The organism is Ignatzschineria sp. 22MB058224 (genome assembly GCF_058188435.1).
Window position 1 is genome coordinate 1,810,001 of the sequence record NZ_CP187366.1, and the last position, 57,671, is coordinate 1,867,671.

51 protein-coding genes, 4 tRNA genes and 1 riboswitch (2 of these 56 running past the window's edge) are annotated in these 57,671 nt (G+C 37.7%); of the genes, 29 read left to right on the forward strand and 26 right to left on the reverse strand.

From position 1 onward, the window contains the following. The 14 genes from ACPF7B_RS07885 to holA all read right to left on the reverse strand — a co-directional run. Positions 1 to 594, reverse strand: the 5' portion of a protein-coding gene (locus ACPF7B_RS07885; RefSeq protein WP_490505265.1) for a SufB/SufD family protein. It extends 492 nt beyond the left edge of the window; 594 of the gene's 1,086 nt are visible here — the first part of the coding sequence; it begins with the start codon at positions 592 to 594; the stop codon falls past the left edge of the window. A 10-nt stretch (positions 595 to 604) separates the two neighbouring features. Beyond that, positions 605 to 1,375: a Fe-S cluster assembly ATPase SufC gene (gene sufC, locus ACPF7B_RS07890; RefSeq protein ID WP_490505266.1), complete on the reverse strand. Its 771-nt coding sequence runs from the start codon at positions 1,373 to 1,375 to the stop codon at positions 605 to 607. Between the two features lie 71 nt (positions 1,376 to 1,446). After that, positions 1,447 to 2,904, reverse strand: a complete 1,458-nt coding sequence (gene sufB, locus ACPF7B_RS07895) for a Fe-S cluster assembly protein SufB (protein ID WP_490505267.1) — start codon at positions 2,902 to 2,904, stop codon at positions 1,447 to 1,449. Positions 2,905 to 2,935: 31 nt separating this feature from the next. Continuing rightward, positions 2,936 to 3,373, reverse strand: a complete 438-nt coding sequence (locus ACPF7B_RS07900; protein ID WP_490505268.1) for an SUF system Fe-S cluster assembly regulator — start codon at positions 3,371 to 3,373, stop codon at positions 2,936 to 2,938. A gap of 142 nt (positions 3,374 to 3,515) precedes the next feature. Continuing rightward, entirely contained in the window at positions 3,516 to 4,802 is a 1,287-nt protein-coding gene (eno, locus tag ACPF7B_RS07905) for a phosphopyruvate hydratase (RefSeq protein WP_490505269.1), read from the reverse strand. 112 nt (positions 4,803 to 4,914) lie between these two features. Then, positions 4,915 to 6,192, reverse strand: coding sequence for a citrate synthase (locus tag ACPF7B_RS07910; protein WP_490505270.1), 1,278 nt, complete (start codon positions 6,190 to 6,192; stop codon positions 4,915 to 4,917). Between the two features lie 152 nt (positions 6,193 to 6,344). Further along, entirely contained in the window at positions 6,345 to 7,376 is a 1,032-nt protein-coding gene (locus tag ACPF7B_RS07915) for a quinone-dependent dihydroorotate dehydrogenase (RefSeq protein ID WP_490505271.1), read from the reverse strand. 118 nt (positions 7,377 to 7,494) lie between these two features. Further along, on the reverse strand, positions 7,495 to 7,737 hold the full coding sequence (locus tag ACPF7B_RS07920) for a type B 50S ribosomal protein L31 (RefSeq protein ID WP_490505272.1): 243 nt from the start codon (positions 7,735 to 7,737) through the stop codon (positions 7,495 to 7,497). A 152-nt stretch (positions 7,738 to 7,889) separates the two neighbouring features. Beyond that, positions 7,890 to 9,146 (reverse strand): transcription termination factor Rho, encoded by a 1,257-nt coding sequence (gene rho, locus ACPF7B_RS07925; RefSeq protein WP_490505273.1) that lies wholly within the window; start codon positions 9,144 to 9,146, stop codon positions 7,890 to 7,892. Positions 9,147 to 9,315: 169 nt separating this feature from the next. Then, positions 9,316 to 9,987, reverse strand: a complete 672-nt coding sequence (locus ACPF7B_RS07930) for a DedA family protein (RefSeq protein ID WP_490505274.1) — start codon at positions 9,985 to 9,987, stop codon at positions 9,316 to 9,318. A 16-nt stretch (positions 9,988 to 10,003) separates the two neighbouring features. After that, entirely contained in the window at positions 10,004 to 10,702 is a 699-nt protein-coding gene (gene lolD / locus ACPF7B_RS07935; RefSeq protein ID WP_490505275.1) for a lipoprotein-releasing ABC transporter ATP-binding protein LolD, read from the reverse strand. Then, positions 10,695 to 11,984 carry a lipoprotein-releasing ABC transporter permease subunit gene (locus ACPF7B_RS07940; protein WP_490505276.1) on the reverse strand — a complete coding sequence of 430 codons (1,290 nt, stop codon included), beginning with the start codon at positions 11,982 to 11,984 and terminating at the stop codon, positions 10,695 to 10,697. The genes lolD and ACPF7B_RS07940 overlap by 8 nt, the downstream gene beginning before the upstream one ends. Before the next feature lie 61 nt (positions 11,985 to 12,045). Then, the gene (gene scpB, locus ACPF7B_RS07945) at positions 12,046 to 12,624 is read right to left on the reverse strand and encodes an SMC-Scp complex subunit ScpB (protein ID WP_490505277.1); all 579 of its coding nucleotides are present in this window, start codon (positions 12,622 to 12,624) and stop codon (positions 12,046 to 12,048) included. 62 nt (positions 12,625 to 12,686) lie between these two features. Next, positions 12,687 to 13,724, reverse strand: coding sequence for a DNA polymerase III subunit delta (holA, locus tag ACPF7B_RS07950; protein ID WP_490505278.1), 1,038 nt, complete (start codon positions 13,722 to 13,724; stop codon positions 12,687 to 12,689). A 244-nt stretch (positions 13,725 to 13,968) separates the two neighbouring features. Between holA and ACPF7B_RS07955 the strand changes: the two genes are divergently transcribed. From ACPF7B_RS07955 to ACPF7B_RS07985, 7 genes are all read left to right on the forward strand, one after another. Then, positions 13,969 to 14,943 (forward strand): TAXI family TRAP transporter solute-binding subunit, encoded by a 975-nt coding sequence (locus tag ACPF7B_RS07955; RefSeq protein ID WP_490506518.1) that lies wholly within the window; start codon positions 13,969 to 13,971, stop codon positions 14,941 to 14,943. Beyond that, positions 14,924 to 15,424 (forward strand): DUF1850 domain-containing protein, encoded by a 501-nt coding sequence (locus tag ACPF7B_RS07960; protein WP_490505279.1) that lies wholly within the window; start codon positions 14,924 to 14,926, stop codon positions 15,422 to 15,424. Before ACPF7B_RS07955 ends, ACPF7B_RS07960 begins: the two co-directional genes overlap by 20 nt. After that, positions 15,414 to 17,432, forward strand: coding sequence for a TRAP transporter permease (locus ACPF7B_RS07965; RefSeq protein ID WP_490505280.1), 2,019 nt, complete (start codon positions 15,414 to 15,416; stop codon positions 17,430 to 17,432). The genes ACPF7B_RS07960 and ACPF7B_RS07965 overlap by 11 nt, the downstream gene beginning before the upstream one ends. 220 nt (positions 17,433 to 17,652) lie before the next feature. Then, on the forward strand, positions 17,653 to 19,152 hold the full coding sequence (locus tag ACPF7B_RS07970; protein WP_490505281.1) for an MFS transporter: 1,500 nt from the start codon (positions 17,653 to 17,655) through the stop codon (positions 19,150 to 19,152). Between the two features lie 257 nt (positions 19,153 to 19,409). Continuing rightward, positions 19,410 to 20,588 carry an amidohydrolase gene (locus ACPF7B_RS07975; RefSeq protein WP_490505282.1) on the forward strand — a complete coding sequence of 393 codons (1,179 nt, stop codon included), beginning with the start codon at positions 19,410 to 19,412 and terminating at the stop codon, positions 20,586 to 20,588. Between the two features lie 264 nt (positions 20,589 to 20,852). Next, complete coding sequence (locus tag ACPF7B_RS07980) at positions 20,853 to 22,580, forward strand: thiamine pyrophosphate-dependent enzyme (RefSeq protein ID WP_490505283.1); 1,728 nt, start codon at positions 20,853 to 20,855, stop codon at positions 22,578 to 22,580. Between the two features lie 66 nt (positions 22,581 to 22,646). Then, positions 22,647 to 24,377: a thiamine pyrophosphate-dependent enzyme gene (locus tag ACPF7B_RS07985; protein WP_490505284.1), complete on the forward strand. Its 1,731-nt coding sequence runs from the start codon at positions 22,647 to 22,649 to the stop codon at positions 24,375 to 24,377. A 95-nt stretch (positions 24,378 to 24,472) separates the two neighbouring features. Here ACPF7B_RS07985 and ACPF7B_RS07990 read toward each other — a convergent pair whose 3' ends face one another. Next, positions 24,473 to 24,829 (reverse strand): DMT family transporter, encoded by a 357-nt coding sequence (locus tag ACPF7B_RS07990; protein ID WP_490505285.1) that lies wholly within the window; start codon positions 24,827 to 24,829, stop codon positions 24,473 to 24,475. Further along, positions 24,822 to 25,160 (reverse strand): DMT family transporter, encoded by a 339-nt coding sequence (locus tag ACPF7B_RS07995; protein ID WP_490505286.1) that lies wholly within the window; start codon positions 25,158 to 25,160, stop codon positions 24,822 to 24,824. The genes ACPF7B_RS07990 and ACPF7B_RS07995 overlap by 8 nt, the downstream gene beginning before the upstream one ends. A 291-nt stretch (positions 25,161 to 25,451) precedes the next feature. Here ACPF7B_RS07995 and ACPF7B_RS08000 point away from each other — a divergent pair. From ACPF7B_RS08000 to icd, 7 genes are all read left to right on the forward strand, one after another. Continuing rightward, positions 25,452 to 25,528: transfer RNA gene (locus ACPF7B_RS08000), tRNA-Met, on the forward strand. A gap of 70 nt (positions 25,529 to 25,598) precedes the next feature. Beyond that, positions 25,599 to 26,075, forward strand: a complete 477-nt coding sequence (gene rimP, locus ACPF7B_RS08005; protein ID WP_490505287.1) for a ribosome maturation factor RimP — start codon at positions 25,599 to 25,601, stop codon at positions 26,073 to 26,075. A 23-nt stretch (positions 26,076 to 26,098) separates the two neighbouring features. Further along, positions 26,099 to 27,592, forward strand: a complete 1,494-nt coding sequence (gene nusA, locus ACPF7B_RS08010; RefSeq protein WP_490505288.1) for a transcription termination factor NusA — start codon at positions 26,099 to 26,101, stop codon at positions 27,590 to 27,592. Positions 27,593 to 27,642: 50 nt separating this feature from the next. Beyond that, positions 27,643 to 30,258, forward strand: coding sequence for a translation initiation factor IF-2 (gene infB / locus ACPF7B_RS08015; RefSeq protein ID WP_490505289.1), 2,616 nt, complete (start codon positions 27,643 to 27,645; stop codon positions 30,256 to 30,258). After that, positions 30,258 to 30,650 carry a 30S ribosome-binding factor RbfA gene (gene rbfA / locus ACPF7B_RS08020; RefSeq protein ID WP_490505290.1) on the forward strand — a complete coding sequence of 131 codons (393 nt, stop codon included), beginning with the start codon at positions 30,258 to 30,260 and terminating at the stop codon, positions 30,648 to 30,650. Before infB ends, rbfA begins: the two co-directional genes overlap by 1 nt. After that, positions 30,631 to 31,557, forward strand: a complete 927-nt coding sequence (gene truB, locus ACPF7B_RS08025) for a tRNA pseudouridine(55) synthase TruB (protein WP_490505291.1) — start codon at positions 30,631 to 30,633, stop codon at positions 31,555 to 31,557. The genes rbfA and truB overlap by 20 nt, the downstream gene beginning before the upstream one ends. Before the next feature lie 68 nt (positions 31,558 to 31,625). Continuing rightward, a complete protein-coding gene (icd, locus tag ACPF7B_RS08030) occupies positions 31,626 to 32,879 on the forward strand; it encodes an NADP-dependent isocitrate dehydrogenase (RefSeq protein WP_490505292.1) in 1,254 nt (417 codons plus the stop codon). A gap of 152 nt (positions 32,880 to 33,031) precedes the next feature. Here the strand turns inward: icd and ACPF7B_RS08035 are convergent, their stop codons facing one another. Continuing rightward, complete coding sequence (locus ACPF7B_RS08035; protein WP_094568408.1) at positions 33,032 to 33,235, reverse strand: cold-shock protein; 204 nt, start codon at positions 33,233 to 33,235, stop codon at positions 33,032 to 33,034. 151 nt (positions 33,236 to 33,386) lie between these two features. On the opposite strand from ACPF7B_RS08035, the gene folK reads away from it, so the two are divergent. The 7 genes from folK (at position 33,387) to truC (ending at position 40,016) form a co-directional block, all read left to right on the forward strand. Then, positions 33,387 to 33,872, forward strand: a complete 486-nt coding sequence (gene folK / locus ACPF7B_RS08040; protein ID WP_490505293.1) for a 2-amino-4-hydroxy-6-hydroxymethyldihydropteridine diphosphokinase — start codon at positions 33,387 to 33,389, stop codon at positions 33,870 to 33,872. 55 nt (positions 33,873 to 33,927) lie between these two features. After that, positions 33,928 to 34,518 carry an RdgB/HAM1 family non-canonical purine NTP pyrophosphatase gene (gene rdgB / locus ACPF7B_RS08045; protein WP_490505294.1) on the forward strand — a complete coding sequence of 197 codons (591 nt, stop codon included), beginning with the start codon at positions 33,928 to 33,930 and terminating at the stop codon, positions 34,516 to 34,518. A 395-nt stretch (positions 34,519 to 34,913) separates the two neighbouring features. Next, complete coding sequence (gene brnQ, locus ACPF7B_RS08050; protein WP_490505295.1) at positions 34,914 to 36,251, forward strand: branched-chain amino acid transport system II carrier protein; 1,338 nt, start codon at positions 34,914 to 34,916, stop codon at positions 36,249 to 36,251. A gap of 313 nt (positions 36,252 to 36,564) precedes the next feature. Continuing rightward, positions 36,565 to 37,329 carry a transporter substrate-binding domain-containing protein gene (locus ACPF7B_RS08055; protein ID WP_490505296.1) on the forward strand — a complete coding sequence of 255 codons (765 nt, stop codon included), beginning with the start codon at positions 36,565 to 36,567 and terminating at the stop codon, positions 37,327 to 37,329. A 165-nt stretch (positions 37,330 to 37,494) separates the two neighbouring features. Continuing rightward, positions 37,495 to 38,787, forward strand: coding sequence for a 3-phosphoshikimate 1-carboxyvinyltransferase (aroA, locus tag ACPF7B_RS08060; RefSeq protein ID WP_490505297.1), 1,293 nt, complete (start codon positions 37,495 to 37,497; stop codon positions 38,785 to 38,787). 17 nt (positions 38,788 to 38,804) lie between these two features. Further along, positions 38,805 to 39,257: a type II secretion system major pseudopilin GspG gene (gspG, locus tag ACPF7B_RS08065; RefSeq protein WP_490505298.1), complete on the forward strand. Its 453-nt coding sequence runs from the start codon at positions 38,805 to 38,807 to the stop codon at positions 39,255 to 39,257. A gap of 6 nt (positions 39,258 to 39,263) precedes the next feature. After that, on the forward strand, positions 39,264 to 40,016 hold the full coding sequence (truC, locus tag ACPF7B_RS08070) for a tRNA pseudouridine(65) synthase TruC (RefSeq protein ID WP_490505299.1): 753 nt from the start codon (positions 39,264 to 39,266) through the stop codon (positions 40,014 to 40,016). 15 nt (positions 40,017 to 40,031) lie between these two features. On the opposite strand, the gene ACPF7B_RS08075 is transcribed toward truC, so the two are convergent. From ACPF7B_RS08075 to ACPF7B_RS08085, 3 genes are all read right to left on the reverse strand, one after another. Next, positions 40,032 to 40,781, reverse strand: coding sequence for an ankyrin repeat domain-containing protein (locus ACPF7B_RS08075; RefSeq protein WP_490505300.1), 750 nt, complete (start codon positions 40,779 to 40,781; stop codon positions 40,032 to 40,034). A gap of 718 nt (positions 40,782 to 41,499) precedes the next feature. After that, positions 41,500 to 43,152, reverse strand: a complete 1,653-nt coding sequence (locus ACPF7B_RS08080) for a tetratricopeptide repeat protein (RefSeq protein WP_490505301.1) — start codon at positions 43,150 to 43,152, stop codon at positions 41,500 to 41,502. Positions 43,153 to 43,330: 178 nt separating this feature from the next. After that, entirely contained in the window at positions 43,331 to 44,545 is a 1,215-nt protein-coding gene (locus ACPF7B_RS08085; RefSeq protein WP_490505302.1) for an MFS transporter, read from the reverse strand. 174 nt (positions 44,546 to 44,719) lie between these two features. Next, positions 44,720 to 44,763, forward strand: a riboswitch (PreQ1 riboswitch). Between the two features lie 4 nt (positions 44,764 to 44,767). On the opposite strand from ACPF7B_RS08085, the gene queF reads away from it, so the two are divergent. After that, positions 44,768 to 45,241 carry a preQ(1) synthase gene (gene queF / locus ACPF7B_RS08090; RefSeq protein ID WP_490505303.1) on the forward strand — a complete coding sequence of 158 codons (474 nt, stop codon included), beginning with the start codon at positions 44,768 to 44,770 and terminating at the stop codon, positions 45,239 to 45,241. A 60-nt stretch (positions 45,242 to 45,301) separates the two neighbouring features. Here queF and ade read toward each other — a convergent pair whose 3' ends face one another. The 4 genes from ade to pyrF all read right to left on the reverse strand — a co-directional run bounded on the left by ade (position 45,302) and on the right by pyrF (position 48,966). After that, complete coding sequence (gene ade / locus ACPF7B_RS08095; protein ID WP_490505304.1) at positions 45,302 to 47,053, reverse strand: adenine deaminase; 1,752 nt, start codon at positions 47,051 to 47,053, stop codon at positions 45,302 to 45,304. A 222-nt stretch (positions 47,054 to 47,275) separates the two neighbouring features. Further along, positions 47,276 to 47,626 (reverse strand): DUF1622 domain-containing protein, encoded by a 351-nt coding sequence (locus ACPF7B_RS08100; protein WP_490505305.1) that lies wholly within the window; start codon positions 47,624 to 47,626, stop codon positions 47,276 to 47,278. A gap of 6 nt (positions 47,627 to 47,632) precedes the next feature. Further along, positions 47,633 to 48,259, reverse strand: a complete 627-nt coding sequence (gene pyrE / locus ACPF7B_RS08105) for an orotate phosphoribosyltransferase (protein ID WP_490505306.1) — start codon at positions 48,257 to 48,259, stop codon at positions 47,633 to 47,635. Further along, positions 48,256 to 48,966, reverse strand: a complete 711-nt coding sequence (gene pyrF / locus ACPF7B_RS08110) for an orotidine-5'-phosphate decarboxylase (protein WP_490505307.1) — start codon at positions 48,964 to 48,966, stop codon at positions 48,256 to 48,258. The genes pyrE and pyrF overlap by 4 nt, the downstream gene beginning before the upstream one ends. Before the next feature lie 880 nt (positions 48,967 to 49,846). On the opposite strand from pyrF, the gene ACPF7B_RS08115 reads away from it, so the two are divergent. Together ACPF7B_RS08115 and fnr are read left to right on the forward strand one after the other, a co-directional pair. After that, positions 49,847 to 51,553, forward strand: a complete 1,707-nt coding sequence (locus ACPF7B_RS08115; RefSeq protein ID WP_490505308.1) for a chorismate-binding protein — start codon at positions 49,847 to 49,849, stop codon at positions 51,551 to 51,553. Between the two features lie 357 nt (positions 51,554 to 51,910). After that, positions 51,911 to 52,624: a fumarate/nitrate reduction transcriptional regulator Fnr gene (gene fnr / locus ACPF7B_RS08120; RefSeq protein WP_490505309.1), complete on the forward strand. Its 714-nt coding sequence runs from the start codon at positions 51,911 to 51,913 to the stop codon at positions 52,622 to 52,624. A gap of 104 nt (positions 52,625 to 52,728) precedes the next feature. On the opposite strand, the gene ACPF7B_RS08125 is transcribed toward fnr, so the two are convergent. Next, on the reverse strand, positions 52,729 to 53,946 hold the full coding sequence (locus tag ACPF7B_RS08125) for an aromatic amino acid transport family protein (RefSeq protein WP_490505310.1): 1,218 nt from the start codon (positions 53,944 to 53,946) through the stop codon (positions 52,729 to 52,731). A 333-nt stretch (positions 53,947 to 54,279) separates the two neighbouring features. Between ACPF7B_RS08125 and ACPF7B_RS08130 the strand changes: the two genes are divergently transcribed. From ACPF7B_RS08130 to ACPF7B_RS08145, 4 genes are all read left to right on the forward strand, one after another. Then, positions 54,280 to 54,354, forward strand: a tRNA-Lys gene (locus ACPF7B_RS08130). A gap of 101 nt (positions 54,355 to 54,455) precedes the next feature. Next, a tRNA-Lys gene (locus ACPF7B_RS08135) sits at positions 54,456 to 54,530 on the forward strand. Positions 54,531 to 54,635: 105 nt separating this feature from the next. After that, on the forward strand, positions 54,636 to 56,501 hold the full coding sequence (locus tag ACPF7B_RS08140; RefSeq protein ID WP_490505311.1) for a GNAT family N-acetyltransferase: 1,866 nt from the start codon (positions 54,636 to 54,638) through the stop codon (positions 56,499 to 56,501). A 65-nt stretch (positions 56,502 to 56,566) separates the two neighbouring features. Next, positions 56,567 to 56,642 (forward strand) — tRNA-Thr (locus ACPF7B_RS08145). Positions 56,643 to 56,767: 125 nt separating this feature from the next. On the opposite strand, the gene ACPF7B_RS08150 is transcribed toward ACPF7B_RS08145, so the two are convergent. Next, complete coding sequence (locus tag ACPF7B_RS08150) at positions 56,768 to 57,022, reverse strand: FAD assembly factor SdhE (protein ID WP_490505312.1); 255 nt, start codon at positions 57,020 to 57,022, stop codon at positions 56,768 to 56,770. 349 nt (positions 57,023 to 57,371) lie between these two features. Between ACPF7B_RS08150 and prmA the strand changes: the two genes are divergently transcribed. Continuing rightward, on the forward strand, positions 57,372 to 57,671 hold the beginning of the coding sequence (prmA, locus tag ACPF7B_RS08155; RefSeq protein ID WP_490505313.1) for a 50S ribosomal protein L11 methyltransferase. The gene runs 591 nt beyond the window's last position; only the first 300 of its 891 coding nucleotides appear in the window; the start codon lies at positions 57,372 to 57,374; its stop codon lies off the right edge, out of view.

Sequence of the window (57,671 nt, forward strand, 5' to 3'; positions counted from 1 at the left end):
TAGATGAATATCTGAGCGAGTTAAATCCCCCGTTGCCTGATAACTCATATAATGAAAATGGCTTTTTTCCGATTGCTCAGAACGGAAATTAAAAAGAGATGATGCAGAATCAGCATTGATCCCTGCACGAATAAACTCTACTTTCGCATTTTCAGCAATCTCAACATTCACTCTACCGACATTCAAGTATGTACCATTTCCAGCTTCTACCAGCATCAAAGAGGCATTAGCTCCTTTTTCAACTGTTACAACGATATCAAAATCAACTTGAATCTTTTCACCATCTGTCGCATCTGAAAAATGATAGATGACGACTGGTTTCTCAATATCACTCTTTTCTACTACGCGAATTTCTAAAAGATTACTCGTCGCTCTTACTAAAAGATTATTCGGTAAAGAGTGATCTTTAATCCAACGATCCTGCACCATTCCATTGTAGATAGGTAAGATTACGGCATCTTCTGGTAATGTCTCATTAATCGGCGCAGAGGTTTCACGTGAAACAGGCGCTTTCCAATCAACGGAGAAGAGCTTACGAAGCGGCGTATCTTTAAAACGCTCTCTACGAGCATTTTCTTTATAATTTGTTAGCATTGAGTTCTCCTTATTTATGAATGCGTGTTCCACCCGCTTCTTCACCGCGGTATGCAACATAACCTTCTTTTTCAAGCTCAAGCGCTAACTCTTTTCCACCGCTACGAACAATTTTTCCATCTGTCATAACATGTACAACATCTGGTTGAACATAATCTAAAAGGCGTTGGTAATGAGTAATGAGTAGAAATCCACGGCCACTATCACGCAAAGAATTAATACCTTCAGAAATCACACGAAGTGCATCAATATCAAGACCGGAGTCTGTCTCATCAAGAACCGCAAATTTTGGTTCTAGAACAAGCATCTGTAAAATCTCATTACGTTTCTTCTCACCGCCGGAGAAACCTGTATTCACTGCGCGCTTTAAGAAAGATGCATCCATCTTCACAGTTTTCATCTTCTCTTGAAGAAATTCATAGAACTCTAATGCATCAACTTCTTCTTCTCCTTTAGAACGGCGAATCGCATTCAAAGCACTCCGAAGGAAGTAATGATTATTCACACCTGGAAGCTCTGCAGGATATTGAAAACCTAAGAAAATTCCTAATTGCGCGCGCTCATCGGGATCAAGTTCCAAAATGCTTTTGCCTTCAAAGAGGATGTCGCCTTGGGTAATCTCATACCCTTCTTTTCCAACAATTACATTCGCTAATGTACTTTTTCCTGAACCATTAGGCCCCATGATTGCATGAACTTTGCCTGCTTCGATATCAAGAGTAACCCCTTTTAGAATCTCATTACCATCTACTTCTACATGTAAATCTTTAATGCTTAACATATTTTCTACTCTCATTTATTTTTTGTAATTTTGTGCATTTGAATAAGCCACTGCATATTCAATCAATTGTATTAACCTACACTGCCTTCAAGGCGTAGTTCAATCAGGCGCTGTGCTTCAACCGCGAATTCCATTGGAAGTTCATCAAATATCTCTTTACAGTAACCATTCACGATAAGGTTGATTGCATCTTCTTCTGAAAGACCTCGCTGCTGGCAATAGAAAAGCTGCTCCTCTGAAATTTTAGAGGTAGAGGCTTCATGCTCTACTTTTGAACTTGCATTGCGAACATCAATATAGGGGAATGTATGCGCGCCACACTTATCACCCATCAAGAGTGAATCACATTGTGAATAGTTATGTGAACCTGTGGCATTTGGACTAATACGCACGAGTCCTCGGTATGAGTTTTCTGAATAACCAGCGGAGATCCCTTTGGAAATAATAGTCGAGCGAGTATTTTTCCCTAAATGGATCATTTTGGTACCTGTATCTGCTTGCTGACGATCTTTCACAAGTGCAACAGAATAGAACTCACCCACTGATTCATCACCTTTAAGGATACAGCTTGGATATTTCCATGTAATTGCTGAACCTGTCTCCACTTGTGTCCAAGTTATTTTCGATTGAAAACCTTCACAAATACCGCGTTTTGTCACAAAGTTATAGATACCACCAGCACCATTTTCATCGCCGGGATACCAGTTTTGAACAGTTGAGTATTTAATCGTTGCCTTCTCTTTTGCAACTAACTCAACAACCGCAGCATGTAGCTGGTTTTCATCACGTTGTGGTGCTGTACAACCTTCAAGGTATGAAACATAACTCCCTTCATCAGCAACAATCAAGGTACGTTCAAATTGCCCTGTATTCGAAGCATTAATACGGAAATAGGTCGATAACTCCATCGGGCAACGCGTACCCTTCGGAATATAAACAAATGAGCCATCCGTAAATACCGCAGCATTGAGCGCTGCGAAATAATTATCATCATGCGGAACAACTGAACCTAGATGCTCTTTGACCAATTCTGGATACTCTTGCACAGCCTCACTAAATGAACAAAAAATAATACCCTGCTCAAGTAAGCGGCCTTTGTACGAGGTTGCAACAGATACAGAATCAAATACCGCATCAACTGCGACACCTGCCAAGATTTTTTGCTCTTCTAACGGAATCCCTAAACGCTCGTAGGTATAAAGAAGCTCTGGATCGACCTCATCGAGACTCTTAGGGCCATCTTGCGCTGATTTTGGCGCCGAGTAGTAAGAGATCGCTTGATAATCTATTGGGTCAATTTCTAAATGTGCCCAATCTGGCGATTCCATTTCGAGCCAGGCGCGGTAAGCTGTTAAACGATATTCTAACAACCAGTCTGGTTCATTTTTAATCTTGGAGATCTGACGAATAACATCTTCATTCAATCCCGGCGGTAATGTTGTCTGCTCAATATCGGTCGTGAAGCCATACTTATACTCTTCACTAGTGAGTGCCTCGATTCTATCTTTTTCTGTGATTTCTGCTGTCATATTTTTTATAATCGTCATTTAAATAAAAGGGTTATAAAGGACCTTGGATACGAATTTCTGTCTTAAGGTCACTCGGCGAACCGAGGAGAGATTTAAGAGTTACTTCCGAAAAGCTTTCATACAGCTTACGATTAATCACACGCCAGTGGGGTGCTAAATTACAATCGTGGGTTTTATCACAAGGATTCACGAGATCATTACAAGCATTCATCGCCACAGGACCTTCTATCGCTTCGATTACATTTAAAAGTGTGATCTCTTCAGGTGATTTCTGTAATTGATAGCCACCATACACCCCTCGAGTGGATGTCAAGAGCTCCGCTTTTACAAGTAACTTTAATACCTTTCCTACAAGCGATACATTTAGGTTACAAATTTCTGCAAGCACCGATGCGCTCATACGCTCTTCATGTGTTGCAAGTTGCGTTAGCACTAAAATGGCATAATCAGTTTCTCGGGTAATTCTCAAAATTTTACTCTCTAAAATAAATATAGGACTAATATAGTACTATATTAGTCCTAATTCAAATTTGTTTTAATAATACGCTTTATAAAAGTGCATTATTGAATTAAGTAATGCACCTCCATAATGACTACATCACATTTACAAATTAAAATTTAACTGCTTTAAATGCTTTTTTCCCTGCATATTTAGCTTTATCACCCAATTCTGCCTCAATGCAGATAAGGCGATTATATTTTGCAACGCGATCAGAACGACAGAGTGAACCCGTCTTAATTTGTGTCGCAACAGTCGCTGCCGCAATATCTGCAATTGTTGTATCTTCTGTTTCACCTGAACGATGTGAAACAACGGCAGTGTAGTTTGCATCATCTGCCATATTAATGGCATTAATTGTCTCTGTCAGCGTACCAATTTGATTAGGTTTAATAAGAATTGAGTTTGCAACCCCTGCTTTAATACCTCTTTCAAGGATTTTTGTATTTGTAACAAAAAGGTCATCCCCAACGATTTGAACGCGATCGCCTATGCGTTTTGTAAGAATATCCCAACCTTTCCAATCTTCTTCATCCATACCATCTTCAATCGTGATAATTGGATAACGATTCACCCAATCTTCAAGGAAAGCGGCAAATTCTTCTGATGTAAAGGATTTATTTTCAGATTCTAAAATATATTTACCATCTTTATAGAACTCAGAGGCGGCAATATCTAAACCTAAAAATACATCTTTACCTGGCTCATAACCTGCACGCTTAATCGCAGTCATGATCACTTCAAGCGCCTCTTCGTTTGAGCCAAGATTTGGTGCAAAACCACCTTCATCACCCACACCTGTTGCTAAACCTTTCTCAGTCAATACTGTACGAAGCTCATGAAAAACTTCTGCACCACAACGAATTGCTTCTGCAAAGGTCGGCGCACCAACAGGGAGAATCATGAACTCTTGCACATCCACAGAGTTATCGGCATGTGCCCCACCATTTAAGATGTTCATCATTGGAACAGGTAATATATATTGATCACGCTGAGCAAGATACTGATAAAGCGGGATGCCTTTCTCATTAGCTGCCGCATGTGCAACTGCCAACGAGACACCTAATAGTGCATTAGCACCGAGGTTAGATTTATTTTCTGTACCATCAAGTTTAATTAACAACTCATCAATCTCTTTCTGCTTCTCAACATCCATCCCTTTAAGGGCTTTAAAAATTGGGCCATTAACATTTTCGCAAGCTTTAAGAACACCTTTGCCCCCGTAACGTTTTTTATCACCATCACGTAACTCAACTGCCTCTTTCGCACCGGTTGATGCACCACTCGGAACAGCGGCTTCACCAGAAATACCAGAATCTAAAGTAACCTTAACCCAAACTGTTGGATTGCCACGTGAGTCCAGAATTTCTCTTGCGATAATAGAGTTAATTGCTGTCATAAAATCTCTCCAAAAATATTATTGTATAAAAGCAGAAGGTGTAGCTACAAAATAACTACACCTTCTATTATTTATTGTTCTTTACGAAATATCAAATTGACATCTGAAAAACTTATTTCACATCACGAATTTTTGGACCGATATAACGTTGACGGGGACGACCGATCTTCATGTTTGGATCCGCGATCATCTCAGCCCAATGACTAATCCAACCACTTGTACGCGCAATTGCAAACATTGGGGTAAACATTTCCACTGGAATGCCTAACGCTTTGTAAATAATACCTGAATAGAAGTCTACATTTGGATAGAGTTTACGCTCAACGAAGTACTCGTCTTTTAATGCGATCTCTTCAAGTTTCACGGCAATCTCCATTAATGGATCATTACCGTATTTCGCTAAAACTTGATCTGCGATACCTTTAATAATGCGTGCACGAGGATCAAAATTTTTGTAAACACGATGACCAAAACCCATTAAGCGGAATGGATCATTTTTATCTTTCGCTTTTGCCACAAATTTATCGATATTGCTTACATCACCGATCTCTTCAAGCATTACTAATACCGCCTCATTTGCACCACCATGCGATGGCCCCCATAATGAAGCAATACCTGATGCAATCGCTGTAAATGGATCAGCACCCGAAGAGCCCGCTAAACGAACAGTTGACGTTGATGCGTTTTGCTCATGGTCTGCATGAAGCGTGAAAAGAACATCAATTGCTTTCTCGGCTACCGGATCGACTTCATAGTCTGAACATGGTGTTGAGAACATCATCTGTAAAAAGTTTCCAGCATAGGAGAGATCATTACGTGGATAACGGATTGGTTGCCCTTTTCCATGCTTATAGCAAGCAGCCGCAATCGTTGGCATTTTTGAGATTAAACGATGCGCAATAATCATGCGATGTTCAGGATCAAAAATATTCATTTTATCATGGTAAAAGCCTGCCATTGAGGCAACCGAGCCTACTAACATTGCCATTGGATGAGAATCATATCTAAATCCCTGAAGGAATCCTTTCATATTCTCATGCATTAGAGAGTGGGTCATGATGATCTCTTTAAACTCTTTCGATTGAGATTCATTTGGTAGATCGCCATTCCAAAGAAGATAAGCAACATCAAGATAATCTTTTTTTGCGGCTAATTGCTCAATTGGATAACCACGGTATAAAAGCTCTCCTTTTTCACCATCAAGATAGGTAATTGCGCTTTCACAGCTTGCTGTAGAAACGTAACCAGGATCATAACTGAACATCGACATCTCTTTATTTAATTTTGCGATATCAATTACTGAGTTACCGTAGACAGAATCCAAAATCGGGAAATCTGCTTGATGGCCAGTTCTGTTATTAACAAATGTAACAGTATCTTTATTACTCATACTACTATCCTCCGCTAGGTTTATGCACTCCCAAAGAAGTACTTTCACCCATGCTAATTTTAAAAAACTCAAACTTGAGATAAATAATGTAATCCAACCATCTTAGTACATAAAATTGGAATTTAAAATAGCATGCTACTTAATGAGCTGATTCATTTTTCTAATCGAGACAAGATCTTACGGTTAATTTCTTCAATCAAGACAGGACCTTGATAAATAAAACCTGTATATAACTGGACTAAGGATGCGCCCGCATCCAATTTATCAAGCGCATCTTCTGCATTCATAATTCCACCCACTCCGATAATCGGAATTTCACCATGACTCTCGCTTGCTAAAAAACGGATAACTTCGAGTGAACGTTTCGTTAAAGGGGCTCCGCTTAAGCCACCAGCTTCAGCTTTATCTGTCGAGCATAGTCCCTGTCGATCAATTGTGGTATTCGTTGCGATAATACCGTCGATATGAGATTCACGGATAATCTCGATAATTTCAATCAACTGTGATTCCGAAAGATCCGGTGCTATTTTTAACAAAATAGGTTTCGGTGATGATTGCTGTTGATTTCTATTCTGTAAGCTATTTAATAAATGCAACAAAGGACCTTTCTCTTGTAGTGCTCGCAGATTTGGCGTATTAGGCGAACTCACATTCACCACAAAATAATCCACCACATCAAATAGCACATCAAAACAGGCGAGGTAATCATCAACAGCCGATTCATTAGGTGTGACTTTATTCTTACCAATATTACCCCCGATTATTAATTGATGCTTACGCTTCATTAAACGAATTTTAGCCGCTTCTACGCCATCATTATTAAATCCCATTCGATTGATAATGGCGGAGTCTTCTATTAATCGAAAAAGCCGTTTTTTAGGATTTCCGGGTTGTCCTTTAGGCGTTACGGTACCGATTTCTACAAAAGCGAAGCCAAGATCACCGAGCTCTTGATAAATTTTTGCATCTTTATCAAATCCGGCAGCTAATCCTACTGGGTGTTTAAAGGTCAATCCAAAAACCTTCCGTTTAAGACGAGGATCATCTAAAACGGTCTGTTCTCCAAGGAACATCTTACGTAACCAACGGTTTTTACTTAATAAGCGAATCCCAATAAATGCAAGTTGATGGGATTTTTCAGGATCAATTTTGAAAAATAGTTTTTGAATAATATTCTTTAACATGACATCTATTCATTCTCATTGAACACACATAAGGATGTTCTGGGTAAAAAATCAAAAAAAAAGCATCTCATATGAGATGCTTTTTCTGTAACAAATCTGAATCTGTTCACAATATTGATTAACGACCGTATTTTTTACGGAAGCGATCAACACGACCTTCAGCGTCAAGAATATTTTGTTGACCTGTAAAGAATGGGTGAGATGCAGATGTAACTTCCATACGCACTAATGGGTATTCATTACCATCTTCCCATTTGATTGTATCTTTCGTTGCAATTGTTGAACGAGTTAAAATTGCAAAATCGCTTGATGCATCTTGGAATACAACTGGGCGATAATTGATTTCATTTTGTTTTGACATAGTTATTTATCCATTAATTAATGTTATTTAGCCTATTTAAAATGCACTTAAGATTCGTCAATCCCAAGTATCTTGCATTAAAAAATAATCAAGACGAGGATTTTACTGCAAACCCCCGCTCTTTGCAAGTTTTTGGGATAGGTTACTGATTCTTAACCTTTCATCATTTGGAAAAATTCCGCATTAGTTTTGGTATCTTTCATTCGTTCAAGCATAAACTCTGCCGCTTCAATCTCATCCATTGGATGAATAAGTTTACGTAAAATCCACATTTTTTGTAGATCCTCAGAACTCATCAACAGCTCTTCGCGACGTGTTCCAGAACGGTTCACATTAATCGCTGGGAAAATACGTTTCTCAGCAATACGACGATCAAGTTGAATTTCGGAGTTACCGGTTCCCTTGAACTCTTCAAAGATCACTTCATCCATTTTCGAACCTGTATCTATCATTGCGGTTGCGATAATTGTTAAGCTTCCGCCATTTTCAATATTCCGCGCCGCGCCAAAGAAACGTTTTGGACGATGGAGCGCATTGGCATCAACCCCGCCCGAAAGTACTTTACCTGAAGAAGGAACAACCGTATTATACGCGCGCGCTAAACGGGTCATTGAATCAAGCAAGATAACTACATCACGTCCATGCTCCACTAAACGACGCGCCTTCTCAATCACCATTTCTGCCACTTGTACATGTCGAAGCGCTGGTTCATCAAAGGTTGATGCAACAACATCTCCTTTTACCAAGCGCTGCATCTCCGTAACTTCTTCCGGACGCTCATCGATAAGAAGAACAATTAAATATGCTTCGGGATGATTAATTGCTATCGATTGTGCGATATTTTGCATCATAATTGTTTTACCAGCCTTCGGTGGCGCTACAATCATGCTTCGCTGCCCTTTACCAATCGGTGCAACAATATCGATCATTCGAGCAGTAATATCTTCGCTAGAACCATTCCCAAGCTCCATCTTTAGAGCCTCATCAGGATGAATCGGCGTTAAGTTTTCAAAAGCAATTTTACGGCGATTTTTATTAACCGGCTCGTAGTTAATCTCATTTACTTTTACTAGTGCAAAATATTTTTCATTATCTTTGGGTGCACGGATTACGCCAGAAACAGTGTCCCCGGTCCGAAGATTAAAACGGCGTATTTGCGAAGGACTAATATAGACATCATCGGGCCCTGCAAGAAACGAGCTATCAACACCACGAAGGAAGCCATACCCGTCATTGAGAACCTCAAGAACACCATCGCCGATGATCTCTCCCCCTTTTTCTGCTTGTGCTTGCAAGATCGCAAAAATAAGTTCATGTTTTTTTGCTCGCATTAAACCTTGAATATCGAGCGATTCAGCAATATCGACTAGCTCTTGAGCCGTCTTCTGTTTTAATTCTGTTAGATTCATAGATTGATTATTGTAATAAGTATAAAAATAGCTTCTAAATAGATTTTAGAATGTAATAGATTCGAGTCTTTGTGGGTATTGGGCATCTTGCCCCGCATTTCCTTAAACAGCGTTTCGCTTACAAAATAGAGAAAATGGTAATGATGTAAATATTAATTTAGCGGAAAGTTTATTCTTTCTCGCCCTTTACTGCAACTTTATTTCGATATTTTGTAATTAAACTCTTCAAAATTTCAATACCTATGGGCAAAGCGGAGACAAAAACAATGCCTATAACCACTAAAGAAAAATTCTCTTTAACGACTGGAACTGTGCCAAAAAAGTATCCCGCAAACAACATAGAGATCGTCCAAATAAGTGCCCCCGCAATGTTGTAAAAACCAAAGCGTCGATAACACATCTGACTTGCACCAGCTACAAACGGAGCAAACGTTCGGACGATAGGGATAAAACGTGCAAGAATAATCGTTTTCCCTCCATGACGTTCGTAAAATTCTTCAGTTTTTCGGAGATATTTAAGCTTGAAAATTTTCGCATCTTCCTTAAATGGCTTTACGCCAAGATGCTTTCCAACTTGATAATTTACGGCATCGCCTAGTATTGCAGCCACAAGAAGAGTCCCCCATAAAACCCAAATATTTAATAATCCCATCGCGGCCAATGCCCCCGCGGCAAAGAGGAGCGAATCCCCAGGAAGAAACGGCGTCACCACTAAACCCGTTTCACAGAAAACAACAAGAATGAGTATTGCGTAAATCCAGTAACCGTAGTTATCAACGATCTGCTCTAAATAGAGATCGACATGAAGGAAGATATCCATAAACTGCATTAGCCAATCCATCTTCGATATCTCCTATTTATTCTGACTGCATATTTAAAGGATGGATCTTCAGATCTTTCAGTTGCCAACATTGATCCATCTTCTGCGCTAGCGACATATCATGTGTTACCACAATTAAAGCTGTGCCAACTTCATCATTAATCTCACACATTAGGTCAAAAATCGCATGAGCATTATCTTCATCGAGATTCCCTGTTGGCTCATCAGCCAAAACTGCAGCAGGCTTTGTTACTAAGGCACGTGCAATTGCTACACGCTGACGTTCACCGCCTGAAAGTTTCCCTGGCCGATGACTTAAGCGATGACCTAGTCCCACACGTTTAAGAAGAGATTCCGCCTCACCACGGGCTTTTTGAATATCACCCCCTCCAATAATAAGCGGCAATGCAACATTATCAAGAGCCGAAAATTCTGGTAATAGATGATGGAACTGATAGATAAAGCCTAAATATTGATTACGGAGATAACCCCGTTTGGCTTCTGATTCATGATTAAAATGGTGGCCATCAAGGTAGATATCACCGGAAGTTGGTTTATCAAGCCCCGATATAATATGCATTAAGGTGCTTTTCCCTGCACCTGAAGAGCCCACAATAGCTATACGATCACCTTGGAAAATTTGAAAGCTAAGATTTTTGAAAATCTCGATCTCTTCTTTCTGATCAATGAAGGTTTTAGAGATATTCTGCACATCAAGTACAAGTTGTTTATTCATAACGTAAGGCCTCTGCTGGCTGAGTTCTAGATGCTTTCCATGCAGGATAGAGTGTTGCAACACTGGCTAAAATAAAGGCGATACCAGCGATTGTTGCTACATCTGAAAAGAGCACAATCGATGGGATTTCTGAAATGGGATAGACACTTGGTTCAAAAAGTGTTTTACCAACAAGATGCTCGATCCAACGGACAATATCCGCTACATTAAGAGCAATCAGTAAACCTAAAATAATCCCAATTACAGCGCCGAAGAATCCGATAAACGTTCCTTGCACCATAAATATAGCCATAATTTTACGCGGCGGCATCCCCAATGTTCTTAAAATAGCAATTTCAGAGCGTTTTTCTGTAACGACCATGACTAACATCGAAACAACATTAAAAACTGCGACTGCAACAATAAGACTCATAATTAAAAACATTGAGATTTTCTCAATCTCGATCATCTTAAAAAGTGCAGCAAATTGATTAACCCAAGTATAGACTGAATAATCTTGTGTCAGCGCAGGATTGATCTGTAAGTAATATCCCGTTTCACGCGCTTTCATTGGATCTTCCAACTTTAAGCGAATACCGGTAACGGCTCCTTTGGGTACTCGATAGAGAATACCGGCATCCTTCATACTCATAAAAATATTACTAATATCGTATTCATAGATTCCGGCATGAAATAGCCCAACAATCTGTAATTTTTTCATTCGTGGGGCAGCTCCCGCGACTGTAACATTGATATCAGATGTGATTAGCGATATATAATCACCAATATTTACCCCTAACCGATTCGCCATATCACGACTAATCATCACCCCAAATGGCGTGCTATTTAATACATCAAAAGTGCCTGCGGTAAGTTGCCTAGTTAAGGGATCAAGTACCGTAATCGATTCAGCGAGTGGTGAGACTTTTGGTTCATATTGCGCATCAACTCCATAAACTTGTACCGGTAACATTAGTCCTGAAGAATTCACTAATCCTTGCCCTTCAATATAGGGGGCGCTTCCGACCACATTCTCTTGTTGATCTGTGATCGGTAATAATGCTTGCCAATTTTCAATATAGCCTTGCCGCTCATTAAGAATTCGATTATGAAAGGCCATTGAAATACTACGCTCTGCGACTTCTTTCTGAAATCCATTCATCACCGATAGCACCACAATCATGGTCATAACACCCAGTGCTATGCCACCGATAGAGACAAAGGAGATAAAGGAGATAAAGTTGTTTTTTCGTTTAGCGGCGGTGTAGCGTAAGCCGATAAAGAGTGGTAAAGGTCTAAACATACAATCTCATCAAAAAATGATTAATCGGTTAGAAATATCTAAAGCAAAATGCTCGATAGAGTTATATCGTTAACTCTGCCTCTTCTGAGCCTGTCATTTCACTAAAGAGCGCTTCTAATTCAGGTAATGCTGGTAATTCTTTTAATGATTTTAAATTAAAATCATCCAAAAACTGTTCTGTTGTCGCATATAACATCGGGCGACCTGGGGATTCTTTACGACCGACAACTTTGATCCATTCTCGATCTTCAAGGGTTTTAATAATATTACTATTTACCGCAACACCGCGCACAGCTTCAATATCACCCCGTGTAATCGGCTGTTGGTAAACGATTAATGCGAGCGTTTCAAAAAATGCCGCACTGTATCGTTGCTGTTTTGCTTCGAAGAGTTTACCAACCCATGGGGCAAATCGTTCTGGAATCTGAAATCGCCAACCCGATGCCACTTCAACTAATTCAATGCCACCTTGAACAGCTCGATAGTGCGCCTCTAATTCAAAAAGTGCACGAATAATATCGCTCTCCCCATACTCCTCTCCTTCTAAAATCATGAGAATTTCCTTGAGAGAAAGCGGTACTTCTGAGGCCATTAAAATAGCTTCAAGCAATGATTTTAATTGATCCGGCTGTTCATTCATAACTTTTTGATATATTTTGATTATTAATAATATTTTAACAGCATTGCTGTTGTGAACTAGAGCTATTTTACCACGGGTATTGCACTTAAGGAGAGCAGCCGTTTTCCTGAAAGTGCAAAGGCTACACGCCGAATAGCATTCCATGGATTTTCCTTAATCTGCCCTTTAATCGCATGATCAATCTGCACAACCATCTTCATAATATTACGCCATGAACGCAAAGAGATTCGTCCTAATGCTTGTTGATAAAGTGGTTGTTTATTACGCCATACTTTTGAAAGTACTTGCTGAAGGTTCTTCCCCTCATTAAGCTCAAACAGCATCTCTCCGAGTGTTGTAATCTCTTTTTGTAAAAGAAAGTTGACCAATGTCGGCGCATCACCTTCTTCTTCAAAAGCCCTTATAATTCGATCAATTCGAACAATATCTCCTTCCAAAATCGCATCGCTTAAATCAAAAGCAATGAACTTCGAACTTTGCGTTAACGCATCTTTCAAAGCCTCTGCTGAAATCGCTTCCTCACCATAATAAAGCGCTAAATAATCCAATTCTTGAATAACGGAGAAAAGATTACCCTCATTATTTTGGGCAAGGAGGTCAACAGCATCTTTTTGTAAATGAACGTTACGCTGTTTCGCTTCATTAAAAATCCATCCCGGATACTCATGCACACGCGGAGGATAGAGAAATGAAACAACGCCTACTTTATCAATACTTGCAACCCATTTTGCTTTTTGTTGCGCCGACTTTAATTGTGGTGTCGAGATTAAGAGAAAGAGTTCAGGAATCGGATTTGAGAAATACTTTTCCAAAGCTGCCTGTGCTTTTCGATCTGGTAAACTATTGAAGCGTAGTTCAATAATTTTTTGCTCAGAGAAGAGTGAGAGCGATTGAGTTTCCTCAATAAATTGATCCCAATTGAATTTACCATCAACCTCAAAGAGAATTCGCTCTTTAAATCCTATTTCACGATAAAAATGGCGCACCTGATCCATTAGATGAATAGTTAAATAGGGTTCATCACCTGCGACTAACAGTGCTGCTATATTGGCCGTATGCTTTCGCAAAGCTGGCATCACTTCATAAGAGTTTAACCGCATAATTGTTTCAAATTCATTTAGCTACCGAAGAGCTTTCAGTATACACGTCTTGAGTCTTTTCGGTCTATTTTCAACCTTAATTTAACAAATTTACAACAACTCGCCGTTTCATTTAAAAAATATAATATCGACATGTTGCATGCTATTGTATATAACTACTAAAAGAAAACTATAAAAATTACCGCGCGGCTTTAAAGCCGACGCTTTTAAAAAACACTATTTGGAGGAATAGATCATGCGTGCAATCTTAAAATTGAAGAAATTGCTCCTAATCACCACATTTGCATCATTATTGGTTGCATGTAGTGATGATGATAAATCAACCGCTCAACAAGCAGATAAACTCGATACTCGTTTTGTGACAATCGCAACCGGGGGATCTTCTGGACCGTACAATATTATCGGAACAACCCTTGGGCAGATTTATAACAAAACATACGGCGTTAACTCAAAGTCTCAGACAACCGGCGCATCGGTGCAAAACGTGAATCTTGTTAATCAAGGGAAAGTAGAGATGGCGCTCACGATGAGTGATGTGCTGAGTCAAGCAGTTGAAGGTATAGGTTCATTTCCCCAAAAGGTAGATAATGTTGTCCAAGTTGCCGCACTCTATCCGAACTATGTACAGATTGTGACCTCGAAAAAATCCGGAATTAAAACAATGGATGATCTTCGTGGCAAACGTGTTGCAGTGGGCGACCTAAACTCTGGTACAGAACTCAACGCACGAGCACTCTTGAATGGTCACGGCATCACTTATGATGATTTAAAAGTGGATTATTTAGGTTTTGCAGAAGCTGTGGATGCGCTTCGCGGAGGCAAGATTGATGCGGCGGTTTTAACAAGTGGATTACCCAATGCATCTATTATGGAATTAGAGCAAGGATTTGACCTTCAACTTGTAGAGATCCGTAAGCCGATGGTCGATGAGATCTCAAAAGATCAAGCTTACTTTATCTCATCAGAGATTCCTGCCGGCACTTATAATAATGATTCACCGATTCCAACAGCGATCATCGTCAATGCATTAGTTGTTCGTAAGGATATGAGTGATGAAGATGTTTATAAGTTAACCAAGACATTCTTTGAAAATCTTGATAATCTCGCAAATGCTCATCAGGCAGCAAAAGGGATTACGCTTGAAAATGCGAAAAAAGGCTTAGTGGCTCCGCTCCATCCCGGTGCGAAGAGATACTACGATGAGCAGCAAAAGCCATAACTACCATTGGATTGAGAAGGGGCTTCTCTTAGCACTCTTCTCACTTCTTCTCATGGGGATGATGATTCCATCAAAAGTGATTACTGTCCATTATTCCGAGCAGCAATGCAAATTATCGGGCAGCCAATTTTCACTTTCGTGGATCCATTCCGTTGATAAAACACCGTGGATTGAGCATTATCGCTTAACACCTTCCGGCCTTCTCTTAACCGAGACCCTTTTTAAGACCTTTGGTGCCGGTGTTCCCCATGATGGTGAAGTTCTACCTTCACAAGATGGTATGATTCACTACCGTATCAACCAACCTGTTAATACAATTAATTGGGTCGTCGATCATGATGTTCGCTCCACCATTACTCACGAAACAGGTGAGAATTTTCCGATCTATCAATATGTAGATCGCTACACTCCGGTAGAGATTCGCCCCCTAAAAATCAATCTTTGGCAACTTTTGTCCATAAGGAAATGTCATGAGCCGTAACGAATCTGCTAAATATCATATTGCAGAGACCATTCCTGCTGATACCGAACAGCTACTTGAAAAATTTGATCGTGAATCGATTGTCAGAACGCCGAGTAGCCGTAATTTACGCTACTTTATCTCTTGCTTTGCAATTTTTTATTCACTTTTCCATCTCTGGACAACCTATAATCCCATGCCTGAATTGCTCTACCGAGCAACACATGTCAGTGTGGGAATTGCGTTAGTCTTTCTTATTTATCCAACTTATAAAAACCAACGCCGCGATAAGATCGCTTGGTATGATTGGATTTTAGTCGCGCTTTCATTTCTCTCGCTAGGATATCTTTTCACACAATATCAAGCAATTGCGACTATCCGTGGAGGCATTGCCAATAGCACCGATATTGCGATGTCCATTTTAACGATTATCTTAGTAATGGAAGCTGCACGCCGAGTAATGGGAATGATTCTGCCTATATTAGCTGCGATCTTCCTCGCCTATCCATTTTTTAGTGATGCAAGTTTCTTACCTCGCGTATTACAGACGCGCCCATTTGATCTTAGTGATATCTTTGGTCATCTCTACATTACAACGGAAGGACTCTATTCATCAGCCGTTGGTGCATCTGTTTCCTTTATTTTCCTCTTTATTCTCTTTGGAGCATTTTTGAATAAGTCTGGAATGGGGCAGCTCTTTAATGATTTAGCATTAGCTCTTGCCGGCCATAAGCAGGGTGGACCTGCTAAAGTCGCTGTTGTTGCAAGCGGCTTTATGGGCAGCATTAATGGCTCTGCCGTTGGGAATGTTGTCGGTACAGGCGTATTTACCATTCCGATGATGAAACGTGTCGGATATAGTAAAAACTTTGCTGGCGCAGTCGAAGCAAGCGCCTCTGTTGGCGGACAAATTTTGCCACCCATTATGGGAGCAAGTGCCTTTATAATGGCGGAAACGACCGGAATTTCCTACGGAACCATTGCGCTTGCAGCGCTCTTCCCGGCACTTCTCTACTACTTGGGAGTTATTGCACAAGTTCACTTTAGAGCAGGAAAAGATAATCTTAAAGGAATTCCTAAGGCTGACCTTCCACGTGTAAAAGAAGTCCTCAAAGAACGCGGTCATCTGCTTCTACCTATTGTCGCGCTTGTCTATTTCTTAGGAAATAATATGCCCATTAGCTACGCCGCTTTTAATACGATTGCGATCGCTATTGTCGTCAGTCAGTTCCGTAAAACAACGCGCATGAGCTTTAAAAATATTTTAGAAGCGCTTGAAGATGGGGCTCGTCAATCACTATCGGTTATGGCTGCTTGTGCAGTTATCGGTATTGTGATTGGAGTGTTAAGCTTAACCTCTGCGGCAACGGATCTAATTGGCTCTATTACTGGACAAGGCGAGGGTTTGCTTTTAGTAACACTTCTATTAACAATGGTAGCATCAATGATTCTTGGAATGGGATTACCTTCTATTCCTGCTTACATCATTACAGCAACAATTGCCGCGCCAGCACTGGCAAATATTGGTATTCCAGTTATTGTCGCCCATCTCTTTGTTTTCTACTTTGGACTCTTTGCTAATATTACCCCGCCCGTTGCATTAGCGTCGTTTGCAGGAGCAGGAATTGCCGGCGGCGATCCAATGAAAACAGGCTGGCAATCGCTTAAGTTATCGGTTGCTGGGTTTATCGTTCCCTTTATGTTTGTCTATAATCCAGCGATGTTGATGATTGATACTGCTGGTTTACCAATGAATGCGACAGAATTCCCGATTCCACCGATCTTCGATATGATCAGCATCACGATTACCTCTATTATCGGAATTATCGCTCTAAGTGCTGCTGTTGAAGGCTACTTCAAGGCAAACTTTAGTGTAATCGGGCGAATTATTCTCGCGATTGGTGCATTAATGCTTGTTGTACCAGAAATGGTTACCGATATCATCGGGGCTATTATTGTATTAACGATCTTAATTATTAATATCAAAAAATTACCAATTCCAATTATTAATCGCTCTTTTTCAATGTAACAGCTGGGCTAAACTCACAGAAAAGAGAATTGTGGTTTATCCATGATTCTCTTTTCTTTTTTATACAAGAAACCCATTATCGATTTTGAATATTTGACAGATATACCAAAACCTTTACGAATCGATTGATTCGATAAATATAAAAAATATAGACGCTTTTTTAACTTCCTTATAAAATCAAAAATTGAATAATAATTCATCTATTTAACAAAGGATCTTTATGCCTAAAAAATGGAAAATTTTAGGGCTCATTATATTAATTTATCTCCCTGTGTCTATTGATGCGACTGTTCTACACGTTGCTGTTCCCACATTAGGGGTTGAACTCTCGGCAACAGCAACAGAGCTCTTATGGGTTATCGATATCTACTCATTAATGATGGCAGGATTACTACTTCCAATGGGCGTTCTCGGTGATCGCATTGGTTATAAAAAACTCGCAATTACCGGACTCATTATTTTTGGGTTTTCATCACTCTTTGCGGCTTTAAGTAGCTCTGCAGTGATGCTAATTATTGCCCGAGCAGCGTTAGCGATAGGGGCGGCAATGATCTTACCTGCAACGCTCTCAGGTGTACGGCAAACATTTACCGATGATACTGAACGCGCAACAGCATTAGGCTTATGGACAACGATCGGGGTTGCTGGTGCAGCACTTGGTCCGCTTGTAGGTGGTTACCTTCTACAATACTTCTATTGGGGATCTGTTTTCTTAATTAATATTCCGATTGTTATCGCTGCGCTCATCGGCATTCTCATTATTATCCCTCCTCAAAGGGAAAATCCTCAACAAAAATGGCAAATTGGTAAAGCGTTAATTTTTATCAGCGGAATTTTATTAACAATCTATGCGTTAAAATCCTTTGTCAAAATGAATGCCAATATTGTTACTTCTATCCTATTGGCAGTTATTGGCATAGCGGTACTCTTCTTTTTTGTCCGACGTGAATTAAAATTAGAAATGCCGATGTTTGACTTTTCTCTCTTAAAATTACGTACCTTAACCATTGGTGTTATTATCGCGATTACAGCAATGATTAGCTTAGTGGGATTCGAATTTGTTATGGCACAAGAATTGCAATATGTCTATAAGTTTTCCCCACTCAAAGCAGGACTCTTTATGTTGCCACTCATGCTTGCAAGCGGTTTAGGTGGGCCGATTGCAGGATCGCTGGTATCTCGTTTCGGACTACGATCAGTCGCAGCAATTGGTATTGCCGTTAGCGCCTTAAGTTTTTTCGGCTTAGCATTTACTAGTATCATCGACCAGACCTATATTGCATGGGGATTTATGGTTCTATTGGGATTAAGTATTGGAATTGCACTCTTAGCATCTACAACGGCAATTATGTCGGCTGCACCACCAGAGAAATCCTCATCAGCAGGTGCAATCGAGGGAATGGCCTACGAATTAGGCGCAGGATTTGGTGTGGTTTTTTTTGGGATGTTGCTTACAATCATTTTTACAACGCACATTACTCTCCCAGTAGAATTGTTACCTGAGCAAGCTCAACTTGCCTCTAGTTCCATCAATCAAGCTTTTATTATTGCCGGACAACTTACTGATTCACAAGCGGCTATTAACCTAGTGACTTCAGCAAAAGACTCTTTTGTCTTTGCGCATTTTTATGTTCTGATTATCTCAGGCAGTTTACTCACATTACTAACATTTTTAGTATGGCGATTTTTACCAAAGAAAGTGATTGCTATGCAACACTAATCAATTAACCAATAAGTATTGTAACGGAAAGGATGTTCCATGTGAAACATCCTTTTCTACTCAATAACACAACGTAGAACTATATGCTTTGAGCTAGAAAGTATTATAGAAAATAAAACTAATATACAATTCAAAAACTTATACCTTATGATAAAACTTGCATATCGCTAAAAGCAGTTGTAATTTGTAACGATGATTATCGTTAATCAACTAGAAACAACAGAAGCCCCCCTCTTTTCCCTCAATGGAGAACTAAAATGAGCACTCTTGAAGTCTTACAATCGTGGCAAGATGAAGCACGCGAAATTAGACATTCAATTCACCAATACCCTGAACTTGGCTTTGAAGAAATAAATACTCAAAAGAAAATTATTGAACTTCTTGAAGATTATGGCGTTGATTCAATCGATACAACTTTTGCAAAAACAGCGACTATTGCCACAATAAAAGGGAATCACCCTGGAAAATTCATCGGCTTACGTGCTGATATGGATGCTCTTCCCGTTACTGAAATGAATGACTTTGCTCATCAATCAAAACATGATGGAAAAATGCATGCATGTGGGCATGATGGTCATACCACAATGCTATTGATGACTGCTAAATATTTAGCGAAAAACCGTGATTTTGCAGGAACTGCGGTTCTATTCTTTCAACCTGCAGAAGAAGGCCGCGGTGGTGCGGAAACACTTGTAGTAAAAGAAAATGTATTACAAAAGTATCCCGTCGATGCAATCTATGCAATGCATAACTGGCCGAGTCTCGAAGCTGGGAAGTTTGCTATAAAACCAGGCAGCATTATGGCAAGCTCCGACCGAATTTTTATCCATATTAAAGGCAAAAGCGGACATGCCGGGCTTCCGCAACATACGCAAGACCCTCTTCTCGTTGCAACCCATATCTATCAAGGCATACAAGGACTAGTTGCGCGCACGATTGATCCGACATCGCCGATTGTGGTTGCTATTACTCAAATGCACGGCGGTGAAACAACAAATGTTATTTCGGGCTTTGCAGATATGGCAGGGACTATTCGCACCCATAATGAGGCTGTACGAAAAGATATTATTGCAAAAATCGAAGCTTTAACAATTAATATGGCAAAAGCTTTTAGCATGGAAGCAACATTTAATCTCGGACCTGTCAGCCACCCTGTTACCATAAATACTCCGGAAGAAGCAGAAAGAGCGATTAAAGTTGCCCAAGATTTAGTAGGTAAAGAGAATGTTATTCTCGATATTGATCGTCAAATGACAAGCGAAGATTTCGCATTCTTCTTGGAAAAAGTTCCCGGCTGCTATCTCTTTATTGGCAATGGTGATGAGCAAGCAAACCATTCTATTGGCCTTCATAATAGTACGTATGACTTTAATGATGAAATAATTCCTTTAGGTGCAGCCTTTTTAGTAGAAACTATTCGATCCTATCAAAAATAGCACGCCATTTCCTCCGAATGACCATTTCAGAAAGAGTTCTATTATTAGAAGTAGGACTCTTTTTTATTGTCTTATATTTCAATTCATTACCCATAAAAACACGATTCACCTTACAATATTAATGCTTAATATTTATGATTTTTAAAAATCTATAACTTATTTTTATCAATATTTTTCCATTTATTTAAGAAAACATTTTTTTAGGTAAAAAACATTATGCTAAAGTGGTATTAACATTTTGATAAAAAAGAAGGATGATTGATAATGTCTAAGAAAAAAGTCGCTCAAATCGTTGTTGAAGTAATGGAAAATGCTGGTGTTAAACGTTGTTATGGCGTTGTCGGAGATACACTGAACGAAGTAACTGATGCAATGCGTTACCATAGCAATATTGAATGGGTGCATATGCGCCATGAAGAAGCAGGTGGATTTGCCGCCGGTGCAGAAGCCTTTATGACTAAGAATCTCACGGCATGTGCAGGTTCATGTGGCCCGGGAAGCCTTCACTTTATCAATGGTCTATTTGAAAGCCATCGTAATGGCTCACCGGTTGTGCTAATCGCTAGCCAATTGCCTACAAATGTTTTAGGTACGAACTTCCCTCAAGAAGTTGATTACACCCCTATTTATAAAACATGTTCTGTCTTTTGCGAAACAGTTACCAATGCAGAAGAAGCAAAACGCATTATGATGAGTGCTTGTCAAGCAGCGTTAACAGAGAAAGGCGTTGCGGTTGTTATTCTTCCCTCTGATATCAGTGCAACTGAGGTAGAAGATAAACCCGTATTACAGCAATATCAACCAAAACAACCCGTTCTACGTCCGCAAAATGATGAAATTCTTAAGATAGCAGAATTACTCAATAGCGGCGGGAAAATCGGCGTTTTTGCCGGCGCAGGCTGTGAAGGTGCTCGCGATGAGGTTATTGCGCTTTGTAAAAAACTACAAGCACCAATGGCACACACTTCTCGCGCTAAAGATTTTGTAGAATGGGATAATCCTTATAATGTTGGAATGACCGGAATGCTCGGCGTTAAATCAGGTTATGAGATGATTCAAAACTGCGATACGCTCATTATTCTTGGCGCTGACTTTGCCTGGTCACAATTCTATCCGAAAAAAGCGAAGATTATCCAAGTAGATACGGATCCTAAAAAATTAGGTTTACGTCATGCTATTGAACTCGGTGTCATTGGCAATATAAAAGATACGCTTCAAGCACTTCTTCCTTCCATACATGAACGACATCAATCTGAATTTTTAGATACTTATACCAAGATGCATGAAAAAGCCATTGCGACTCTTGATAAAAAGGCTGTCGCTGATGCAGAAGATCTTATTCACCCACAATATCTTACTGAATTACTCAGTCAATATGCCGATAAAGATGCGCTTTTAGCAGCTGATACAGGTTCTGCGATGGCGTGGTCGCTTCGACATTTCCGTACAAATGGTGAACGCCGAACACTCCTTTCTATGAAGCATGGCACAATGGCGAATGCAATGTCACAAGCTATTGGGTTACAAAAAGCCTATCCCAATCGACAAGTGATTTCTCTCTCTGGCGATGGTGGATTTACAATGTTAATGGGTGACCTGTTAACGCTTGTTCAAGAAAAAATTCCACTAAAAGTCGTTATCCTTAATAATGGAACGCTTGATTTCGTTGAGTTAGAAATGAAAGCGGAAGGCATCATGAATAGCTACACCGATCTTCAAAATCCTGACTTTGCAAAAGTTGCCGAAGCCGTAGGTGTGAAAGGATTTTCGGTGAAAAATTCCCATGACCTTGAAGAGATTGTCAAAACATTCTTAGCCCATGATGGACCTGCGGTATTAGATGTTCATATTAGCCGTTTAGAGCTTATCTGGCCGCCACATACCGAATTTAGTAACTATAAAAACATGGCACTTTATGGAGCAAAAGCAGTACTCGGAGGGGAAGGTCATACATTCTTTGAAATGCTAAAAGATAACTTCCTAAAGAAATAACCACTATTTAAATATATTTAAAAGCCCTTTTCGAAGGGCTTCTTTTTTAAGAAAAGAGGATCATCAATGTCTCAGAAAAAAGTTGCTCAAATTGTAGTAGAAACTCTCGAAAACTTCGGCGTAAAGCGCTGCTATGGCGTGGTCGGAGACACACTTAACGAAGTTACTAATGCCATGCACTATCATACCGATATCGAATGGGTACATGTGCGCCACGAGGAAGTGGGGGGATTTGCCGCCGGCGCGGAGGCTTTTATGACAAAAAATCTTACAGCCTGTGCCGGATCTTGCGGACCTGGAAGTCTTCACTTTATTAATGGCCTTTTTGAGAGCCATCGTAATGGTTCTCCGGTCGTATTAATTGCCAGTCAACTACCAACATCTGTACTCAATACAGGATTCCCGCAAGAGGTCGATTATAAGCCAGTATATAGTGCTTGCTCCGTCTACTGCGAAACAGTCATCGATGCACAAGAGGCAAAACGGATGACCATTACCGCATGCCAAATGGCACTTGCAAAAAATGGTGTTGCTGTATTGATCCTTCCTTCCGATGTGAGTGCAACAGAAGTTCCTGATTCACCGGCAGTACAACTCTATCGCCCTCACCCTTCCTTGATTTGCCCACAAGATAGCGAAATTGAGAAAATTGCGACCATTATCAATCAGCATACCAATATAGGCATTTATGCCGGCGCAGGTTGTGAGAATGCCCATGCTGAGCTGATAGCCCTTGCAGAAAAGCTTCAGGCACCGGTCGCCCATACCTCTCGCGCCAAGGACTTTGTTGAAAAAGAAAATCCGTACAATGTTGGAATGACCGGGATGATGGGCATAAAATCAGGTTATGAAATGATTGAACATTGCGATGTACTCTTAATTTTAGGTGCTGATTTTGCATGGTCACAGTTTTACCCTAAAAATGCCAAAATCATTCAAATCGATATTGATCCAGAGAAACTAGGCTTGCGTCACCCTATTGAACTTGGTGTCGTTGGACATATTAAAGAGAGCATTACCGCGCTGCTTCCCCATCTTAATCGAAAATCAGATAATCATTTTTTACAAAAATATCGAGATCTGTATCAAAAAACAATGGCAAAACTTGATCAAAAAGCGATTGCCGGCAATCCAGAGATTATTCATCCTCAATACCTTGTCGAATTACTAAGTAAATATGCCGATAAAGACGCAATAGCTACTGCTGATGGTGGTTCTGCGACTGTTTGGTTACTACGCCATTTTGAAATCATTGGAGATCGAAGAACTTTAATCTCCCTAAAACACGGCACTATGGCGAATGCGATGCCGCAAGCGATCGGTTTACAAAAAGCATATCCTCATCGACAAGTGATCTCACTCTCCGGCGATGGTGGTTTAACAATGTTAATGGGAGATCTATTAACCCTTGTGCAAGAAAAATTGCCAATTAAAATCATTATTTTAAATAACGGCACTCTCGATTTTGTCGAATTAGAGATGAAAGCCGAAGGATTAGTGAATAATTATACAGAATTACAAAATCCAGACTTTTCAAAAGTTGCAGAATCAATAGGCATTAAAGGATTCCTTGTAACAAATTCTCATGATCTTGAAGCTACCTTAAAGACCTTCCTCGCCCATGATGGTCCTGCTATTTTAGATGTTCATACTAGTCGCTTAGAACTGATCTTTCCACCGCATACAACATCAGAAAATTACGTCAATATGGCGCTTTATGGTGCAAAATCAATGATTGGTGAAGATAGTGGCAAAAGCTTTATACGCATGTTGAAAGACAACTTTCTAAAGAAATAAAAATAAAATAGCATAGATATGAGTCATTAAATATCGATAAAAAAAGCCGTAACAGTTGAAGTTGCTGTTACGGCTTTTTAGAATTTAATACTCTATCAAAATCCATGATCTGCTAAGTTCAGTACAACAACACCAATAACAACCAATGCAAGACTTATGACTTTTTGTAAATTTAAACGCTCTTTAAAGAAAATCGCGCCTGATAATGTCATTAATACAGTGGAAAGCCCTGCCCAGACGGCATAACCAATACTCATATCAATCCGGCGCATTACAAGAGTAATAATAAAGAGAAAAAGCGCATACCCCACCACAACACCGGCTAAAAACCATTTTGAATGGCCAATTCCCAAAAATTTTAAGCTTGTAGTTGCAAAGGCACTACAAAAAATAGCAAAAACAAGCAAAACCCAAACATTAATACTATCGAAGAAAGTGATAATTTCAATCATGTTTCACCTTCTTTTGGGAATCAAGTGTCAACCCAATAACACCTAGACTAATTAATACAAACGCGAGTATCTTGATCGATGAAAGATGAGCATCAAAAAAGATGATATCGATAATTGATATTGCAACCATTCCTATCGCTGTCCAAAGTGCATAGGCAATTGATATTTGTACTCGGGCGATACACGCAACAAACGCGAGAAATCCAAACCCATAAAAGACAAACATTAAAATGGAGGGAATAACTTCCGTAAACCCATTCGATAATTTCATGCAGACTGTTCCTAAAACTTCCAAACAGATCGCAATAGCCATTAAAAATCCTGCCGGCATAATTCCTTCTCTCGATCTTTACACTTTATTGATATGCAGACATTCTACACACTTTTGAAATTTTATTATGATCTAATTGATCTAATAGAGGCTTTTGGTAAACCATCTAAATCGACAATTGATAGCATATATTACATAACATTTTAAAAAATTAGATCTTTTTGGGAATTGAGTAAAATCTCACAAATCGTCTATCAACGTGTATCTGTCTTTGAAAATCAGTTTAGAAAAATTAATTTAAAATAATATTTGCTTTTATCCGAAATATATATATAATTGTTCCTTCATTGACGCGGGGTGGAGCAGTCTGGTAGCTCGTCGGGCTCATAACCCGAAGGTCGTTGGTTCAAATCCAGCCCCCGCAACCAAATATAATAATAAAAGCCCGTTTTTAAACGGGCTTTTTGCTTATTTAAATTTTTATGGAATTCTACCAATATGCGTAAAGATCCTTACAACCTTACTGAACTCCTCTCACCTTCGATCGAAGCGTTGGGATATCAGTTATGGGGAATTGAATTTCATCCCAATACAAAAAATGCCATTTTACGTATCTATATTGATAAAGCCGATGGTATCGGGATTGAAGATTGTGAAATTGTTAGTGGCCAAGTAGCAGGTCTTCTTGATGTCCATGATCCTATTTCCATGCATTACACCTTAGAGGTCTCTTCACCAGGTTTAGATCGATATTTTTTTAGTCCTGAGCAGTTTTCACAATATAGAGATCAATTAATTGCTTTCCAATTACGCTCGGCTATTAATAACCGCCGCCGCTTCCAAGGAAAAGTATTAGATGTCACCGAAACAGATCTTCATATTTCAATGAGACTCGAGAATGATCAATTCTCAGAAGAACCTGTTGTTGTCCCATTATCCAATATTGACCGAGCACAACTCGTGATCGACTTTTAATTTTTATAAAAGAGAGTTCTTAAATGAATAATAAAGAAATACTGCTCGTCGCGGAAACGGTATCCAATGAAAAAGGTATCTCGCGAGATGAAATTTTCGCAGCGTTAGAGTTTGCTTTAGCAGCGGCTGCACGCAGAACTTATACTATTGATGTGGATCTTCGTATTGAAATTGATAAAGCTGATGGATCATATCGTACATTCCGTCGTTGGATGGTTGTCGATGATAATCTACCAAAAGAAGAGCAAATTCCAACACGTCAACTAACCTTATCTGCTGCTCAAATTGATGATCCAGAGATTCAAATAGGGGATTTTATCGAAGAAGAGATTGAGAATATCCCATTTGCACGAATCGGTGCTCAAACCGCAAAACAAATTATTTTTCAAAAGATTCGCGAAGCTGAAAGAATGCAGATGGCTCGCCGTTATGAAAATCGTGTTGGTGAATTAATGCGTGGAACAATTAAACGTATTGATCGTGGAAATTTTTACGTGGATATTGGTGATAATGATGAAGCATTTTTACCAAAAGAGAATATGATTCCCCGTGAATCACTTCGTATTGGTAACCAAGTTCGTGCCGTCCTCGAAGAGATTAGTATGGATAATCCTCGTGGACCACAAGTTGTACTTTCACGCAGAAGTGATGCACTTATCAAAGCTTTATTTGAAATCGAAGTACCAGAAATTAATCAAGGTTCGATTGAAATTATCGCAGCAAGTCGCGATCCCGGCAGTCGTGCAAAAATTGCAGTCAAAACACATGATCAGCGCATCGACCCTGTTGGAGCATGTGTTGGTATGCGTGGTTCTCGTGTTCAAAACATCACTAAAGAACTCGCCGGTGAACGTGTTGATATCGTCCTTTGGGATGAAAATCCTGTACAGTTTGTCATTAATGCGATGTCTCCTGCTGAAGTAATGTCAGTAGTTGTAGATGAAGATCGTCATATGATGGACATCGCCGTAAGCCAAGATAAATTATCTCAGGCAATTGGACGCGGTGGACAAAACGTGCGTTTAGCTTCTAACCTTACAGGATGGGAGTTAAATGTTATGGGCAGCGAAGAAGCCCAACAGAAATATGAAAAAGAGTCAGGACGAATTCTTGATCTCTTTATGGAAGCCTTGAACGTTGATGAAGAAGTTGCTGAAATTTTGATTCGTGAAGGTTTCTCTACAATTGAAGAAGTTGCCTATGTTCCTGTCTTTGAGATGCTTGAAATTGAGGAGTTTGATGAAGATATTGTTGAAGCTCTTCGCGATGCTGCTCTTGAAGCCTTGAATAGTAAAAAAGAGCTTCTTCAAAAACTTGGCGAATCAGCACCTACGCCTGAACTTATAGCAATACTTGATGATAATGAGTTGCTTGCAATTACCCTTGCAAAGAGTAATATCCGTACATTAGATGACTTAGCAGAGTTATCAACGGATGAGCTTTGTGAACTTGTCGATATTGATGAGGAAGATGCAAGCAAATATATTATGGCAGCAAGACAGAGCTGGTTTGAATAATATGAACAGATAAAATAACCGTTAGATATTTGTCTACATGGAAGATAAGAATGAGTGAAAAAGATAAAGCAAAGAGCCCATCAAAAATTACGTTAAAACGAAAAACCCATACAGAACTCAAAGTGGAAACCGCACCAGGTCAAGCACGTACAGTTCCTGTTGAAGTTCGTCGTAAGCGTACTTATGTGAAACAAAAGAGTGAAGAGAATGTTGTAACACCAGAAGTGCAAAATCTTGAGGTTGCAGCGGAACCAACTGCTACGAATGTAGAGGCTGTCGCTCAAACAAAACCAACAGACGCTCTTCCGGTAGATAAAACTTCTCCTGATACGGATACATCAATCGTTCAAGAAAAGGCCTCATCTAAATCTGAAAAAGAATCCTCAAAAAATTCCAAAGCAGAGAAAGAGGCTGAACGTAAAGCAAAACAAGACGCAAAACGCTTAGAAACTGAACGTTTACAACAAGAACGCCAATTAGCGGCTAAAGAACGAGCTGAACGCGAGCTTGAAGAGAAAAAAGAAGCTGAAAAAACCAAAAAAGAACAACGTGAAAAAGCGCAACAAGAAGAGATTGCGCGTTTAACGAAAATGGCTTCAGCAATTGAAAAACCTGTCTCTAAAGTAGCGATCCAATTCCAAACAACAGAGGAAGAAGTAACAGAAGTACCTGCTGTTGAAGAGGAAGAGAAAGTTATTGTTAAGGCTGTAAAACGGTCCCCTAAACTTGATGAAGATAAGGTGGATAATAAGAAAACTCGTAAGTCAAGCTCTCGTAGACGCGGACGTGACGATGATGATCGTGCTGAGATTTCGTTGAAGCGTGAAAATAAAAAAGGTAATCGTCGTCAAACAAAACGTAATCAACCTCAACAACAACATGGTTTCCAACTTCCAACAGCAACAAAACAAGTTGAAGTAGAATTAGGTGAAACTATTAGTGTGGCCGATCTTGCCCACAAAATGGCTGTAAAAGCAGCTGAGGTTATCAAGGTATTGATGAATCTTGGTTCAATGGTCACCATTAACCAATTGCTCGATCGAGAAACTGCGGCAATAGTTATTGAAGAAATGGGTAATACTTATCGATTTGTCAGCGAAAACCCACTAGAAGAAGAATTAATCGCTTCAATTGAACAAGGTGGTGCAGATCTTCTAAAACCAAGACCACCAGTTGTAACAATTATGGGTCACGTTGACCATGGTAAAACATCACTTCTTGACTATATTCGAAAAGAACATGTTGCTAGTGGTGAAGCAGGTGGCATTACACAGCATATAGGTGCATATCACGTCAAAACAGATAAAGGTGTTATTACATTCCTCGATACTCCAGGCCATAGTGCATTCGCTGCAATGCGTGCTCGTGGCGCAAAAGTAACGGATATTGTTATACTCGTAATTGCCGCTGATGATGGAATCATGCCACAAACAATTGAAGGTATTCAGCATGCGAAAGCGTCTGAAACTCCAGTAATTGTTGCTGTAACCAAAATCGATAAGCCTACTGCAGATAAGGATCGTATTATGTCCGAATTGACACAATACGGCATTGTTTCTGAAGAATGGGGTGGTGATAATCTCTTTGCTTATGTATCATCAAAAACAGGGGAAGGTATTGATCATCTTCTTGATCAAATTCTTGTACAAGCAGAAGTATTAGAACTAAAAGCAATCTCTGAAGGACCTGCTCGTGGTTCTGTTATTGAATCAAAACTTGATCGTGGACGTGGTCCTGTGGCATCAATTCTTGTACAGTCAGGAAATCTTAAAAAAGGAGATATCTTACTTGCCGGTTATGAATATGGTCGTGTAAGAGCCTTAATTGATGAAAATGGTCAACCCGTTGAAAGTGCATCACCATCGATCCCAGTAGAAGTTATTGGCCTTTCTGGCGTACCAAATGCGGGTGATGAAGTGATGGTAGTCCCCGATGAGCGTAAAGCACGTGAAATTGCACTATTCCGTCAAGGTAAATTTAGAGAAATCAAATTAGCAAGACAACACAAATCAAAACTTGAAAATCTCTTTAGTTCATTGGGCGAAGATGAAAATAAACGTCTCAATATCGTTTTAAAAGCAGATGTTCAAGGGTCTGTTGAAGCATTAATTAATGCCTTAGAAGAACTCTCTAATGATGAAGTGACTGTTAAGGTCATTGCAAGTGGTGTTGGTGGTATCACTGAATCAGATGCAAACCTTGCCGTCTCTTCGGATGCTTTAGTCGTTGGATTTAATGTTCGTGCGGACAATACTGCTCGTAAAATTATTGAAGATGAAGGTCTATCTCTCTACTATTACAGCGTTATCTACGATGTAATCGATGAAGTGAAAAAAGCATTAATCGGAAAACTTGCGCCGCAATTTAGAGAAGAAATTATTGGTATCGCAGAAGTTCGTGATGTATTTAAATCTCCCAAAATTGGTGCTATTGCTGGTTGTATGGTGACTGAGGGAATTATTAAACGAAATAACCCGATCCGTGTACTTCGTGATAATATTGTGATCTATGAGGGTGAACTCGAATCACTTCGTCGCTTTAAAGATGACGTTAACGAGGTTCGTGCGGGGATTGAATGTGGTATCGGTGTAAAGAACTATAATGATGTTCGTACCGGTGACCAGATCGAAGTATTTGAAACTGTTGAAGTAGAACGCAAACTATAATGAGTAATAATTCACGTTTAAAACGTATTAATGAGCAGCTCCGTCAGGAGCTATCATTGCTTATTCGCAAAGATATGAGCGACCCCCGAGCTATGATGGTGTCAATTACACTTGTCGAAACTGTTCGAGACTTTTCTCAAGCGAAAGTTTATGTCACTTATTTAGGGCCAGAAGAAGAGCGAAGCGAAATTATCGCCCTTCTCCATGAATATGGACCTGAATTTCGGCGCCAATTGGGGAAAATCCTCAGAATTCGGACAATTCCTCGTTTTCACTTTATCTATGATGACCTCTTAGAGAAAAGTAATGCGATTACATCATTGATTACAGAGGCAATTCGCTCCGATGAGATGAAAGCAGAGAACCGTACCGATGACACAGAAAAAGAGTAAACATAAACGCCGTCAACTTGACGGCATTTTGCTTTTTGATAAACCAAAAGGCATTACAAGCAATCATGCATTGCAGCGAATAAAACGAATTTTCAACGCAGATAAAGCCGGCCATAGTGGAACTTTAGACCCGATGGCGACCGGAATGTTACCTATCTGTTTTGGAGAGGCCACAAAATTTGCAGGTCAACTTCTTGATAACCGTAAAACCTACCAATTTACCTGTAAATTGGGTGAAAAAACATCTACTGGTGATGACGAAGGGGATATTGTCGAAATGGCACATCCTCCACAAAATCTAACGCCTGAACGCTTAATAGCTATTTTTAAACAGTTCTCTGGTGAAATTTTACAAGTTCCACCAATGGTCTCCGCCCTTCATCATAATGGTGAGCGTCTCTATGAACTAGCAAGAAAAGGTATCGAAGTGGAGCGTAAAGCTCGTTCAATCACTATATATTCTCTTAAATTAGATGCTATTGATAAATATAGTTTTACTGCAACCGTTACCTGTTCTAAAGGTACTTATATTCGCGTTTTAGCAGAAGATATCGCACTTAAACTTGATACATTTGGCCATTTAATCATGCTCAGACGCCAATCGATTGATCCTTTTACTGATCATCAAATGATAACTATTGAGATGTTAGATAATTGCGATGGTAATTTTGAAAAACTCGATCAATTTCTATTACCGATAGATAGTGCACTAATCAATCTCCCAACCCTTACATTTAATCAAGAAGAAGCAATAAGAATTCTTCACGGACAGAGAATCCATGTCGAAATACCTCTCAAAAACAATGAACAATATCGGTTGTATGATGAGCAAGATAATTTTTTAGGCATTGGTATACCTAATACATCAACTTCTATCGGTCCTAAACGTATCATTCAACGAAATTAGGGCTATAATGAATTTTATCTAATATTTTTTTAATATTTTAATTACATACTAAATGGAGGTTTAGCTTTATGAGTTATAAACATATCATAGTTCCTGCTGGGGAAAAAATCACCCTCAATCAGGATTTTTCACTCAACGTCCCTAACAATCCAATCATTCCTTTTGTAGAAGGGGATGCTGTTGGAGCAGAGATTACTCCAGTAATGCAAAAAGTCGTTAATGCTGCTGTTGAAAAAGCTTATTCCGGTACAAAAAAAATTGCATGGATGGAAGTCTACGCTGGAGAAAAATCTACAAAAGTATATGGTGAAAATGAGTGGCTTCCAAAAGAGACTTTAGAAGCTTTAGAAGAGTATATTGTCTCTATCAAAGGACCTTTAACAACGCCGGTAGGGGGAGGAATTCGTTCTTTAAATGTGACAATACGTCAAACACTTGACCTTTATCTCTGCATGCGTCCTGTCCAATATTTTCAAGGCGTGCCTTCACCTGTAAAAGAGCCTGAAAAAGTAGATATGGTTATTTTCCGTGAAAACTCTGAAGATATCTATGCGGGTATTGAGTGGGAAGCAGGTTCACCAGAAGCTAAACGTGTGATTGATTTCCTTCAAAATGAGATGAATGTCAATAAAATTCGTTTTCCAAAAACATCGGGCATTGGTATAAAACCTGTTTCAGAAGAAGGTACTAAACGCCTTGTCCGTAAAGCAATTCAATATGCTATTGACAATGATAAGCCTAATGTGACATTAGTTCATAAAGGCAATATTATGAAATTCACTGAAGGGGGATTCCGTGATTGGGGATATGAGTTAGCTCGTGAAGAATTTGGCGCAACATTGATTGGTAATGGGCCTTGGTGTGAATTTAAAAATCCTAAAACAGGAAAAATGATCACCATTAAAGATAGTATTGCCGATGCTTTCTTGCAGCGCATACTTTTCGAACCGGAAAAATATAGTGTCGTTGCAACATTAAATCTTAATGGCGACTATATTTCGGATGCATTAGCTGCTCAAGTTGGGGGAATTGGTATTGCTCCAGGAGCAAACCTCTCTGATTCTATTGCTATTTTTGAAGCAACTCACGGGACTGCTCCCGACATTGCAGGTAAAAATTTAGTGAATCCAGGATCATTGATTCTCTCAGCAGAAATGATGCTACGTCATCTAGGTTGGACTGAAGCAGCAGATTTAGTCATCAAAGCATTAAATGGAGCTATTTCATCGAAGAAAGTGACTTCTGACTTTGCCAAAATGATGACAGATGCAACTGAAGTCTCTACAAGTGAATTTGGTGATATTATGATTGAAAATATGTAAGCCATAAAAGTTAACAAAGAAAAAGCCGCTAAAATTAATTAGCGGCTTTTTTTGTGTCCGGTGTTTTTGTTCTAGAGGTTACTAATTAAATGCATAACTAACAATTCAAACGAACAAACTAAATGACCTGACTCTCTTACTTAAATACTATATTAAGCAGGTTTACAAACAGTTGTTTGAAGACCACGATCACTCTCTTTCGCTTCAAACTCAACTTTTTGACCTTCTGCTAAAGTACGAAAGCCATCTCCTTGGATTGTAGAGAAATGTACGAATACATCTGCACCACCGTCATCAGGAGTGATAAAACCGAATCCTTTAGATTCATTGAACCATTTTACAGTTCCAATACGCATAAAAAACCTCAAAAATAAAACTTATATGATCAAAAATCATATTTAAAAAAAGAAACTGTCTATCGATTAATCTGCTAGACAGACTCTAACATTAAGCGTAAATTCTTCTAAATGCAAGATATTTATTTTATTTATTTTTTTAAAGGGTTATATGAACATTGCATATCTTTCATTGGGCTCAAATCTTAATAATCCCAAAAATCAAATTTTATCAGCTATTGAAGAGATAAAAAACTTCTCAAACATTATATTAGAGAAACAATCATCACTCTACAAAACACCACCCGTTGGACCCAAACAACCTGATTTTATTAATGCTGCACTTGAAATCACAACATCACTCTCCCCATACGAGCTCTTATCTGCCATACAATTAATAGAACAAGCACATCATCGAGAAAGAATAATACATTGGGGCCCGCGGACGTTAGATATTGATATTTTACTTTATGGAAATCAAACTATTCAGACTGAACAACTAACCATACCGCATCCTTTTATGAATCAACGTGCATTTGTATTAATTCCTCTTTTAGAAATTGCTCCTAATCTTCAGACAATTCAGAACGAATATTTAATAGATATACTCAAAAAAATTCCCGAAGAAGATAAATGCAATATTTGTAAGCTCAGTTAATTAAATTTTTATCACGATATATTTCCCCTTTTATAACAAGAATACATGATAACTTATGAAAAAAATTCTTATTGCTAGCAATAATGCTGGAAAAATTGCCGAATTTCAGGCTTTATTTACCCCTTTATCAATCAAAATCATTTCATTAAAAGATGCAGGAATTACCTCTGATCCCGAAGAAACAGGATTCACATTTATTGAAAATGCGCTTATTAAAGCTCGTAATGCTGCCAAAATTAGCGGATTACCTACTCTTGCCGATGATTCGGGACTTGTTGTCCCTAAACTTAATGGTGAGCCTGGAATCTATTCTGCTCGTTACAGCGGATCAGGAAATGATATTGCTAATAACCAAAAGTTACTCGAAAAAATGAAACATCTGCAACAAGAAGAACGAGCAGCTTACTTTAAAACGGTAATTGTTCTCCTTCGACATGCAACAGATCCGGTCCCTTTTATTACTGAAGGAGAGGTTCATGGTTTAATTACCGAAAAAATAGAAGGAAATCAAGGTTTTGGATATGATCCTCTTTTTTACTATCCTCCTGAAAATAAAACATTTGGTGAACTTTCAAGTGTAGAAAAAAATAAAATTTCTCATAGAGCTATTGCAATGAAAATGTTGTTAGAAAAAATAAAACAATAAATTCAATTATTTATTATGCTTATACACAGAATTTTATAAATTGATAAGGATAAGTTATTCGCAAAAATGTGGATAACTTATGGATAACTCCTTTGTTTTTTATCGACAATTTAATGCAGATATTTATACAAGGACTTTTCAACAAGAAAAAATAAGCTTAAGATAAGTTATTCACTAATTTTTACCCAAAACTGTGGATAACTTCGACTGCTCATCATCATCTATTCTTTATAAAAGAGATGATATTAATAAAAAAAACAAGATTTATTACAGTGATAAGCAGGTTTTGGCTGATATAAAAACAAAATTAATTAAAAATTAAAATGTATCAGTCACATTCATCAATATGTTTAATCCATTACGAATACATTTAATGTATTTATAGAGAGTTTTTTATGTCAAAAAGAACGTTATTTATCGGATTTATGTTATTTGCACTCTTTTTTGGTGCAGGTAACTTAATATTCCCCCCTACAGTCGGGCAATTAAGTGGTACTAATTTTATGCCTGCAATTATTGGTTTTATTGTGACTGGTGTAGGTCTTCCACTCGTAGGGATTATTGCAGGTTCTTTTTCCGCTGAAGGTTTTCGCTCTGAAGCAAGAAGAGTCCATCCTATTTTCGCTGTTCTCTTCATGGTAATTATTTATCTGACGATTGGACCTTTCTTCGCAATTCCTAGAACTGCAATGGTCTCTTACGAAATGGCAGTTCTTCCATTCCTTCCCGGAGGAATTGAGACGTTTACCTCAAAAATAATCTTTTCTGTTATCTACTTTGCATTAACTTTTTATCTTGCGTTAAATCCATCAAAACTTGTTGAACGTGTTGGTAAGATATTGACACCACTACTTTTGATTACGATCGTTTTATTAATCATTCGCTCTTTCTTTTTGTTGAATGATCCTATTACAGTGGTAAGTCCGCAATTTATGAAAGATCCATTCCTTGTCGGTTTCTCAGAAGGTTACCAAACGATGGATACAATTGCGGCTGTTGCATTCTCAATCATCGTTCTCAATGCCGTAAAAGCAACAGGCTTAACAGAACAAAAATCAATTTTTAAACAAGCTGTTATCGCGGCTATCATTGCGGGAATTGGTCTTGGATTAGTCTATATATCGCTTGCTTGGATTGGAAATAACTACCCATTAACACCGGAAGAGATGAAAGGTGGTAATATGGGAACATCAATCCTTACTGGCGTTGCACGTTTAACCTATGGGGAAGCAGGAAGAACACTACTTAGTTTAATCGTTACATTGGCATGCTTAACAACCGCTATTGGACTAATTGTTGCCGTAAGTAGTTATTTCCATGAGTTATTTAACAAAATATCTTACCAAGTTTATGCTGTTATTTTTACCCTCATCAGCTTTGTATTAGCAAGCCAAGGATTAAATAGCATTATTATGGGTGCTGTTCCAATTCTTTTGATTATCTATCCCATCACTATTGTTTTAATTGTGGTGATATTTATCGACCGTCTATTAAAAGGAATTCCAAATCTTGCTTATCAATTACCGATTTATGTAACGTTGATTATCAGTGCATTATCAGTACTATTAGGTTATATCGGTGATTCCACCTTTAAGATTCAATTAACAGCATTGCTTGATTATCTCCCTTTTCAAGGAAGTACGATGGGATGGTTTATTCCAGCACTTATCGCATTAGTTATTGGATTAGTTATTGGTTATCTTTTCCGTTTACCAAGACGCATGGCTAAATAACAGTCTAAAAAGGTAAAAAAGACCTCCAAATTGAGAGGTCTTTTTTTGAAGTTGGATAATTATCCGCACAAAAAAGGTAGAAATCTGTGGATAACTTTAAGATAAAAGTATTCCTAAATTATGCAAAGACTGATCCATAGATTTGTCTAGAGAGATATTCACAAGAAAAAATAGGTTTAACTCTTGGTAAAATCAGGAAAATTTATAAGATCTGTGGATAACTCTGTTTACTTATCATCATCTTTATTTTATAAAGACTTGAATAATATAATAAGTCACAAGAAATTTAATTACCTTCACTAGGAGCACTAAAATGTTAAAAAAATTATTAATAGGAAGTTCATTGCTATTGGCCTCACAAGTTATGGCACAAGATATTTTAAAAATTGGAATTGAAGGCTCGTATCCTCCTTTTAGTTATATTTCTGAAAATCAAACAATGGAAGGTTTTGAGCCCGATCTTGCTAAACTTTTTTGTGAAAAGATGAATCAACAATGTGAAATTGTTCAGGTAGACTTTGATGCCTTAATTCCTTCATTGAATACAAAACGTATTGATGCAATTCTTGCATCAATGTCTATTACCGACACTCGTAAAAAAGCAGTTAATTTCAGTAACAAGTATTATCAAACGCCTGCACGCTTTGTTTTTCCAAAAGGAAAAGAGATCGATGTTTCTGCTGAAGGATTAAAAGGCAAGCGTATAGGTGTTCAAAGTGGCACAATTCATGAAATTTATATGAATGATAATTATAAACGTACGGCTGATGTACGGAGTTATCGCAATCTTGACGAAGCAATGATGGATCTTGAAACTGGTCGTATTGATCTTGTTTTTGCGGATGTTGTAGCACTTGATACGGGATATTTACAAAAAGGTTATGATGAACGTGTAGAATTTATCGGACCTGATTTCTTCGATGAGAAATGGTTTGGTGAAGGTGTTGGTGTTGGTATTCGAAAAGGAGACAATGAGCTTGTTGAAAAATTTAATGAAGCAATCAAAGCCTCTCGTGAAGATGGTTCATATCAAGAAGTGGAAGCAAAATACTTTGATTATGATGTTTATGGAAAATAATGATTGTTAGATTGATCTTTTCCTAAGCGAAGCTGATAGATTGTTTTCTATCAGCTTTTTTCATTGATGAAAGCATGAATGAATTGATGAATTAGTGGTATGATAAAATCAATTTATAATGGATAACTATCCTATTTGTCTAAAAATAATCGGAATATCAACATAATGGAAAAGCTCTTTTTACCAAAGATTGCAGCAGCGCAAGGTTCTGTAACGATTCCTGGATCGAAGAGTATCTCTAATCGAATTTTACTGTTGGCAGCTTTAACAGAAGGTAAAACAGTGATTGAAAATTTGCTTAGAAGTGATGATACCGATCGAATGTTAAAAGCTTTAGAAATCTTAGGAATCACTGTACGCCTGACTAATTCAGAAACTCGTACATTTGAAGTTATTGGATCTAAATCGGGCTTTCCAAATAAGAAAGCGAATCTATTTTTAGGAAATGCGGGGACTGCTTTTCGCTCATTAACAGCCGCTCTTGCGATGAATGAGGGAGACTATCAGCTTCGAGGAATTGCTCGAATGCATGAAAGGCCCATTAAAGATCTCGTCGATGCGCTATGTCAATTGGGCTTTCAAGTGAATTATCTTGAAAAAGAGGGTTACCCACCGCTTCAGATTTTGCCGGGAAAATTGGATGCTGAAAAGATTACAATTAAAGGAAATGTATCGAGCCAATATTTAACAGCACTTTTAATGTCTCTCCCACATCTTCAGCAAGCAGTCAAAATTGACGTTGATGGCGTTTTAATCTCCAAGCCATACATTGAGATCACTTTAAATTTACTTGCGAATTTTGGCGTGAATATTGCTCATGAGTCATATCAATCCTTTCAGATTCCTCAGAATACACAATTTACCTCTCCAGGAACTTTCTATGTCGAAGGTGATGCATCAAGTGCCTCATATTATCTTGCATTAGGCGCGATATGTGGTCCTTTAACAGTTAAAGGTGTCGGGAAAAATTCGATTCAAGGTGATATTCGTTTTGTTGATGCCCTCGTCAAAATGGGTGCAGACGTTATTATGCATGAGAATGAAATAATCGTTTCTAAGCCCAAAGATGGGCAAATAAAGGCAATAGATCTTGATTGTAACCACATTCCAGATGCGGCAATGACTTTAGCTATTTTAGCTGTTTTTGGCGATCAGAAGAGTACTCTTCGTAATATTGGTAGTTGGCGTGTTAAAGAGACCGATCGAATTCATGCCATGGCAACAGAGTTACAAAAATTAGGAGTAAAGGTAGAAGAAGGTGATGATTATCTTGTTATATATCCACAAGAGAACCTTAATGAAGGTGTTGAGATAGAAACATATGACGATCATCGTATTGCGATGTGTTTTTCGCTCCTTTCAGCAAAAGTTCCCCTCACTATTTTGGATCCTCAATGTGTGGATAAAACATTCCCTAACTATTTTGAATTATTTCAAAAAGTTACATTATCAAAATAGATTCGGACGTTATATTTATGTTTAAATATCCCTTTAAAACACTCTATCGTCAAGGTTTTTCATTAATTGAATGGATGATTATGACGGTCATCATTGCGATATTAATCGCGATGTTTTCTCAGAGTGTTTTAGGAATAAATGATGAATCAAAAGTTATTCGAGCACACCAAAATTTACGTTCGATTCAGGGTGCTTTGAGTATTTTCCGTGAAGATTTCGCTCGTTATCCTACCAATGAGGAAGGTTTACAGATTTTAGTAGAGAATCCGGGAAGTAAGTTGTGGCAAGGTCCATATATTCAAGAGGAGATTCTCACAGATCCTTGGGGAATTCCTTACTATTATGAGCTCGCACCTTCACAATATTTAGTTATTACGCTTGGGCAAGATCAGATACGTGGCGGCAAAGTGTTAGATCAAGATATTGTTTATCGGCGCGATCTACACCCTCAATCATTTGATACACAATAGAGTTTTATGTCTTTTCATCCTCCTTTAGAAATACTCTATCAAGATGATGCTATTGTAGCGGTTAATAAACCTTCAGGTTGGTTTGTCCATCGCTCTTTGTTGGATCCTAAAGTAACCGATATTGTTCTACAACATCTCCGCGATCAAGTAGGGAAATATCTCTACCCTATTCACCGTTTGGATCGACCTACGTCTGGTGTTCTGCTTTTTGCATTTTCAGCTGAATCGGCGCGTATTTTATCGAAACAATGGATGGAAAATAGCGTCCAAAAAAGTTATGTCGCGATTGTACGTGGTTACTTAAAAGAAACAGGTACGATTGATGAAGCTTTAACGGTTATTTTAGATAAAGTTGCTGATCGTGGTGTCACAGGAAAAGAGGCTCAAGAAGCTATTTCTCATTATCGTAATTTAGCGACGGTAGAATTAAACTTATCCACAGGTAAATACCCAACATCCCGTTACTCTTTAGTGGAGTTAAATCCGGAAACAGGACGTAAACATCAGTTACGACGACATATGAATCATATTTCACACCCCATTGTTGGCGATACAACATATGGTGATTTACGGCATAATAAGCTCTTTTTGAAAGAATTTAAAAGTAATCGATTACTATTGCATGCTGCAAAGATCCGTTTTTATCACCCTATAACAGAAGAGGCACTACAAATTGTAGCACCTCTTGATAACCTGTGGATAACTCTGTTAATAGCATTAGGATGGGAATCGGCAGTGAACCTATATTTTAATGTTTAACAGATATTTTTTTAATTAATTGCAAGAAGCAGTTCCTGTTCGATGATTAATCGCCCCATTTTCAATCAGTAATTTAACGATACGATCATTTCCTCGTTCACACGCAAATGTAAGGGCATCTTGATCATATCCTGGGTGATTAACATCCTGTTCTGTCGTAACACGATTGGGATCAGCACCAAGCTCTAAAAGATAGGAAACAATGTCGTAACGGTCATTACTTGCAGCAACAATTAGCATTGTTTCACCTTGTGCATCATGTTCTTGATCATTAATATCAATATCATCTTTTAACAATTGATAAAGTTTTTTGAAAATATTGACATTTTTACCAAGCGCGGCAGATTTTAAAGAATAAGAAACATCCCCTCGATCTGTCGCCCAAAGATCAGCATTTTGAGAGAGAAGATAATCAACTATATCTTCATAACCGATGAAAGCTGCCCATCCCAATGCTGTTTGACCTAAGCTAGCTTCATCTTTGACTTCTATATTTTGTCCCGCTTCAACCATTTTTTTTACGGCTGCTAAATTACCTTGTTTTACAGCATCAAACCATGCTGCATTTTCTCCTTCAGAAGGTTTTTCATAAAATATACGCCAAGCTAATCGATCAGGATTTGCAATTTCGATCATCTCTTCATAATCTAATTTAAATTTTTGATATTTATCAGGATTATTTTCATTAAGAATGGTGTTTTGAGCAAATGAAAAACTCGAAAATAAAAACATTGATAGGACTATTTTTTTTAATATCTTAACCATAATTTTTTCCTTTAATAATAGGTAGGAATACTCTCTCGAAGATAAAAGAGACGAAGAATAGTAAAAATAAATGCTAAAACGATGAGTAAAAAAGTTACAAAAGTAATATTTTTATAACTGTCATTACTGATATAGAGGTCACCTATAAACGTTTCTAATACTGTTCCTAAATCGGGAGATGCTAAAAATAGACATAGATGAATTTAGGTTCTTTTGGCTACTGAAACTGTGATCATACAGTGATTTCTATTAATTTTTCATTCCAACAAAAAAAATAATAAAAATCAATGATATATTTGTTTTTTTGAACTGTAATCAATCAACAAGTAAGGAGTAATCCTGAAATAAAAGTGCTGGAATGAGAGATATCTTGGTCAATTAATGAGTTTCAGTTATAGAAAGTAGTCTTTGATATACTAAATGTTACTTTTTGCTAACGTTATAGGATTTCTTAATAAAAACTTAATTAATGCTATTCTAAGCTTTTATGCTTACTTTTCCCTCAATAATAAGTGACCTAATAATGGCATGCTTTCTGTAAATATCAGTAACTTTTAGGACTATTTTGCGATCGTTTACATAGAATTATTACAAATTATAGAGCATTCCAAATCTATAATTTTCTGAATAAAATATAAAAAAATATTATTAAAAGGGGATAAAAAAGCTGCTAAAAAGCACTTAGCAGCTTCTATCTTTTGTATTTTTTTAATGAAAATTACTCATTGTTCTCTTCTGGAGAAATCGCATTAAGGATCCCATCGAAAATGCCTTTAATGTTGTCTTCGAGTTTTTGAGTCACTTTTTCGATACGTTCTTCTTTATTTTTAATAATTAACTCTAAGCGATTAGCATCATCACAGCCATCTGTATCACCCATAATGCATGCCTTGCTATACCAAGCTTGTGCATCTTCAATATCTTTATCCACATACTCACCATGTTCATACATGAAACCAACGTTATAAGCAGAAGCAGCATTGCCTAATTCTGCACTTCGTTTATATAGGTTAAAGGATTCACGATAGTTTTGAGGCACACCTAAACCCTGATCATATACGGCAGCAAGATAGAAAAGAGCTTCTGCATTATCACTATTACGTAATTTTTCAAGATATGCTCGTCCTTGGATATAACCGACATTATCTTCGGCATTCTCTAGATATATTTTTCCAAGATAGAAAGTTGCATTCTCATCACCTTGTGCATCGGCTTTTTGAAGTATATCAACCGCTTGTTTAAGTGTTTGGTCATTATCATCATTTAAATATTCAAGATAGAAGAGATAGCCGATTAAAAATAGACTTTCAGCATCATTATTTTCTTTTATATTTGTGAGCAATGTTTCACTATTGTCTCGAAGGAATTGAGCTGCTTGTTCATTATCAGCATTCAAAATACTATCACTCGTGAGTTCTAATGGCTCAACAGGTTCAACTGTCCCGATTACTGCTTCATAAAGTGATTGTAAGCTTGAGTCGTTTTTAGGAGATGTTGCCCGTGTAGATTCTGCTTTTGGGGTATTTTTAGCATCAATACGTTCACTGACAATTTCGGTTGAGATACAGGCATCGGAATCACCCATATCACATGCTTTTTGATACCACTTCAAGGCTTCTTCATTACTTTGATCTACATATTCACCGTGATCATACATATACCCAACATTGAATGTGGACGGAACATGGCCAAGATCTGCAGCCTTTTTAAAGAGTGTAAAGGATTCTTTATAATCTTGTGGAACACCTTCACCACTGTCAAATTGTACGGCGCGGCTAAAAATAGCTTCAGGATAATTCGTTAAAAGTGGATCAGAGTAGTGTTCAAAGGATTTTTCATAATCTTGATCAACACCATTGCCGTAGTAGTAGAGTTCGCCTAGTGAATAAATCGCATCTTTAGAACCAAGTTCTTGTGCTTTTTCGTAGAGGACTTTGGCATTTTTATAAGCATCTTCATTATATGTCCAATCTTCATCACCGGTAACTTCATTGAGAAGTCCCAATAGATAGATTGAATCGGAATCATTATTTTTAGCACCTTCAAGAAGAGTCCCGACGGCATTAGTAAGCTTTTGTAACTGTTTTCTAGCGGGGAGTTCTTTCAGAAGTCCAATATCTATAATTTTGTCATTTGCAGTTGCGAGCTTATCGGAATATTGATTAGTCAATTTTGAAATAACATCCTCATATGAGGGGTAGTTTGCTTCCTGTTCGCTATTTTTCGCTGATGTTTCAACCTTTTCATCTGCATGATTTAAGGTAATATCAATATATTCTTCTAAGGGTGAAAGACTCTGCGCCATTGTAGGAACCAAAAGTGCGGAGAGTGTTATAGAAAGGAAAAGTTTTTTTGGGAGATTTTTCAACATGTTAAATAACTCCTAATTGATCGCTGTTTAATATCTAAAATAATTCAACAGCAAGAAATGATTTGAATCTGATTTTTAAAAATCAAATAGTGGAATTACTAGTATAAAGGGAAAAAAGAAGGGACTACATATATTTTTAGTCCCTTTATTATAAGAATCAATATTTAGTACAAATTGATTAGTCTAAAATTTTCCCTTTTGTTTCAGGAATTAAGAAGATAAAGGCAAGTGCCGATAAGAGATAAACTCCTGAAATTAGTCCAAGAGCATAGCTAATGTCATGTTTCATAGCTAAAGTTCCGATGATAAAAGGTGCAAAACCAGCAACACCTCGACCAACATTAAAGATAATATTTTGCGCCGAAGAACGAGCTTCCGTTGGGTAATGTTCGGAAAGTAGAGCACCATAGCCACCCATCATCCCATTAACAAAGAATCCTAAAACCGCCCCTAAAAACATTAAAACGTAGTAATTTGATTGTTGGAAATAGATCCAAACAAAAGCTGCGCTCACTAAAAGAAAGAAAATATAGGTAGGACGACGACCGATTTTATCGGATGTTGCTCCAAATGTGAGTGTTCCAATAACCATCCCAATTGTTGTAATAATCGTCCAGAAAAATGTTCCTGAAAGGGTAAATTGATGCTCTTTAGCAAGCATTGTTGGCATCCAAACCATAATTCCGTGGAATCCAAAGTTTTGAACACTTGTTGCGATAATTAATCCGATAGTCGTAAGTGTTGTACGAGGATTTTTAAAGAGCGGTTTTATAGAAATTTTATTACGATTTTCACGTTTTACTTGTAACCAAATTTCGGGTTCTTGAAGGTTTCGGCGCGTCCACCAGACTAAAAGTGCTGGAAGAGCGCCAATGATAAACATGCCATGCCATCCAATGTAGGGTGAAAGTAATCCAACCAGAGCTGCTAAGACAATTCCTATTTGGAAACCGATTGCGACAATAGCAGTTGCGCGTGAACGTTTATTTGCAGGCCATGTTTCTGCCACTAATGTCATTCCAATCCCAAATTCTCCCCCTAATCCTAAGCCGGCAATAAAGCGAAAGATTGTGAACATCTCAGCGGATGTTGATATTGCTGCAAGTCCCGTAAAGAGTGAAAATAGGAGGATTGTCCAATTAAAAACACGAACCCGTCCATATTTATCTGCAAGCATCCCAAAAAATATGCCCCCAATGACTGTTCCGATTAAAGTAATTGTTTGAATCATCCCACCTTCGGCATCTGTTAAATCAAATTCTGCTTTTATAAGTATCAGCGCAAAAGCAAGAATCATAATATCAAGACCATCCATTGCATAACCTAATGTTGCTGCAAGAAGTGTCTTTTTATCTCCTTTTTCAATTGTAGAGGCGTGATTATTCACTGTCATCTGGAATCCTTTTATGAACATTATGGGGAAAATTGGGGGGTATTTAAACGCAAAATATTATAGCAAGGGGAATATTTTTGAGCATTTTTAATTCTCAATTGCTTATTTAAATAGAGATATAAAAAATGTGTTTCCTTAAAGTTTTAACTACAATATTGATTCGCAGTAATTGCTATCACTGTGGTTCGCAATCTCCCACAATAAAAAACTAAGGAAATTATTATGAGTTCAGATAAGAAAGCACAATTAGAAAACTTAACATTACTTGGTAATCAAGCGACAATTTATCCAACTGATTATTCACCAAACGTTCTTGAAACATTTAAAAATGGCCATCAAGAACGTGAGTATTTAGTGAATTTTCATTGCCCTGAGTTTACAACACTCTGCCCAATGACGAATCAACCAGACTTTGCCAAAATATATATCTCTTATGTTCCAACGATAGAGATGGTGGAGAGTAAGTCATTAAAGCTCTATCTTTTTAGTTTCCGAAATCACGGTTCATTCCACGAAGATTGCGTTAACATCATTATGAATGATCTTATTAAATTAATGGATCCGCTCTATATTGAAGTTCGTGGTGAGTTTACCCCAAGAGGCGGAATTTCCATTCATCCATATGCCAATTATGGAAAAGTAGGAACTAAGTGGCAAGAGATCGCAACACAGCGATTGGCAAATTTTCAGTTTTAAATTTATTTGTGATATTAAAAAAACCGAGAACTCTTTCTCGGCTTTTGATGTTTTAATGAATTATTCCTTGATCGAAACATCAATTAATTTAAATTGTTTCACATGAAACAATCCGTTAGATGTTAATTTCAATTCCGGAATTACCGGCAATGTCATAAAGACAAGCGTCATTAGAGGATGGAATGTATTTGGTAGCGAAAAATGTTGTCGGGCTGTTTGAATAAGATGTTCAATAATTTCAGCCACTTTTTCTGCCGTTTGATTTGTCATTAAACCACCAATTGGTAATGGTAAATTCGCTAAGACTTCTCCTTTTTGAACAAGCGAAAAACCGCCGCCAATTTTCTCTATATCTTTTACTGCTGTAAGCATATCGGTATCGTTATCGCCAACAACGACAATATTGTGTGAGTCATGGGCAACCGAAACAGCAATAGCGCCATTTTTAAGTCCATAACCCGCTAATATTCCTAGGCCTATTTTTCCTGAAGCATGGTGACGTTCAATTACTGCGAGCTTATTGAGATTGAGAGAGCTATTTTTTTGCGGATCAAAATATCCTTTAGAATCTCGTATTACATCAATAATCAAATCTTTAGTCACAACACTCTTGGGAATAATTCCAATTGCATGGACTTTATCGGAAGAGAGCTTTAAAGCAAAGTTATCCACAGTAATAGGCGCAATATTAATGGTGTTAAGCACATCTTCTGAATGATATTCAGGAAGATCAATTAACATTTTTCCATTTCGAGCAACTTCATTTCCCTTGGTAAAAACATGTAACGGCATAAATTCTTTAAGGTTATTCACAATGAGTAGATCTGCATCTTTTCCCGGGGTAATTGCGCCTTTAGATTTAAGACCAAAACATTCTGCTCCGTTGAGCGTTGCCATTGTTACAGCAAGAAGCGGATCAACTCCATATTCAACCGCTAAACGAAGGCTTTTATTGATATGGCCAGTTTTGAGAATATCATCGGGTTCACGGTCATCCGTACAAAAGACACAACGTCGTGCATTAGCAGGTGTTACAGCAGGCAGAAGATTTAAAAGATCTTTACATGTAGATCCTTCTCTTAGCAAAATATATTGTCCCATTGCTAGTCGAGTGAGCATCCCTTCAGTATCGCTACATTCATGATCTGTCATAACACCAGAAGCAATATAGGCTGTGAGTTCTAGTCCTTTAACACCGGGGCTGTGACCATCAATAACACGCTGATGTTTTTTAGCCATCAGAAGTTTATTTATCATTTTATTTTCGTGATTAATAACACTAGGATAATCCATAACCTCCCCAAGTCCTAAAATTCCTTCATCAGTAAAAAGCGGTTCTAAATCCTCCGCTTCTAAAATTGCTCCAGCGGATTCAAATAGCGTAGCGGGAACACAAGATGGTAATTGAATTTTAATATTCAGTGGCAAATCTCGGCTTGCATCGAGCATATATTGAATACCTTTAACACCACACACATTTCCAATTTCATGAGGATCAGCAATAATCGTTGTGGTTCCAAAAGGAAGAATTGTTCTGGCAAATTGTGCCGGCGTAAGCGAAGAGGATTCTATATGCACATGACCGTCAATCAGCCCCGGCATAACAATTCCACCATTAGCATCTAATCTCTCTTTGGTCTCATATTCATGACCAACGCCAACAATTTTGCCATCGCCAATTGCGACGGGGCCATCCATTAATGTCTGATTATAAACATCAACAACTTTACAGTTAGTGATGAGAAGATCGACAGGAGTTCGACCGGCTGCCATATCGATAAGATTGTTTAATTCCGCTTTGGTCTGATGCATTGTGGTTCCTCAATCATACTTAGGATTCTATGGATACTTTCAATATAGATTTTACTCAATAGTAGTAGGCGTAAATATTGCTAACCGTTTACTATATTGTCAGATTTTTTATTGGAGGAAAAATCATTTCTACAAGAAATTAATCTCGAAAAATCGATTTTTTTTGGTCGATAAAAAAAGATTTCAATCACTATTGAAATCCTTTTAATACAATCTAATTTTTTACTTCTCGTCTTTTCCAGCTTCAATCTCTTTACCTAAGAAGTAAGAAATTGCTGTACGAATCACAACGATTCCGCCGAGAATTAACATATCATCAATTGATGGATTCATAATCGTTTCGATAATATCTGATGCGATCAAAATCTCTAAACTAAGAAGAATATAAGAACCAAGATAGATTTTTATGCCATTATTCTTATGTGCAATTGCAAACCGATCCTCTTTCGAAAACTCATTCTTAATAAAGCCTAAAGCTGCTTTAATAACGCCGATAAGGAGAACAAGAATTGAGAAAGCGTTAAGAATATCGACTAGAATCTCAACGCTCCATTCAATATAGTGAACAATCATTATTGTTTATTTACCCCAACGGCTTGGATCTTTATTCCATTCAGTAAGAGTAATGCGTTCTTCTTCATTAATGATATTTTTCTTAAGCGCCGTTTCAAGAAGTGCAGGGTAATTGCTTAATGTTGCATAGTGTAATCCTTCTTTAGCGAAGTTTTCTGCTGCAATTGGTAGATCATAGGAGAAAATTGCCGCAACGCCAATGACATTAGCTCCTGCTTCACGAAGTGCAGCCGCACAAGTTAATGAACTTCCGCCAGTAGAGATTAAATCCTCAACAATAACTACTTTTTGTCCTTCTTTAATAATCCCTTCAATCATATTGCCACGACCGTGCTTTTTAGGTGAACTGCGGACATAGACCATTGGTTTTTCAAGAACAGCACTGACCCATGATGCATGTGGAATACCCGCTGTTGCAGTACCCGCGATTACTTCAACTTCTGGAAAATTTTCTTGAATTAATTTGATAAGGTTTTTCGAGATAAATTTGCGAACTTCTGGATAACTGACGATCAACCGATTATCACAATAAATAGGTGATTTTAATCCTGAAGCCCATGTAAAAGGCTCTTTAGGAGAGAGTGAAACGGCATCAATCGAGAGAAGTGCTTCTGCTACATCATTTTTAATCATATTGTTCTTTCCCATTCTTCTTTAACAGTGTAATAAGCCTTAAGAGGATCTTTTGCTTGTGTAATTGAACGCCCTACGACGATATAACTCGAACCATTTTTCTTTGCTTCAAATGGTGTCATGATCCGGCGTTGATCATCTGCATCATCCGATGCTAAACGAATTCCCGGTGTGACGCAGAGAAAACTTTCCCGTGTATTTTCTTTGACCATTTTCGCTTCAAGTGCCGAACATACAACACCATCAAGGCCTGAATTATTCGTCATTTTGCTGTAATGGATAACAGACTCAAGAAGAGTAGTTTGAATATTTTGTTCAGCTTGCATCTCTTTTTCACTCATACTCGTTAACTGTGTGACAGCAATTAGACGAGGACGTTTTGAGTTGCCGCTACCGATCTCTAATCCTTCAAGCGCTTCTTCCATCATACGTCTACCGCCAGCAGCATGGACATTCACCATATCAACACCCATTTTCGCAAGACCGATCATCGCACTTTTCACAGTATTGGGGATATCATAGAGTTTGAGATCTAAAAATACCTCGTAGCCGCGAGCTTTAAGTGTTTCTACGAGCATTGGTCCTTCATTGTAGAAAAGCTCCATTCCGATTTTAATATAGAGTTCTTCTTGTTTTGGCATCATTTCCAAAAATGCCTTTGTCTCAAGGTAGTTTGGGAAGTCGAGAGCGATAATTGGTTTTGTCATTGTCTATTCTTTATTTATTTTTTCCAAAAAAAAACCGACTATTGTCGGCTATTGAATACGATAATGAGTTGAACGAATTGCTGTTGTTAATTGGCTCATATTCTTCCCCTTATCGTGACTATTTTCTCTTTTCAAAATTGGCAATATTCTATCACTAGATTTATTGATTGGAAAGAAAGAGGGGCGAAAATTAAAAATAAGTAGACTTATAGCGAAGGGTAAGTTGTGGATAGATATATGGATAACTATGTTGATAACTTCATGGATAAATTTTTGATAAAAAAATTTCAAAAAAGATAGACAAATCAGATAAAATTATTAATAATAAGAATCATTCTCAAAAGTAATTAGCATTCATTTGTGTTAATGTTTAATTAGATGAATGGTTTTAACATTAGTAAATAGTTTAATGAGTGTTGAAGAATCAGCAAAAGCAATTCAACCAGCACTTCAATAGTTTTTATAAGCGATCTTACTAATTGTTAGTATTACTTTAGAACAGTGTAGTAACGCTTTTTTATTGGAAATAAAAATTTCTGCTCTTGGCCCTGATTATTCGAAATTAAATTTGTTGACTTCCTCCAAAAAACATGCAAATTATATCCTAAGAATTTCAAAATAATCAGGGTTCTTTTTTTATGATGATTGAAGTAGTCACTATAAAAAAAGAATCTGTAACAAGAATAAGTTGTATTAATTTTTAAAGGATTTTTAAATGTTATCTTCTTTTTTTAAAATGAATCGTCGTTGGTGGTCACGCGCATCTATTTGCGGGTAACCATTCGATTTTTTTAAAAAAGAATGTAAAACCAAAACCCGCAATATGCGGGTTTTTTTATGATCTAAATATTGTGGATACTTGTCTAAAAGAGAGGAAAAAATGACAATCGCACCATTTTCTAGATCAGAATTATTCACCATCCGTCAAACGATTAATGCTCAATATGAGCCGGCAGCGCTCTATCAGACGATTATTACTCAGAATAAACAAACGCATAGTATGCTTTTTGAGTCTGCAAGTACTGATGATCAACGGGCATTAAAAAGTATGCTGATTACTAAAGTTGCGCTACGGATTACTGCTTTAAAAACCGTGGTCAAAGTGGAAGCTCTCTCTCCGGTGGGATATCAACTTTTAACTATTTTACAGAATGCTTTTCCAAATATTCATCATCCTGTAAATTCTACAATTATCGATTTTCAGTTTTCAAATGATAAAGCGAAATATCCTCGAGGTGTTTTATCAATATTAGATCCTTTATTAGCCCTTCAAAATTCAGAGTTATCGCCATTTATTAGTGGGCTTTTTGGTTATGATCTTGTGGGGGAAATCTATCAAATTCCAATACCAGAAAAGGGGAGAGAGCGGGATTTATGCCTTTATTTTGCAGAAAGTCTAATCTCGTACGATCATCAAACGAAAACTTCTTATTTTGAACAGATTTTTCATCATACATCTGCAGATTCTCGTTTAGAAGCATATCGAAAATTTTCTCAGCAATTACAATTAGTTAAAGATAATATCGCTAATAAAAATAAGTTTTATAATTCTACTTTCCCCACACAATCCCAAGAGTTATCCACAGGATCAACCAAAGATGTAATAATTAAAGATTCATTAGAAATATCCTCAGATAATACACAACTTCATTCACAGAGTTATGAAACTACTTATCCTCAAGGTTATCCACAACTTCAAGGGGTAGATGCCATAATGTCGGTCAAAAATGGCGTTTCTATTCCTGATAGTGCGCCTTTTAAAGCATCTGTGAAGGATTTTATTAGTCAGATTAAAGCAGGGAAACTTCTTCAAATTGTTCCTTCACGGGCATTTTCTTTAATATGTAAAAATCCTTTCGATAGTTATTTAGCCCTGAAATCAGCTTATCCAAGTCCATATCTTTTTTATCTACATGATCCTGAATTTATTCTTTTTGGTGCATCTCCAGAATCAGCCGTTAAATTTCATCCTGTAACACGTGAAATTGAGATCTATCCGATTGCAGGAACAAAGCGTCGCGGGATGATTGACGGAGAGATTGATGAAGCATTAGATGAAGCGATGGAAGAAGTTTTAAAAAATGATCCTAAAGAAGTTGCGGAACATTTAATGCTAGTAGATTTAGCAAAAGAAGATCTTTCCCCTATCTCTGATGAAAACTCTGTTGAAGTGCGTGAATTATTAAAAGTTGATCGTTATCGTTATGTGATGCATCTTGTTTCTCGTGTTGTAGGGCGATTGAAACAAAATTTGACTCCGATAGATGCATATCTTGCTGTAATGAACATGGGGACATTAACGGGAGCTCCTAAAATCTATGCGATGAAAGAGATTTACCGATATGAAACAATAGCTCGAGGAAGTTTCGGTGGTGCTATTGGCTATATTCAGGCAACACCTGAAGGGGAATATTTTGATAGTGCTATTGTTATTCGCTCTGCGTATGTACAAGACGGTATTGCAAAAATCCAAGCGGGTGCTGGGATTGTTGAACAATCAAATCCTGAAAGCGAAGCTGCAGAAACTGAGAATAAAGCGAGTAATATTATTGCTGCAATTTTAAAAACAAATACGTATCCTATTTAAGAATATTTCTAAATGTAAAATAAAAAAGATATTATAAACATATTAATGAAAAGATATCATTTATAAAAATTAGTAATAAAAATAGATAATTGAAGCATAATCTCTTAATTGTTGAGAATGTTGAAAAGGCAACGATATATGAAATTAGAACGCGAAAAACGATTAATTCGATGTTAGTATATGCAGATTGATCGCACAAGACGCTCTAATATTAAATATTATTGATTTGATATTTAAGAGTAGATCTTAAAATTAATCTAATGTGCTGGAAACTTATTTTTTCGTTGCTTATGATAAAATTTTGGCATGAAATATTAAAAATAATTATTAAGTAGAGCACATTTTTGAGGTAAGAGCATGCATAAGAAAATCAAAGTCGCATGTGGGAATTGCAGTTTACAACAACTCTGTCTCCCTGTCGGTTTAGAAAATAATGAGTTTGTAAAACTTGAAAAAATTGTTCAACGTGGTAAGCCACTATCTCGGGGGAAGCATATCTATTATCCTGGTGATACTTTTAATTCCCTTTATGCAGTTCGTTCAGGTGCTGTAAAAACTTATAAAGTGGCAAATGATGGCACAGAGTATGTCACAAGTTTCTATCTTCCAGGGGAGATTCTTGGATTAGATGCTTTAAGTTCTGGATCGCATTCTTGTGGTGCAAAAACGCTTGAAACAACAAGTCTATGCGAAATACCATATAGCCAATTAGATACAATAGCGCTTTCAATTCCTAATATTTCACGACAACTGTTAAAGATTATGAGCCATGAGATTAAATGTGATGAGCAGATGTTAACTATGATTGGTTCACAGCCTGCAAAAGCTAGGTTGATTGCCCTATTTTTGAGTTTATCAACACGTTTAAAGCGTCGAGGTTATTCTGCGACAGAATTTTCATTAAGTATGTCGCGTGCAGATATTGGTAGCTATTTAGGTTTAGCCGTGGAGACGGTTAGTCGACTTTTGAAAAAACTGCAAGATCAGGAACTGATTGTTGTTAATCATCGCCAAATTAAGTTACTTGATATTGATCGTCTACGAGAAATGGTCAATCTTGAAATTCAGTAATAATAAAAATCAGTGAAATGGCAAAGACAAAAAGGGTTCTATATAGAACCCTTTTTAGTATCTTTTATAATTTGCTCAATTAAATTGTTACTTCTCTAGCTTCATTAACCCACAACGCTTGGAAGTTTGAGTAATTCAGGGAATGATCCGACTACAATAATAACAACGGCACATAAGAGAGCAAGGATAAGCGAAATATTGCCTCCCCGCACGTGACGCCCTTTTGGATTTAATTTCCGAGATTTATAGGCTAAGACAACTGGTAAAATAATGCCGATAAACGCAAAAATAACCCCTGCAAAACTAAATGCACTTAAGAAAATATTTGGATAGGTGAATCCGACAATAATTGGTGGAATAAAGGTAATAGCACCGATCATAAGATTATTTTTACTCATATTAAAGTGCGATAGAAGATCTTTTACCGCATTCGATAATCCTAAAGCGACACCAATATAAGAAGTTGTTAAGGCAAATACAGAGAAAATACGGACCATTTCACTGATAGTTTTACTGCCCGTTGTGACTTCAAAGGCATTAATTAATCCATTTAGGCTTGGATCTTTATTTAAAATATCGATGAGTTCAGATTGTTTTAAAACCCCATGAGTTGCCATCTGCCAAATGATATAGATAATAAAAATACCGGAAGACCCTAAAAAGCACGCAATACGTAATTTTCGATTATCCCCTTGCAGATATTCATTAATAGTTGGTGTACAAATGTGGAAACCAAAAGTCATGAAGAAGATAGGAAGTGCTGAGAATAGAAGAAGATTATTCGTCGGCTTATATTGTAAATTGATGACTGAGAATTTATTAAAAAGAAGATAGAGTAAGATTACAAAACTAATTACTTTTAAGGAGAAAAAGAGACGATTTGTAATATCTGAAATACCGATACCAATTGTTACAATTGCTCCAAAGATAATTGCAAATGTTAAAGAGGCAATTTTTCGTGCTTTAACGGGATCAAGATCGAATGATTTTGGTAAAACACTAAAGAGCAGATCCCCACTTCCAGTGACGTAAGCAGTCAATACGGCATACATAAAAAAGAGTAGGATAAAATTGACGATCAGTTTACCGGTGAGTCCAAAGTATTGTTGCGTAATACCGGCAATACCTGCGTCGCATGGGCTATATTGATGTACTTCAGCATAGAGCATCGCCGTAAAGGTCAATAATATCCAGAGGAAAAAGAGCAATCCAAAAGTCATGCCAAATCCCATTTGTGCAGATGTTAATGGCATTGCTAACATTCCTGCCCCGATAGCGGTTCCCGCTATAATTAGCGTACTTCCTAAAACCCGATTTTTCACCTGTTAAATCCTTTGATGTTGTTATTTGTTTCGTAAAATTGTTGCCGATAGACCTATTTCAATGGCCTATTTAATACGATAATAGTGTAGAAAAATTTTGTTGTCGAAGAAGTTTTTTAAACATCATAAAAATTTTTTAGCTGAAAGATTCATTTCATATCTGCAATAGCATAGTATTGCTCTTTTAAAAAAAATGTCGTGATAACAGCTTATTAGAAATAAAAATCTGTTATCGATATTGAGAATAATTTGTATTTGTTTTAGACAAAGACAATTTTTTCTAAAATTGCGGTTGACGGTTTTTGAAATTTCACTATAATACTAATCTTTCTTGGGCCATTAGCTCAGTGGTAGAGCAGCTGGCTTTTAACCAGTTGGTCGAAAGTTCGAATCTTTCATGGCCCACCAAGTTTAAAAACCTCCTAAGTGGAGGTTTTATTTTATGCCAAAATCAAATCAAATAAATTTGACGGATGGCGAAAATTCTTTATAATGCTTAATTCTAATTTGGGCCATTAGCTCAGTGGTAGAGCAGCTGGCTTTTAACCAGTTGGTCGAAAGTTCGAATCTTTCATGGCCCACCAAATTTAAAAACCTCCCAAGCGGAGGTTTTTTTATATCTTTAATTTCTCAAGCGCGTATTATTCGAAAAGCATTAGCCTTTTTGTACTATTGTCGAGTGAATAATAATGTTAAAAACGTTTTTAAATATTCCTAAATCAGCACAAGATCGATCGATTCTGACAATCGAAATTACCTCTTTGACTGAGGAGCAACAAGTGATCACGGAGTTTAAAACATTCTATCCCAAAGCCCCTCTATTTTCTGATGATGAGAGATTATGTTTATCAGAAGATATTCGTCCCCTGCGTGCAACGCGAGAGTTTATGGGGGCAACAATAGATGCGATTTTGTTTGATAGTCGTAGAGGATTTGCACTCGATTATTTTTTAACGATAGCAGCAGCAATTCGAGAAGGGGGCGTTATGGTAATTTTATTAGCGCCAAAAATTGGGTTAGAAGAGAGTCATCGCTTTCATCATGAAAGGATTGAGACGCCTAACTTTAATCATTTTTTATTGCAGCAGCTATTTTATTGGGGGTATTACTGGCGAAATGGGAAGATTATTTCTCCGAAAGCAATAAATAGAATATTTCCAAACGCAATTATGAAAAAAAAACCGGTATCCTGTGAAAAATTGAATGAGCAGCAGCTAATAATGATCGATTTTCAAATGTCTCCCGAAGGTATCTACACACTTTTTGCACCACGAGGAACAGGAAAATCATGGTTAGCGGCAAATTTAGTACAGAAGGCTCCTCAAAAGTATATTATTACTGCGCCGAATCAACAGGCAATTACTCAGTATTTGGCTATTGAAGGATTACAATTTCGTGCACCGGATGCGCTGTTTTTATCGCTATCAGAAAATGAACAGCAACCAGAAACATTAGTTATTGAAGAGGCAGCAAAGATGCCGTTAAGCCATCTTGAAAGGCTTTGTCGGCGATTTAGAAAAGTTCTGATGATCTCCTCTATCGATAATTATGAAGGCACAGGTCAAGGTTTACGGGAGAAGATCGGGGATTTGGTTTCGATATCTAAAGCATATCAATTAACTCAAAATTACCGCTTTTTAGCGGATGACTCACTACAAAATTTGACTCAATCGTTGATGTTAAAGCCATTAAAGCCAATAAAAGATAAAAATACGCTCCTTTTGAATCATCAGAGTGATTACTTAGACCAACTAGCATTTACCTATTATGATCATCATAATATTCACTTATTGAGAACAGATAACGTGCTATTAGGCAATCTCTACCACCTTTTAAATAACACCCATTATCAAACTTCTATTCAAGATTTGCGGCGATTAATGGATGCACCTGAGCAACGCTTTGTGTTAGCACATATAAAAGATGAGTTAATAGGCGCTATTTGGGCAATTGAAGAAGGCTCTCTCCCTCAATCATTGATTACGGATGTCTTTAATGGTCTTCGTCGGCCGAAAGGAAATTTGGTTGCGCAGATGTTGACGAGCCAAAGTTACTTTCCCGAAGCGATGGCGAACGCTTCTTTAAGGATTTCGCGTATTTCGGTGAATTCAAAGTATCGACGGCAAGGAATTGGTGCGGCGATGATGAATTATTTAGAGCAGCAAGTTGCTAAGGAAATCGACTTTATATCGGTGAGTTTTGGGTTAACAGAGGGACTTCTCATGTTCTGGCAATATTTACATTATCAGTTAATACACTTAGGTTTTCACCTTGATAAGACCACAGGTCTTCATGCTGCTGTGGTATTAAAAGCATTTTCGGCAAAAAGTCAGCAGTGGATCGCTGAGGCAGTGAAAAAATTTCGTGCAGATGTCGCGTTGAATCTTTCCTCGAGGCCTTATCGTCCTGCAATAGAAAAAATTTTACAGGATTACGCCTGTTCGGGTGATTTTGATTATCGGGATCAGCAAGTAATTGATGCTTATAATGATTATAAACGCGGAAAATATACCGTCGAGAATGCTTTAAAACGGCAAAAAAAAATTAATGGATAATTAATGAACACCTGTTGACAGGTTATTTTAATCTCTCTATAATCCTAATTCTGAAATGTAGTTCAGCCGGCGTAGCTCAGTTGGTAGAGCAACTGACTTGTAATCAGTAGGTCCCGCGTTCGATTCGTGGTGCCGGCACCATACAAAGAAACCCACTTCATTATGAAGTGGGTTTTTCTTATCTTTAAACATTCAATGGAATAAAATTTTTGCTTAAACAAGCAAACTAATAAGTGCTTGTTTAATGGTTGCTTATTTTAATAAATCTATCTATTTAAACGATCAGGATTCATTTTTAAAACTAATGCTTCTATTTCAGGAGAAGGGTATTCTGTTCGATGCATTAGAAGTGAATAGAGTTCAGGATCTTGCATATCAAGTAGTGATAGATAGAGATCCTTCTCAGAGTCAGGTGCATTTTTAAAATGACTATTTAAGTATCGATCACAAAGCGCATCTAATTCACGCATACCTCGACGTGAGCGCCATTTTATTTTTCGTAAATCATATTTGTCACTCATAGAATTTATCCTTTGACGGGTAATCACCCTTATTGTGTTTATCTTTAAGAACGATCAATTAGATTGAATACCTAGTGTACTATGTTTTTTCTTGAAAAGGAGCTGTGCGGTAATCACTCTGTAATAAGTCGTGATTCATTAGCAAAGATTGTAAAATAATAATGTATGGGAAAAACAGGTTCTTAATTAAAAGTCGTAAAAAAAATGAGCAATTCTTATGCTTTATTTGATATGATTTATCCCTTGTTTAAATAACGAGGGCATGGAAACAGGTTACTTTTGCTTGATAAAGTTTCATTTCTTAGCTAGTATTTGCCCCCTCAACTAAAATGGTGACAGATGGTGAACTATGAATAGATGGTTTGAATTAACGCTCAAAGCGGATGCGCGTTTTACGGCAGAGATGTTGGATGAAGCATTAGTGGAGTCTGGGGCGGTTGCTGTCACTATGAAGGATGGTGAAGATGAGCCTATTTTCGAGCCATTACCTGGCGAGACGCCCCTTTGGCGCGAGACATTGGTGACGGGGCTTTATGAAGTTCCCTGCGATGTTGAAGCGATTATGGGATTTTTAACAAGCTATCTTGATGAGCCTCATCTGCCTGTTGTATCAACCTATGAACTTGAAGATAAAGATTGGGTTAGTGCG

Excerpts from the sequence above, each read along its gene's own strand:
- ACPF7B_RS07975 (WP_490505282.1), top strand. The coding sequence starts at position 19,410 with ATGAGCACTCTTGAAGTCTTACAATCGTGGCAAGATGAAGCACGCGAA.
- ACPF7B_RS07960 (WP_490505279.1), top strand. The coding sequence starts at position 14,924 with ATGAGCAGCAAAAGCCATAACTACCATTGGATTGAGAAGGGGCTTCTC.
- nusA (WP_490505288.1), top strand. The coding sequence starts at position 26,099 with ATGAATAATAAAGAAATACTGCTCGTCGCGGAAACGGTATCCAATGAA.
- ACPF7B_RS07970 (WP_490505281.1), top strand. The coding sequence starts at position 17,653 with ATGCCTAAAAAATGGAAAATTTTAGGGCTCATTATATTAATTTATCTC.
- infB (WP_490505289.1), top strand. The coding sequence starts at position 27,643 with ATGAGTGAAAAAGATAAAGCAAAGAGCCCATCAAAAATTACGTTAAAA.
- ACPF7B_RS07915 (WP_490505271.1), bottom strand. The coding sequence starts at position 7,376 with ATGTTAAAGAATATTATTCAAAAACTATTTTTCAAAATTGATCCTGAA.
- truC (WP_490505299.1), top strand. The coding sequence starts at position 39,264 with ATGTCTTTTCATCCTCCTTTAGAAATACTCTATCAAGATGATGCTATT.
- ACPF7B_RS07910 (WP_490505270.1), bottom strand. The coding sequence starts at position 6,192 with ATGAGTAATAAAGATACTGTTACATTTGTTAATAACAGAACTGGCCAT.
- ACPF7B_RS07995 (WP_490505286.1), bottom strand. The coding sequence starts at position 25,160 with ATGCCGGCAGGATTTTTAATGGCTATTGCGATCTGTTTGGAAGTTTTA.
- ACPF7B_RS07920 (WP_490505272.1), bottom strand. The coding sequence starts at position 7,737 with ATGTCAAAACAAAATGAAATCAATTATCGCCCAGTTGTATTCCAAGAT.
- ACPF7B_RS07990 (WP_490505285.1), bottom strand. The coding sequence starts at position 24,829 with ATGATTGAAATTATCACTTTCTTCGATAGTATTAATGTTTGGGTTTTG.
- pyrF (WP_490505307.1), bottom strand. The coding sequence starts at position 48,966 with ATGACAAAACCAATTATCGCTCTCGACTTCCCAAACTACCTTGAGACA.
- rimP (WP_490505287.1), top strand. The coding sequence starts at position 25,599 with ATGCGTAAAGATCCTTACAACCTTACTGAACTCCTCTCACCTTCGATC.
- ACPF7B_RS07930 (WP_490505274.1), bottom strand. The coding sequence starts at position 9,987 with ATGGATTGGCTAATGCAGTTTATGGATATCTTCCTTCATGTCGATCTC.
- ACPF7B_RS07980 (WP_490505283.1), top strand. The coding sequence starts at position 20,853 with ATGTCTAAGAAAAAAGTCGCTCAAATCGTTGTTGAAGTAATGGAAAAT.
- rdgB (WP_490505294.1), top strand. The coding sequence starts at position 33,928 with ATGAAAAAAATTCTTATTGCTAGCAATAATGCTGGAAAAATTGCCGAA.
- ade (WP_490505304.1), bottom strand. The coding sequence starts at position 47,053 with ATGCATCAGACCAAAGCGGAATTAAACAATCTTATCGATATGGCAGCC.
- ACPF7B_RS08085 (WP_490505302.1), bottom strand. The coding sequence starts at position 44,545 with ATGACAGTGAATAATCACGCCTCTACAATTGAAAAAGGAGATAAAAAG.
- ACPF7B_RS08115 (WP_490505308.1), top strand. The coding sequence starts at position 49,847 with ATGACAATCGCACCATTTTCTAGATCAGAATTATTCACCATCCGTCAA.
- ACPF7B_RS07940 (WP_490505276.1), bottom strand. The coding sequence starts at position 11,984 with ATGTTTAGACCTTTACCACTCTTTATCGGCTTACGCTACACCGCCGCT.
- lolD (WP_490505275.1), bottom strand. The coding sequence starts at position 10,702 with ATGAATAAACAACTTGTACTTGATGTGCAGAATATCTCTAAAACCTTC.
- holA (WP_490505278.1), bottom strand. The coding sequence starts at position 13,724 with ATGCGGTTAAACTCTTATGAAGTGATGCCAGCTTTGCGAAAGCATACG.
- pyrE (WP_490505306.1), bottom strand. The coding sequence starts at position 48,259 with ATGATTAAAAATGATGTAGCAGAAGCACTTCTCTCGATTGATGCCGTT.
- scpB (WP_490505277.1), bottom strand. The coding sequence starts at position 12,624 with ATGAATGAACAGCCGGATCAATTAAAATCATTGCTTGAAGCTATTTTA.
- eno (WP_490505269.1), bottom strand. The coding sequence starts at position 4,802 with ATGACAGCAATTAACTCTATTATCGCAAGAGAAATTCTGGACTCACGT.
- rho (WP_490505273.1), bottom strand. The coding sequence starts at position 9,146 with ATGAATCTAACAGAATTAAAACAGAAGACGGCTCAAGAGCTAGTCGAT.
- sufB (WP_490505267.1), bottom strand. The coding sequence starts at position 2,904 with ATGACAGCAGAAATCACAGAAAAAGATAGAATCGAGGCACTCACTAGT.
- ACPF7B_RS08100 (WP_490505305.1), bottom strand. The coding sequence starts at position 47,626 with ATGATTGTTCACTATATTGAATGGAGCGTTGAGATTCTAGTCGATATT.
- icd (WP_490505292.1), top strand. The coding sequence starts at position 31,626 with ATGAGTTATAAACATATCATAGTTCCTGCTGGGGAAAAAATCACCCTC.
- ACPF7B_RS07965 (WP_490505280.1), top strand. The coding sequence starts at position 15,414 with ATGAGCCGTAACGAATCTGCTAAATATCATATTGCAGAGACCATTCCT.
- ACPF7B_RS07985 (WP_490505284.1), top strand. The coding sequence starts at position 22,647 with ATGTCTCAGAAAAAAGTTGCTCAAATTGTAGTAGAAACTCTCGAAAAC.
- truB (WP_490505291.1), top strand. The coding sequence starts at position 30,631 with ATGACACAGAAAAAGAGTAAACATAAACGCCGTCAACTTGACGGCATT.
- gspG (WP_490505298.1), top strand. The coding sequence starts at position 38,805 with ATGTTTAAATATCCCTTTAAAACACTCTATCGTCAAGGTTTTTCATTA.
- folK (WP_490505293.1), top strand. The coding sequence starts at position 33,387 with ATGAACATTGCATATCTTTCATTGGGCTCAAATCTTAATAATCCCAAA.
- ACPF7B_RS08035 (WP_094568408.1), bottom strand. The coding sequence starts at position 33,235 with ATGCGTATTGGAACTGTAAAATGGTTCAATGAATCTAAAGGATTCGGT.
- ACPF7B_RS08150 (WP_490505312.1), bottom strand. The coding sequence starts at position 57,022 with ATGAGTGACAAATATGATTTACGAAAAATAAAATGGCGCTCACGTCGA.
- brnQ (WP_490505295.1), top strand. The coding sequence starts at position 34,914 with ATGTCAAAAAGAACGTTATTTATCGGATTTATGTTATTTGCACTCTTT.
- ACPF7B_RS08055 (WP_490505296.1), top strand. The coding sequence starts at position 36,565 with ATGTTAAAAAAATTATTAATAGGAAGTTCATTGCTATTGGCCTCACAA.
- sufC (WP_490505266.1), bottom strand. The coding sequence starts at position 1,375 with ATGTTAAGCATTAAAGATTTACATGTAGAAGTAGATGGTAATGAGATT.
- ACPF7B_RS08080 (WP_490505301.1), bottom strand. The coding sequence starts at position 43,152 with ATGTTGAAAAATCTCCCAAAAAAACTTTTCCTTTCTATAACACTCTCC.
- fnr (WP_490505309.1), top strand. The coding sequence starts at position 51,911 with ATGCATAAGAAAATCAAAGTCGCATGTGGGAATTGCAGTTTACAACAA.
- rbfA (WP_490505290.1), top strand. The coding sequence starts at position 30,258 with ATGAGTAATAATTCACGTTTAAAACGTATTAATGAGCAGCTCCGTCAG.
- ACPF7B_RS08140 (WP_490505311.1), top strand. The coding sequence starts at position 54,636 with ATGTTAAAAACGTTTTTAAATATTCCTAAATCAGCACAAGATCGATCG.
- ACPF7B_RS08075 (WP_490505300.1), bottom strand. The coding sequence starts at position 40,781 with ATGGTTAAGATATTAAAAAAAATAGTCCTATCAATGTTTTTATTTTCG.
- aroA (WP_490505297.1), top strand. The coding sequence starts at position 37,495 with ATGGAAAAGCTCTTTTTACCAAAGATTGCAGCAGCGCAAGGTTCTGTA.
- queF (WP_490505303.1), top strand. The coding sequence starts at position 44,768 with ATGAGTTCAGATAAGAAAGCACAATTAGAAAACTTAACATTACTTGGT.